At 59.6% G+C, this 42,407-nt stretch carries 42 protein-coding genes and 1 tRNA gene; 16 read left to right on the forward strand and 27 right to left on the reverse strand.

Translation table 11 applies throughout. The features are described 5' to 3' along the window. Nucleotides 1-274 precede the first annotated feature (274 nt). Together AB7I51_RS09780 and AB7I51_RS09785 are read right to left on the reverse strand one after the other, a co-directional pair. On the reverse strand, nucleotides 275-1,393 hold the full coding sequence (locus tag AB7I51_RS09780) for a hypothetical protein (protein WP_428406188.1): 1,119 nt from the start codon (nucleotides 1,391-1,393) through the stop codon (nucleotides 275-277). Nucleotides 1,394-1,484: 91 nt separating this feature from the next. Next, nucleotides 1,485-1,691 carry a hypothetical protein gene (locus tag AB7I51_RS09785; RefSeq protein ID WP_428404147.1) on the reverse strand — a complete coding sequence of 69 codons (207 nt, stop codon included), beginning with the start codon at nucleotides 1,689-1,691 and terminating at the stop codon, nucleotides 1,485-1,487. Between the two features lie 107 nt (nucleotides 1,692-1,798). On the opposite strand from AB7I51_RS09785, the gene AB7I51_RS09790 reads away from it, so the two are divergent. Both AB7I51_RS09790 and AB7I51_RS09795 read left to right on the forward strand, forming a co-directional pair. Then, nucleotides 1,799-2,629: an OmpA family protein gene (locus AB7I51_RS09790; RefSeq protein ID WP_428404146.1), complete on the forward strand. Its 831-nt coding sequence runs from the start codon at nucleotides 1,799-1,801 to the stop codon at nucleotides 2,627-2,629. 179 nt (nucleotides 2,630-2,808) lie between these two features. Beyond that, nucleotides 2,809-3,627, forward strand: a complete 819-nt coding sequence (locus tag AB7I51_RS09795) for an alpha/beta hydrolase (RefSeq protein ID WP_428404145.1) — start codon at nucleotides 2,809-2,811, stop codon at nucleotides 3,625-3,627. Between the two features lie 29 nt (nucleotides 3,628-3,656). Here AB7I51_RS09795 and AB7I51_RS09800 read toward each other — a convergent pair whose 3' ends face one another. The 4 genes from AB7I51_RS09800 to AB7I51_RS09815 all read right to left on the reverse strand — a co-directional run bounded on the left by AB7I51_RS09800 (nucleotide 3,657) and on the right by AB7I51_RS09815 (nucleotide 9,056). Further along, nucleotides 3,657-5,081, reverse strand: coding sequence for an aldehyde dehydrogenase family protein (locus tag AB7I51_RS09800; protein ID WP_428404144.1), 1,425 nt, complete (start codon nucleotides 5,079-5,081; stop codon nucleotides 3,657-3,659). A 332-nt stretch (nucleotides 5,082-5,413) separates the two neighbouring features. Beyond that, entirely contained in the window at nucleotides 5,414-6,712 is a 1,299-nt protein-coding gene (locus AB7I51_RS09805; RefSeq protein WP_428404143.1) for a PP2C family protein-serine/threonine phosphatase, read from the reverse strand. After that, a complete protein-coding gene (locus AB7I51_RS09810; RefSeq protein WP_428404142.1) occupies nucleotides 6,709-7,137 on the reverse strand; it encodes an ATP-binding protein in 429 nt (142 codons plus the stop codon). Before AB7I51_RS09810 ends, AB7I51_RS09805 begins: the two co-directional genes overlap by 4 nt. Continuing rightward, nucleotides 7,134-9,056, reverse strand: a complete 1,923-nt coding sequence (locus AB7I51_RS09815; RefSeq protein WP_428404141.1) for an MFS transporter — start codon at nucleotides 9,054-9,056, stop codon at nucleotides 7,134-7,136. Before AB7I51_RS09815 ends, AB7I51_RS09810 begins: the two co-directional genes overlap by 4 nt. 112 nt (nucleotides 9,057-9,168) lie before the next feature. On the opposite strand from AB7I51_RS09815, the gene AB7I51_RS09820 reads away from it, so the two are divergent. After that, nucleotides 9,169-9,507 (forward strand): STAS domain-containing protein, encoded by a 339-nt coding sequence (locus tag AB7I51_RS09820; RefSeq protein WP_428404140.1) that lies wholly within the window; start codon nucleotides 9,169-9,171, stop codon nucleotides 9,505-9,507. A gap of 159 nt (nucleotides 9,508-9,666) precedes the next feature. Here AB7I51_RS09820 and AB7I51_RS09825 read toward each other — a convergent pair whose 3' ends face one another. Both AB7I51_RS09825 and AB7I51_RS09830 read right to left on the reverse strand, forming a co-directional pair. Then, a complete protein-coding gene (locus AB7I51_RS09825; RefSeq protein WP_428404139.1) occupies nucleotides 9,667-10,641 on the reverse strand; it encodes an amidohydrolase family protein in 975 nt (324 codons plus the stop codon). A 133-nt stretch (nucleotides 10,642-10,774) separates the two neighbouring features. Next, entirely contained in the window at nucleotides 10,775-10,975 is a 201-nt protein-coding gene (locus AB7I51_RS09830) for a hypothetical protein (RefSeq protein ID WP_428404138.1), read from the reverse strand. Nucleotides 10,976-11,035: 60 nt separating this feature from the next. Here AB7I51_RS09830 and AB7I51_RS09835 point away from each other — a divergent pair, with 60 nt between their 5' ends. Further along, nucleotides 11,036-12,148, forward strand: coding sequence for a glycerol dehydrogenase (locus tag AB7I51_RS09835; RefSeq protein WP_428404137.1), 1,113 nt, complete (start codon nucleotides 11,036-11,038; stop codon nucleotides 12,146-12,148). A gap of 26 nt (nucleotides 12,149-12,174) precedes the next feature. Here the strand turns inward: AB7I51_RS09835 and AB7I51_RS09840 are convergent, their stop codons facing one another. From AB7I51_RS09840 to ppc, 6 genes are all read right to left on the reverse strand, one after another. Then, nucleotides 12,175-13,788: a GMC family oxidoreductase gene (locus AB7I51_RS09840; protein WP_428404136.1), complete on the reverse strand. Its 1,614-nt coding sequence runs from the start codon at nucleotides 13,786-13,788 to the stop codon at nucleotides 12,175-12,177. Nucleotides 13,789-13,798: 10 nt separating this feature from the next. Continuing rightward, nucleotides 13,799-14,182 carry a hypothetical protein gene (locus AB7I51_RS09845; RefSeq protein WP_428404135.1) on the reverse strand — a complete coding sequence of 128 codons (384 nt, stop codon included), beginning with the start codon at nucleotides 14,180-14,182 and terminating at the stop codon, nucleotides 13,799-13,801. Nucleotides 14,183-14,244: 62 nt separating this feature from the next. Beyond that, entirely contained in the window at nucleotides 14,245-14,922 is a 678-nt protein-coding gene (locus AB7I51_RS09850) for a transaldolase family protein (RefSeq protein ID WP_428404134.1), read from the reverse strand. A 32-nt stretch (nucleotides 14,923-14,954) separates the two neighbouring features. Beyond that, nucleotides 14,955-15,692: a class I SAM-dependent methyltransferase gene (locus tag AB7I51_RS09855; protein ID WP_428404133.1), complete on the reverse strand. Its 738-nt coding sequence runs from the start codon at nucleotides 15,690-15,692 to the stop codon at nucleotides 14,955-14,957. 231 nt (nucleotides 15,693-15,923) lie between these two features. Continuing rightward, complete coding sequence (locus AB7I51_RS09860) at nucleotides 15,924-16,256, reverse strand: rhodanese-like domain-containing protein (RefSeq protein ID WP_428404132.1); 333 nt, start codon at nucleotides 16,254-16,256, stop codon at nucleotides 15,924-15,926. 67 nt (nucleotides 16,257-16,323) lie between these two features. After that, nucleotides 16,324-19,140, reverse strand: a complete 2,817-nt coding sequence (ppc, locus tag AB7I51_RS09865) for a phosphoenolpyruvate carboxylase (RefSeq protein ID WP_428404131.1) — start codon at nucleotides 19,138-19,140, stop codon at nucleotides 16,324-16,326. Nucleotides 19,141-19,226: 86 nt separating this feature from the next. Between ppc and AB7I51_RS09870 the strand changes: the two genes are divergently transcribed. Both AB7I51_RS09870 and bioB read left to right on the forward strand, forming a co-directional pair. Then, nucleotides 19,227-19,817, forward strand: coding sequence for a PTS sugar transporter subunit IIA (locus tag AB7I51_RS09870; RefSeq protein WP_428404130.1), 591 nt, complete (start codon nucleotides 19,227-19,229; stop codon nucleotides 19,815-19,817). Next, complete coding sequence (bioB, locus tag AB7I51_RS09875) at nucleotides 19,814-20,797, forward strand: biotin synthase BioB (protein WP_428404129.1); 984 nt, start codon at nucleotides 19,814-19,816, stop codon at nucleotides 20,795-20,797. The genes AB7I51_RS09870 and bioB overlap by 4 nt, the downstream gene beginning before the upstream one ends. Before the next feature lie 154 nt (nucleotides 20,798-20,951). Here bioB and lipB read toward each other — a convergent pair whose 3' ends face one another. Continuing rightward, nucleotides 20,952-21,647, reverse strand: coding sequence for a lipoyl(octanoyl) transferase LipB (gene lipB / locus AB7I51_RS09880; protein ID WP_428404149.1), 696 nt, complete (start codon nucleotides 21,645-21,647; stop codon nucleotides 20,952-20,954). A gap of 108 nt (nucleotides 21,648-21,755) precedes the next feature. Between lipB and AB7I51_RS09885 the strand changes: the two genes are divergently transcribed. The 3 genes from AB7I51_RS09885 to AB7I51_RS09895 all read left to right on the forward strand — a co-directional run bounded on the left by AB7I51_RS09885 (nucleotide 21,756) and on the right by AB7I51_RS09895 (nucleotide 22,589). Further along, entirely contained in the window at nucleotides 21,756-22,010 is a 255-nt protein-coding gene (locus AB7I51_RS09885; protein ID WP_428404128.1) for a type II toxin-antitoxin system VapB family antitoxin, read from the forward strand. After that, the gene (locus AB7I51_RS09890) at nucleotides 21,994-22,413 is read left to right on the forward strand and encodes a type II toxin-antitoxin system VapC family toxin (protein WP_428404127.1); all 420 of its coding nucleotides are present in this window, start codon (nucleotides 21,994-21,996) and stop codon (nucleotides 22,411-22,413) included. Before AB7I51_RS09885 ends, AB7I51_RS09890 begins: the two co-directional genes overlap by 17 nt. 91 nt (nucleotides 22,414-22,504) lie before the next feature. Then, nucleotides 22,505-22,589, forward strand: a tRNA-Leu gene (locus tag AB7I51_RS09895). 327 nt (nucleotides 22,590-22,916) lie between these two features. Here AB7I51_RS09895 and AB7I51_RS09900 read toward each other — a convergent pair. The 5 genes from AB7I51_RS09900 to AB7I51_RS09920 form a co-directional block, all read right to left on the reverse strand. Then, on the reverse strand, nucleotides 22,917-23,378 hold the full coding sequence (locus AB7I51_RS09900; protein WP_428404126.1) for a hypothetical protein: 462 nt from the start codon (nucleotides 23,376-23,378) through the stop codon (nucleotides 22,917-22,919). Nucleotides 23,379-23,452: 74 nt separating this feature from the next. Then, nucleotides 23,453-24,247 carry a hypothetical protein gene (locus tag AB7I51_RS09905; protein ID WP_428404125.1) on the reverse strand — a complete coding sequence of 265 codons (795 nt, stop codon included), beginning with the start codon at nucleotides 24,245-24,247 and terminating at the stop codon, nucleotides 23,453-23,455. A gap of 353 nt (nucleotides 24,248-24,600) precedes the next feature. Next, nucleotides 24,601-26,028 carry an AAA family ATPase gene (locus AB7I51_RS09910; protein ID WP_428404124.1) on the reverse strand — a complete coding sequence of 476 codons (1,428 nt, stop codon included), beginning with the start codon at nucleotides 26,026-26,028 and terminating at the stop codon, nucleotides 24,601-24,603. Nucleotides 26,029-26,177: 149 nt separating this feature from the next. Continuing rightward, complete coding sequence (locus tag AB7I51_RS09915) at nucleotides 26,178-26,474, reverse strand: hypothetical protein (RefSeq protein WP_428404123.1); 297 nt, start codon at nucleotides 26,472-26,474, stop codon at nucleotides 26,178-26,180. A 456-nt stretch (nucleotides 26,475-26,930) separates the two neighbouring features. Then, nucleotides 26,931-27,485 carry a recombinase family protein gene (locus AB7I51_RS09920; protein WP_428404122.1) on the reverse strand — a complete coding sequence of 185 codons (555 nt, stop codon included), beginning with the start codon at nucleotides 27,483-27,485 and terminating at the stop codon, nucleotides 26,931-26,933. 204 nt (nucleotides 27,486-27,689) lie between these two features. Between AB7I51_RS09920 and AB7I51_RS09925 the strand changes: the two genes are divergently transcribed. Both AB7I51_RS09925 and AB7I51_RS09930 read left to right on the forward strand, forming a co-directional pair. After that, nucleotides 27,690-28,724, forward strand: coding sequence for a PIN domain-containing protein (locus tag AB7I51_RS09925; protein WP_428404121.1), 1,035 nt, complete (start codon nucleotides 27,690-27,692; stop codon nucleotides 28,722-28,724). 233 nt (nucleotides 28,725-28,957) lie between these two features. Next, on the forward strand, nucleotides 28,958-29,965 hold the full coding sequence (locus tag AB7I51_RS09930; RefSeq protein WP_428404120.1) for a DUF2806 domain-containing protein: 1,008 nt from the start codon (nucleotides 28,958-28,960) through the stop codon (nucleotides 29,963-29,965). A gap of 203 nt (nucleotides 29,966-30,168) precedes the next feature. On the opposite strand, the gene AB7I51_RS09935 is transcribed toward AB7I51_RS09930, so the two are convergent. From AB7I51_RS09935 to AB7I51_RS09945, 3 genes are all read right to left on the reverse strand, one after another. Continuing rightward, nucleotides 30,169-30,591: a hypothetical protein gene (locus tag AB7I51_RS09935; RefSeq protein WP_428404119.1), complete on the reverse strand. Its 423-nt coding sequence runs from the start codon at nucleotides 30,589-30,591 to the stop codon at nucleotides 30,169-30,171. A 565-nt stretch (nucleotides 30,592-31,156) separates the two neighbouring features. Further along, nucleotides 31,157-31,384 (reverse strand): hypothetical protein, encoded by a 228-nt coding sequence (locus tag AB7I51_RS09940; protein WP_428404118.1) that lies wholly within the window; start codon nucleotides 31,382-31,384, stop codon nucleotides 31,157-31,159. Between the two features lie 154 nt (nucleotides 31,385-31,538). After that, entirely contained in the window at nucleotides 31,539-32,969 is a 1,431-nt protein-coding gene (locus AB7I51_RS09945; RefSeq protein WP_428404117.1) for a DUF6538 domain-containing protein, read from the reverse strand. Between the two features lie 338 nt (nucleotides 32,970-33,307). Between AB7I51_RS09945 and AB7I51_RS09950 the strand changes: the two genes are divergently transcribed. Further along, nucleotides 33,308-34,174: a hypothetical protein gene (locus tag AB7I51_RS09950; RefSeq protein ID WP_428404116.1), complete on the forward strand. Its 867-nt coding sequence runs from the start codon at nucleotides 33,308-33,310 to the stop codon at nucleotides 34,172-34,174. A gap of 18 nt (nucleotides 34,175-34,192) precedes the next feature. Here AB7I51_RS09950 and AB7I51_RS09955 read toward each other — a convergent pair whose 3' ends face one another. Further along, on the reverse strand, nucleotides 34,193-35,128 hold the full coding sequence (locus tag AB7I51_RS09955) for a polysaccharide deacetylase family protein (RefSeq protein ID WP_428404115.1): 936 nt from the start codon (nucleotides 35,126-35,128) through the stop codon (nucleotides 34,193-34,195). 92 nt (nucleotides 35,129-35,220) lie between these two features. Between AB7I51_RS09955 and mgtE the strand changes: the two genes are divergently transcribed. The 3 genes from mgtE to rpmF all read left to right on the forward strand — a co-directional run bounded on the left by mgtE (nucleotide 35,221) and on the right by rpmF (nucleotide 38,113). Further along, the gene (mgtE, locus tag AB7I51_RS09960) at nucleotides 35,221-36,633 is read left to right on the forward strand and encodes a magnesium transporter (protein WP_428404114.1); all 1,413 of its coding nucleotides are present in this window, start codon (nucleotides 35,221-35,223) and stop codon (nucleotides 36,631-36,633) included. Between the two features lie 53 nt (nucleotides 36,634-36,686). Beyond that, a complete protein-coding gene (locus AB7I51_RS09965) occupies nucleotides 36,687-37,700 on the forward strand; it encodes a glycoside hydrolase family 25 protein (protein ID WP_428404113.1) in 1,014 nt (337 codons plus the stop codon). 224 nt (nucleotides 37,701-37,924) lie between these two features. Continuing rightward, on the forward strand, nucleotides 37,925-38,113 hold the full coding sequence (rpmF, locus tag AB7I51_RS09970) for a 50S ribosomal protein L32 (RefSeq protein WP_428404112.1): 189 nt from the start codon (nucleotides 37,925-37,927) through the stop codon (nucleotides 38,111-38,113). Nucleotides 38,114-38,303: 190 nt separating this feature from the next. On the opposite strand, the gene AB7I51_RS09975 is transcribed toward rpmF, so the two are convergent. Further along, entirely contained in the window at nucleotides 38,304-39,089 is a 786-nt protein-coding gene (locus tag AB7I51_RS09975) for an SDR family NAD(P)-dependent oxidoreductase (RefSeq protein WP_428404111.1), read from the reverse strand. Continuing rightward, nucleotides 39,086-39,607, reverse strand: a complete 522-nt coding sequence (locus AB7I51_RS09980; protein ID WP_428404110.1) for a TerB family tellurite resistance protein — start codon at nucleotides 39,605-39,607, stop codon at nucleotides 39,086-39,088. Before AB7I51_RS09980 ends, AB7I51_RS09975 begins: the two co-directional genes overlap by 4 nt. A gap of 156 nt (nucleotides 39,608-39,763) precedes the next feature. Here AB7I51_RS09980 and AB7I51_RS09985 point away from each other — a divergent pair, with 156 nt between their 5' ends. Beyond that, nucleotides 39,764-40,975 (forward strand): cytochrome P450, encoded by a 1,212-nt coding sequence (locus AB7I51_RS09985; protein WP_428404109.1) that lies wholly within the window; start codon nucleotides 39,764-39,766, stop codon nucleotides 40,973-40,975. Nucleotides 40,976-41,404: 429 nt separating this feature from the next. On the opposite strand, the gene AB7I51_RS09990 is transcribed toward AB7I51_RS09985, so the two are convergent. Then, nucleotides 41,405-42,217 (reverse strand): glycosyltransferase, encoded by an 813-nt coding sequence (locus tag AB7I51_RS09990; RefSeq protein WP_428404108.1) that lies wholly within the window; start codon nucleotides 42,215-42,217, stop codon nucleotides 41,405-41,407. Nucleotides 42,218-42,407 lie beyond the last annotated feature (190 nt).

Raw genomic sequence — 42,407 nt, forward strand, 5'->3', positions numbered from 1 at the left:
CGACAGCGGCGCCGGATCAATTTGCAAGCAAACAGCATCCCGCGCAGTGAAAACCTGCGGAAACGATTACTTCCGCAGGTCTCAAAACTTCGTCACGTCAACGCCTTGCGAGTTCTTCACGGATGACGATTTAGGCAAATATGTCAGGCTTTGATCCCGCCACTCACGTCGATCGTTCGACGACGCGACAAATCCCTCGCGACGCCTTCGAAGCTGCTGGAGCGCCGAGCATCGGATCTTTCGCGGAGCAAGGGGGAAGTCGCACGCTTTCGACTTAAAGACGGCGCTCCTCGGTTTCGACGAGCATCTGTCGTAACCACTGCATATAGGGAGTGCCGCCTGTTCCTCGTGGATCATCAGTCCAACGATTGATATATTCCTCAGCCCAGCCGTAATGGACCCGCCGGAAAGCCGCCATCGCCTCCAAAATTGCGTTGTAGGCGCTTTTGTTCGCGGGGCTGCGGATGTCGGGCATCGCCTCAACTTCTTCGATCAACGCCCGATGCTCGGCCGGCATGTATTTGCGCATATCAGCGAGATGATCCGTGAGTACGGAGCGCTTATGAGGGATCTTCATAAAAGCGACGAGCGTCGGCATGATGCTGCTTTGCGCGCCTGTCTCGCCACGAAACTGCATAGCGGTTTGGTCGACGCCTTCGTACGTCACATTTTCGAAAAATCGGATGTAGGGTCGGAAGGTCTTGTAATAAAGACTGGAATCCATGTGCTCAGGAATGCGTTTTAGCGCTTCCACCTGTCGTCGTACGGCCTTTTCGATGCGCCAAAGCTCCGCGCTAAGATCAGCAGCTCGATCTTCAATCAGCCTGCGCTTGATCGTCGCAATCGCTCCCAGAATTTCCGCTCCGATGGCTTCGATCTCGACATGCACCAGGATGAACCAATGCTCGTCGTACATATGGACGAAGTTCTGGATCGTATCGATGTTTCCCAGCGCGATCGGCCCGTCCTTGCGCAAGCGTTTCCAATTGTACAGAGCATAGCCATCGTAACTGAGGATCGGCGGGCGTTTGAGCCGTTTCGCCGCATCAGTGAGCGGTTCGGCCAAGTTGTGGGGGAGAGTCGTAGCCGGTTCCTCTCCGACTTGATTAACATAGGCGGACGCCAGAAACCCGACTCGCACATAATAGAGACGAAGCTGCGGAAGAGTCGTCTCGGAAGCAGCGCCTTCCCACTTTGGAATGCGCAAAGCGCGCGCATAGGCCCGGAACCCTTTGTCATGGAGGAGGCTGGGTAGATCGCGCCCGATTTCGTCGAGCGCGGCATAAGGCGAACTCGACGGAAAGGCGGCGAGCGGATCAGTTTCCGGAAGAAAGCCGCGTCGCGCATATACGGGCTTCAGCAGCTCACTCTCTTGGGTCGTGATGGTCGGCAACCGCTAGATCGCTCCTTTTTGGCCTTGACGAGCTCCGCCATATCGGTCCGGCATCAGAGTGTGCGGATGCTCACGCTGTTCAATGCGGGGATCAAATTAGCTTGCCGGCGCGGTAGAGAAGCGAACCCACCCACAAGACGAGCGCCAAATAGTAGAGCGCCCAGCCTTCGGCCGCTGGAAACCAGCGAGACAATGTTCGGAAATGTCGGACGTGCCACTCGCTCCCGAATAGGACTAAGAGATTGGCGCTGATCGCGTCGATGAAGATAACATAGAAGATGATCGCTTCGATGTTCATAATATCAACTCCCGCGCTTGTAGCCCTAAATAGAGCATAGGCGCGACGCCAGCCGATGAAGGCGACTCTGGCGTGGCGTTTTCCTTACCGTCAGGACTGTGAGATCGATGATGGCCGCAGGCAAAATAGGGCGGCGCGAAGCCGATGGCGCAGGAGTTCCGCAGGCTTGGGTGTGGAGCCAATACCGAGGCCGGCTGCTGACGCAGATCGAGCGCAAGCGCGACATTGACCAAGCGGATCTGATGCTCTCCGAGCAAAAGGGCCTGCGTCCTTTTGGGACGGCGCTAGGTCTCGCTATTGCTGTCGCCATTATCTTGGGATTGGTGTGGCTGTTCACCCCTCAAGTCCCCTCGAGCCCGATCATGGGCTCTGCTTCGAAGGTAAATGACCTTGAGTCTCAATCCGTCGATGGAGAGAAGTCCGTCGAAACAGTTCCAGCGCCGCCGCCGCAAAGCGAAGCTGCCGCCAGCGATGGAGAGAAGTCCGTCGAAACAGCTCCGGCGCCGCTGCCGCAAAGCGAAGCTGCCGCCAATGCAAATCCAAAGAGTGTCGAGGCGCCAGACTTCGAGACCAGACTCCGCTCGTTCCTAGCAAACGGGCCTGGAAAGGAAGCTTCGTTCGAACTCGGTCGGGTCGCCTTCAATCCTGGCGCGGCGACGCTCACGGCGGCCGCGCGCGAAGAGCTTCAAAAACTTGCAGAAACATTGAGAGAATATCCAGGCACGCACGCTGTGGTCGGCGTGCATAGCGATGCTGGCGGCAGCGCCAAACAAACCGCGCGTCTGTCCGCGCGACGGGCCAAAACTGTCCGGAGAGAGTTGATGCGCCTCGGCATCGGACACTCTTTCGTTACGGCGGCGCACGAGGCGAGAGCCTCCCTGCGCGCATCGGCGCCTGCACGGCCGGGCTATGTCTGGATCGATGTCAGGAAGAAATGATCGCCCAGCGACGCTGAGCGTCTGCAATCTGCCGGCATTGTCATATTGAGCCGGGATCGCCGATTTCGATGGCGTTCTTGATCCGCGGGCCTCAGACGCGCCTTTGTTTTCGTGGGCGAGGGTTCGCAGCGAGGCGGGCGCTATTGACAAGAAAAGCTCGCCAACGTGACAACGTCGATATGAGCCTTCTCTTAGGGACAGTGACGGCGCTCGCCGGGACTTATATTTTGGCCGCCGTCGTCTTGGCCGCCGTTCAGCGTAAGCTCCAATATTTTCCCGACCCTCATCTCACGCAACTGGCGCAAAGCGGCCTGAACGGCGGAGAAGATCTGCGCGTTCGAACCGATGACGGAGAAACGCTCGTCGCTTGGCATTTTGCGCCGAGAAACGGTCGGCCGCTCATTCTCTATTTTCATGGCAACGGCGGCGCGCTTATTGATCGGGTCCCTCGTTTCCGCCTGTTTCTCGACAGGGGTTACGGTCTTCTCGCCGTTTCCTACCGCGGCTATGGCGGCTCGACCGGTTCTCCAACGCAGGCCGGCTTGATCCGAGACAGTGAAGCTGCGTATCGTGAAGCTCGAGCGCTTGGCTACAACAATCACCGCATTATTCTGATGGGGGCGTCGCTTGGCACGGGCGTCGCCATTGCGCTCGCCGCCACCCACGCCGCCTCAGCAATCGTCCTCGAAGCGCCTTATCTATCGGCGCTCGACGTTGCCCGTACGCTCTACCCGATATTTCCGGTCAATTGGTTGATGCTCGATCGTTTCCGTTCCGATCTCGCGATCCGTGACGTCCATATTCCTGTGCTTATGGTGCACGGAGAGAAGGACGACGTCATTCCGATGAATTCAGCCAGAAGCCTATTCGCGCTCGCTAATGAGCCGAAGACATTTGTGAGCGTGTCGGGTGGCGACCATCTCGTTTTAGACCTCCCGGATGTCTTTCCCCGCGTGTGCGAATGGATCGATGCGCAAGCCTCGACAACTCATCCTTGACGCCAATGATCCTAGCGCTGTGTTGCGCTTTATTGTGTCAAGCCCAGGATCGCCTTTGTTTCCAAAAATTCGGCAAATGCATAGTCGCCCCATTCCCGGCCATTGCCGGAGGCCTTATAGCCGCCGAAAGGCGCCATCAAATCCATGGGCGCATTGTTTAGGTTCACTTGGCCCGCCCGTAGACGAGAAGCGATTTCTCGCATTTTATCCAAGTTCTTCCCAGAAACATAAGCTGCGAGACCATATTGGGTGTCGTTGGCGATCTCGACCGCCTCGTCGATCGTATCGTAGCCCAGGATCGACACAACAGGCCCGAAAATCTCCTCGCGAGCGATTGTCATATTGTTTGAAACATTCGCAAAGACGGTCGGCTTGACGTAATAGCCCCTTTCCAGGCCTTCAGGCTTGCCTGTGCCGCCGGCGACGAGGCTCGCGCCTTCTTCAATCCCTGTCTGGATCAGGCGCTGGATCTTCATCCATTGCGCCTCGGAAACGACTGGCCCGATTTGAGCATTGCCATTCGGATCGCCGACCGTCGTCGCTTCCGCCGCCGCTTTGGCGATGCCGATGACCTCGTCCATCCTTGTTTGTGGCGCGAGCATGCGCGTCGGCGCATTACAGGATTGACCCGAGTTCATCATGACTGCGCGCACGCCATCAACGACGGCGCTCTTCATGTCAGCATCTTCGAGGATGATGTTCGGGCTCTTGCCGCCCAGCTCTTGGCTCACCCTCTTGACGGTTGGCGCGGCGTTCTTTGCCACCTCGACGCCCGCACGGGTTGAACCCGTGAAGGACACCATGTCGACGCCAGGATGCGAGCTGATTGCGGCGCCCGCCGTCGGGCCGTCGCCATTGATAAGATTGAATACGCCAGGCGGGACGCCCGCCGCGTCGAGGACTTCGGCGAAGATCTGGCCCGAGAAAGGCGCGATTTCGGAAGGCTTCAAGACAATTGTGCAGCCCGTCGCCAGCGCAGGCGCGACCTTGCAGGCGATCTGGTTGAGCGGCCAGTTCCACGGCGTAATGAAGCCGCAAACGCCAATCGGCTCCTTGACAATCAACGTCGTGCCGCGAAGCTCCTCGAACTTGTAATTCTCAAGCACCTGAATCGCAGTGATGAAATGCGCTCGGCCCATGGCGGCTTGGGCGCGCTGCGCTAGCCAAACCGGCGCGCCCATTTCCTCTGTGATCGCCTTCGCTAAGTCCTCGTGGCGCTTGTCGAGTTCAGCAACGATCCGTTGAAGCAGCTCGACCCTCTCCTTCCGGCCAGTCTGCGAGAAGGTCGTGAAGGCCTCGCGCGCAGCATTGACGGCGCGATCAACATCACTGATCGAACCCAGCGAGATCTGGCCGCATACCATTTCTGTGGCGGGATTGATCACCTCAAGCGTCTTCGGCGTTGCGGGTTCGACCCACTTCCCTTCAATGTAAAACTTCAGGTAGTTGCGCATTTGCCCGCTTTCCGACTGAAGCATCAAGCCAAGAACGCGAACGTCACGGCCGTTCGGTCAGGCCGACTCTGGGAACGATTGTAGACCGGGATGAGACTACCAAACTTCCTGCGCAGCTCGCATGTCGTCAACCTATTTTTCGCGAATGCAAACGCGTTGCATATCTCTGCGGGCGAAAAGGCGACCTCTCGACAGCAACTTGACCCGATCTGCTTTCTCTGATCCGGGGGACGAAGCCCGACAGGTAAATAAGTGACAATCGGGTAACGGGCGGCGTTCCCTTTTCCCTGGAGCGCGGCGTATGTCTAATGCCTTTCTCAGTTCCGCGGCGCCTAGCGACGTATTCGCTCGATCGTCAGACAGCCGATGTCATCCGACTGCTCCTCACCCTTCGCGAAGGCGTCGACGGCGGCAAAGAGTCGCGACACCAAATCCTGAGGCGGCTCCTGCGGCCCTGTCTCGATCACCGCCACGAACCGCTGCTCTCCGAATTCCTCCTTTGCGGCGTTCATTGCCTCCGTAACGCCGTCTGTGACCAGGATGAGTTTGTCGCCCGGTTCAAACCGCCTCGTCATCGCCTGAGCGTCGCGGGCGGGATCGATCCCGAGCGCTGCGCCTGTCGCTCTGAGGCGCGTGATCTGTCCACTCCCGGAGAGATGCGCCGGGGCGACATGGCCGCAGTTGGCGTAGCTTATCTCGCCATCGCGTAGATCGAGAACGCCGAAAAATACGGTCGCGAACATAGCCGCGTCATTATCCTCGCAAAGCAGAACGTTTGCGCGATTGACAACCGTCATGACATCCTGTCGGTCGCGGCCAAGCGTTCTTAGAAGCGTCACCACGATCGATGCGAAGAGGCTTGCAGGCGTTCCCTTGCCACAGACGTCGCCGATCGCGAAGGCGATCCTGTCGTCGTCCAGGACGAAGAAATCATAGAAGTCGCCGCCGATGTCGCGGGCCGGCCGCATCCGCGCGGCGATTTCCACGTCTTGCCGGCGGTCATTGATCGTTGCCTCCTTGGGAAGGAGCGACTGCTGGATGAGCGCCGCGCTCGCCATTTCATCCTCGCGGCGTCGCTTTCCGATAATCTCGGTGGCAAACCGATGGAACGCCGCCGCGAAAGTCGCAAGCGCCGGCGGCGGATTGTCGAGATCCGCAAGAATGCGGCTGTCGAACTCGCGTTCTTCGAGCGCAGCGAGGGCGTTGGCGTAAAGCGCCAAGGCTTCATTTACGGTCGCGATATGATGGCCGAGCTGCTCCAGCGCCGCCAAAAGAAGATCGGGCGACTGTCGGCCGAGCTCGACAAGTTCGCTGCGGCTGATCTCATACAGGCGCGCAGCTGTCATAGCCTTGACGCTGGCCGTTCGGGGCAGTCCGGCGAAGGCGCCGATTTCGCCGATGAGACGCGGCGCCTCCAGCGTCGCGAGCGGCGCGGCGCCATAGGCTGTTTCCGCATAGACTTGGACAGCGCCTTCCGCGAGGAAGAAGCCGGAGTCGCTCGCCTCGCCCTGCCGAACGAGCGTGTCGCCGGTTTGCAAGTCAATCCTGCGCGCAGTCGCCAGAAGCTTTTCAATCGCAATGCGCGTCGCGGGATTCATGATCTCCAACGGGTCCTTGTCGGGCGCAGTCATGCGTCAGGCGCGCCGACGAAATCAAGAACGACGACGTTTGTGTCGCCATCACGACGGCAATGGACATGATCCGCGAAGCGGCGAACCAGGGCGACGCCCCATCCGCCCGGCTGCGCTTGTTCAAGCGTGGCGTCAATGTTTCTCGCAGGCGCCTCGGTAAGATCGAACGCGGCGCCATCGTCCTGGAGAGTCAGGCGGAGTCGATCGTCGAGAAATTCGAGCGTGATGATGAAGGTCAGATGCGGACGCCCGCCGTAACTCACGGCGTTGATGAGGATCTCCTCGGCGCAAAGTTGCGCGCCAAAACGCTGCCGCTCAGTCACGCCGAGCGCCTCGGACTCGGACGCGATCCAGCCGACGGCGTTCGAAATATCGCCGTCGGTGACGCTAAGGCTGACGCGCCGCGTCGGTTGGGGGCCAATCAAGGCGTCGCTGCTTCTTCCGAGTCGGGGCCGATGAGCAGCGCCATCGACAAGGAGATGATCGCCGCAAGCGAAAGATAGAACGCCGGAGACAGTGGGTTTCCGGTGAGCTTGATGAGGGACGCCGCAACCATTGGAACCGTTCCGCCGAAAACCGAGAGCGAGAGGTTATAGCCGACGGAGAGGCCAGAACATCTGACATGTTTGGGGAAGGCTTCAACGAGAAAGGCCGGGCTTGCGCCATAACAGGACATGAACAGCGCGAACGCGCATTGTCCGGCCAGGATGGCGCCGAGATGCGGGCTGCTCATCAGCCAGAATAGCGGCCACGAGAATAGGGCGAGCCCACACGCGCCCATGATCAGCACCGGTTTGCGCCCGATCCTGTCAGAGAGCGCGCCGGCGAGCGGCGTCATGATCAGCATGAAGAACAGAGCGATGCTGTTGAGCGTTAGCGCTGTCGAGGCGGAAAGATGCTGCTGTTCCTTCAGCCAGGTCGAGACATAGACAAAGCAGAGATAGAAGCCGACGCCATTGCCGAGCGTGAAGCCGACGACCTTGAAGATCGTGCGCCACTGCGTGCGGAAGGCGTCGAGAAGCGGCGATTTGCGCGCTTCCTCCGTCTGGACGATCGCGGGATCGGGCGGCAGGCGGCGGCGAATGACAAAGACGACGAGACCGATGAGCAACCCGGTGAAGAACGCGAGCCGCCATCCCCACGAAGCGGTGGCCGTCTCGGGCAGGAAGGCCGTGAGCGCCGCGCCGACCGCCGAGCCGAGAAGCAAGCCGCCCAGCGCGCCGAAGGGGGCGAAACTGCCGACAAAGCCGCGCCGGCGGGTCTGGGCATCTTCGACGAGAAGAACCATGGATGTCGTATATTCGCCGCCCACGGCGAGGCCCTGCGCCAGGCGCAACAGAATCAGGAGCGAAGGGGCTGCGAGGCCGATTTGCCGATAGGTCGGCAGAAGCGCCATCAGCAGGGTCGGAACGATCATCAAGATGACGGAGCTGACGACCGCCGCGCGCCGGCCCAGCTGGTCGCCGATATGGCCAAAGAGCAGCCCGCCGAGCGGACGCGCGATGAAGCCCACGGCGAACACGCCGAACGAGGCGATCAGCGAAACGGAAGGATCTTCAGAAGGAAAGAATTGCGCGCCGATCGTCGCCGCGAAGAAACCATAGACCCCGAAATCGTACCATTCGACCACATTGCCAGCTAGGCCTGCGAGCACCGTCCGCCGCTCGGCGGCGCGCGTCTCGAGATTCACCTGATGAGCCGTGCGCGCGATCTCGCCTCCGATGAGATCGATGCGCGCGATTTGGCGAATGCGCGGCCTGACCCTCTCGAGTTCCTTCGGCGTTAGGATGCGCTCAAAGACGAAGGAGGCGTCGGCGAGCGACGTCAGCGCGGCGTCGGCAGGCGTGGGAATATCGTCATTATAAAGTAGGGCGAGGATACGCTTTTTCGCCTCCTGCCGCTTTTGCCCATCGACGACTGGATAGCGACGTTCCTTGAGCACCCAGAGAAAGGCGTGATCGCTCTGGCGCAGAATCCCGCGCGCGCAGAGATTGGAGAGCGCGGCCTGGCGCATGGCGGGGGCGCTGCGCGACAGATGCGTGATCCAATGTTGCGCGCCGAGACGACGCGGCTCGATAACGATATCGGCGAGCGCCTGATCAAGAATCTCGTTGCCCGTTGGCGTCGTGTCCACCGCGAAGACGCCATCGAGGTCCGAGTCGATGCGGTCACGCAGCGCGAGATCCATCAGCGCCGCGCCGGCGATTCCGCAGTTGAGATAAATTTCGGGCACGCTGTCGAATTCGCCGCCGCTGTCCTCCAGCGTGAGCAGCAGAAATTCCTCGACGAGGCCGATCTGCGATGCGGGCGCATCTCTTAGTGGGCGATCTAAAGCTACGGTCATCTTCGTTCCCCGAGGAGGCGGCGCCTGGACGACGGACAGGAAAGGGGTTTATGGCTTTCAGGACTTCGCAATAAATAAACGGCGATTGCGCAACCGTCACCGGGGAAAGCAAATGGAGCTCACGCACGAGATTTCCGATGGGCTGCTTGTGGTCAGGCCGAAAAGCCGCATCGACAGCAGTTCGGCGGCGTCTTTCGAAGAACAATGCGCAGCGCTGATCGCAGAAGGACCCAACAGGGTCGTCGTTGATTTTGCCGAAGTCAATTACGTCAGCTCCGCAGGCTTGCGAGCGGTTCTCATCGTCGCGAAGAAAGCCAAATCGCTGGGTGGCGCGCTCACGCTTTGCGGGCTGTGCGGCAATGTGAAGGAGGTGATGTCGGTAAGCGGCTTCGACGCGTTGCTGGGCGCTCACGCGGGCGTGGCGGCCGCCTCCGCCGCGCTTCGGAGTTGAAGTAAGGGCTGCGCGTAAGTACCCGTCATCAAACGATTTGAAACAGGCGGCGGCGTTGCTTAAGGGAGGATGCGGCTCATGGTCGGCGCGCCTCGCGTGATCCAGTTCAAACGTTAGTTTAAGAGCGGCATTTGGAACAGTGAGATCAATGCCGATCGTTTAGGCGGCTAATTTGAAAAGCCTGATCGCGTTTAGGCGACCAATCTTCTCCCGATCGTTTTCAGCAATACTCGCCGCGTCGAACCATTTCGCCGCGTCGCTGATTTCCTCGAAGGGATAGTCGGTCGAGAATAGGACCCGGTCCGAGCCGATTTCCGAGATGGAGTTGATCAACGCTTGTGTCCGAAACGAACCAGAGGTTGTGACGTAGAAATTCTGATGGAAATACTCCTGAAAAGTCTTTTTGATCTTTATGCCTCTCGGCGCGGTCGCAACGCGATGATCGACGCGCCAGATCAGAAAGGGGAGACCTTCGCCATGGTGACCCATGATGATCTGGAGGTCTGGATGCCGGTCGAATAGACCGCTGCCCATCAGTCTGAGAGCATGCGTCGCTGTCTCCACGCCGAAGGCCCATGCAGAACCGAGCAGCCAAGGGTGACCGTCGTAGATGCGAGACCGCGATGAGATAGGATCGCGCGGATGCAAGTAAAAAGGTCTGTTTAGCTTCACAAATTCAGTCCAAAAACCTTGGTAGTGGCCGTCATCCAGATAGACGGCCGACTCTTCGTCTCCGACCTGCGAAAATCCGTTGACAAGCGCGCCGACGAAACCGAGGTCAGAGATGCACCTGTGCGCCTCGAGGGCGGCGGCCTCCGGATCTTGCAACGGCAATGCCGCGAAGGCGCGGAACCGATCGGATCTTTTCGAGACGTGTTCGGCAAGCAAATCATTCGCCTGCTTCGCCATCTCAATCGCCCTGGGAACGTCGCTGATTGCTTGGATCGCCGGCGAATTTAGCGAGATGATCATCATTTCCATCTCGTGCTGATCCATGAGCTTCAGACGAACGTCGCCGACGTCCATGAGACGCCTTCTCAACTCGCCCCATTTTGCCTCCACGCAATATTCGTGCGAGCGGCCAAGCGTGTCGGGATGCGAGAAATGCTCTTCGAGGCCGATTTTTCCTTTCATGCCGCCACCTGTCCCTACCGTAAAATTGATCCGCTTGGCGCGCTGCGTTTATCCACGACAGTCCGGGTCCGCGCTTTAGCACATAGATTTTACGGGTGTGGAGGCAAATGAAAACGCCGCAACGAGGCTCTTTTTACGAAATTCCCTGTTGGCGGGATTTTGGCGCCGAGACGCGCTCGGGCAGGACTGTGCGCACAGCCAGCGCTTTTTTAGACGATGTCTCGTAGTTTGTAATGTGGCCCGTTTGGGTGCGCGCAATGCTGCGACGCCGTTCGCGCTCGATCCGCCGTTTGAGCGCGCTCGATGAATCGCTTAAGGAGGTCAGCAGGCGCATTGCGTCGTGGCCATATTTACTCTCAAATCGCAACTCTTCACTTCGCGTCGGATTGCCCACATGCTGACGGTTTTCTGCTCTCCCGCGAGATATGTTCAGGGCCGCGAAGCGACGCGGTCGCTCGCGTCCGAACTCTCGCGGCTCGGCATCGCGAAAAAGCCGTTGATCATCGCAAGCGCCAGCGCCCGCAGGGAGCTGGAGCTGACGTGGCGCGAGACGTTTCAAGCCGCCGAACTCGATTATGCATTGATGGATTTCGGCGGGGAATGTTCATTTGCGGAGATTTCGCGCGGCAAGGAAGAGGCGCGGCGCGTCTGCGCCTCGACGATCGTCGGCGCCGGCGGCGGCAAGACGCTGGATGCGGCCCGCGCTGTCGCCGCTGAACTCGATCTGCCGGTCGTCTGCTGTCCGACGACCGCGTCGAGCGATGCGCCCTGCAGCGCGGTGTCGGTCGTCTATACCGAGGACGGCTTATTCGAGAAATACCTCTATTACCGGCGCAACCCCGATCTCGTTCTCGTCGATAGCACGATCATTGCGCGCGCCCCTGTGCGCTTGTTGATTTCCGGCATGGGAGACGCGCTCGCCACCCATTTCGAAGCGGACGCCGCGATCCGCGCACATCGAAAGAATGTCGTCGGCGGCCTGAGCACGATCGCCGCCGCGGCGATTTCGGAGCTCTGCTACAAAACTCTGCTCGAGGAGGGAGCGTCGGCCGTCGCTGCCGCACGGACCGGCTCGATCACGCCGGCGCTTGAACGCATCATCGAGGCGAACACGCTGCTCTCCGGCCTTGGATTCGAGTCGGGTGGGCTTGCGGTGGCGCATTCGGTCCATAATGGGCTGACCGCTGCGCCGGAAACGCATGATCGGCTGCACGGCGAAAAGGTCGCCTTCGGCGCCTTGGTGCAGCTTATTCTTGAAGGCAGGCCGAGCGCCACGGTCGAAGAGGCCATGGGTTTTTGCGTCTCGGTCGGCCTGCCTGTGACGCTTGCCGAACTCGGTCTCCAAAGTTTACCGCGTGAGAAGGCGCGGGCTATCGCCGAACGCGCCGTCGCTCCCGGCGAAAGCGCGCATAACGAACCTTTCGAGGTGAACACCGCAAATCTTGTGGACGCAATTTATGCGGCGGACGCGATCGGCGCGGCCTTCAAGGCGCGAGCTTCGCGGTAAGCAGGATCGCATATCGGCTGCGCCGCCTACTCCTTCAAAGCGGAAAGAACCGCGTCCGCGGCGCGAAGGGCGAGCGCGGCGATGGTGAGCGTCGGATTTGCGGTTCCGCCGGTCGGGAAAACGGAAGCGCCGACGATGAAAAGATTCGAATGTCCGTGAGCGCACAAATTCCTGTCGACGACCGAGGCCGCCGGATCATCGCCCATGCGCGCCGTGCCCATGATATGGCCGGCGGCCTGCGCGCCATCCTTGTGCCAAAAGGCTTCGACGCCAACTCTTGCAAACATATCTTCATGCATATGTCTGGCGTTGGCGAGCGCACGTTGGATATAGCTGTCGAGTTGATAGAAGATCGCCGGGCGCGGCAGGCCGGTCCTTTCGATCTGCGTCGAATCAAGCGTGACCCTGTTGCTCGCGAGAGGCAATTGCTCCGTCAATGCGGCAATGCGGATATGCCGTGACGTCTGATCCCTGAGCGCCGCATCGAGCGCCCTTCCGCGCAGTCCGCTCATCGCCAGTTCGCGCGCGGTCGACTCTGGCGCGCCCTTCGGCCAGCTCCAGCCTTCATTGCCGATTTCGAAACGCAGCGCAGAATTCTCGGCGCGATCCTTCAGGTCCCGGAAATTCTCGATTCCGGATGTCGCGCCGGGTCCGCGATAAGGCCAGACCGGCCGGCGCGCGAGCGCCCAGCTGAGCTGGATCGGATGATCCATCAGATTTCGCCCCAGCTGGTCGGAGCGGTTGGCGACGCCGGCGGGAGCGGCTTCCGAGGCCGACGCCAGGAGAAGCCGTGGCGTTTCGACGCCATTGGCGGCGATGACGATGACGCGCGCGACGACGCGTCCCGTCGAACCATCCGAACGCATGAATCTGACCGCTTCGACGCGTCCGTCTCCGGCGCATTCAACGAAATTGGCGCAGGTTTCGGTCAGCAGTCGCGCGCCGAGAGATTGCGCGCGCGCGACGTGAATAGTCGCGTCATATTTGGCCTGGATCGGACAGATCGGAATGCAACTGGCGCTGCCGCGACACGGCGGCCGATCGCCTGACGGTTTTGACAGTCGGGCCTGCGGCGTTGGGCGCACCTTATAGTTCGACGCCTGCAAGGCGTCGCGCCATGCGAGATCGAGAAAGCTTTGCGCAATCGGCGGAAAAGGGTAGAGGGCGGAGCGTGGCGAACCAAGTTCGTCGGCATTGTCTCCGGCGACTTCGAGCTCCTGCTCCGCCCGACAATACCATGGTTCGAGATCGGCGTAGGAAATTGGCCAATCAACGGCGAGGCCAAAGAGCGATCTCATTTTGAAGTCGTCTGGCACCAGCCGAATGGCCGAGCCGAGCCAATGCCATGTCGTGCCGCCGACCTGGCGCAAATAAGTCGAACCGAACGGATGCGGTCCTTTTTGCGCATAGAAGCCGTAGGGCTTCTCCGTTTCGGGATGCGGCGCGAATGCGGATTGCGCATAGGCCGATTCGGGCGTCTTGGGAAATGCGCTTTGAAAGCGACTCACGGCGGCGGCGCGATCCACTTCGCGGCCAGCTTCCATGATGACGACCTTCGCGCCCTTTCGCGCCGCGCTGCAGGCGACCAGCGCGCCGGCGACGCCAGAGCCGATGACCAATATGTCGGTATGAAGGTCCATATCGGGCGCGTCACTCCGATGTCGGAGCAAAGGCCCAACTCCCGGCTTCGCCGGGAACGCCGCCTGGCCGCGCAAATCCCATTGCGTCCCACATCAGCGCGCCGGTGTAATCGACGCAGATCATGCGTCCGGACTCGATGGTCTGGCCGGAATACCAGTCCGCGACGATTCTGCGTGAAAGACGATGCGCGTTTTTTCCTCTGTGATCGAGGCCGAGACTACGCATATAAATCCGGGCTGCCTCAGGCGAAAGATGCGCGCGACCAGTCAGTTCGGCGCTGAGGCGAAGAAAATCGGCGAGGCCCGAGGCCTTCGCAACAGCAGCGCGAGCGGTCATCCAGAGCGTGAGCGTGCAGCCGATCAAAAGCGTCCGACGCGAGATTTCGCGATTCATTGCGCGCCCTTCATTGCTGCCGACCTGCCGACGTTCCGCCATTGCGACGAGTTTCGGTTCTTTTAGCGTTTCCACGCAATTGTTTCGTCGAAGCCCTTGATCGCCTCCTGCGACAGGGAGGATGCGAGCAGCTCGTCGAGCACAGCCGGCGGCATGGTAATGTCATGACTATATCGAAGTCCGACATCGACCGTGCGTCGATCGGGAAAGCTCGCGAGCAGCAAGGTTCGATCGGCGCTCTTGACGATCGCGGCGATGTTTTGGAGATTCCTCTCCCAATCCGTTTCGAGCCGCATGAGCCTGCCAAGATATACGGCGACGCCGTCGGCGCCGGCCTCCATCGCAACATAGGCCTGCGTTGCGGTGAAGACGGCGGTGACCAGAGTGGCGCAGCCCATTTGCTTCAGCGCAGGATAGCAGGCGACGCTTGTCGGCGTCGGCGTCAGCTTCATCCACAGCTTCTTGCCGCGCGCTGCTTTCAGCTCTTCGAGATATATGGCCGCCTGCCGCAACCCGCCGTCGGCGTCGCCGACCGCCTGGATCATCAGATGGCGAATGGCGCCAATGTCGGCGGCGATCTTGCAGAGTTTGCGCGCCGCGTCGACATATTCGTCGAGCGACAGGCTTTCGGCGCCGGCGGCGCGGGCGATCAGGGTTGGATTGGTGGTGAACCCTTGCACGCCAAGAAAATCGAGCGCCTTCTGGATAGCGTCTCGATCCGCCGTATCGACAAGAAGCATCGCGTCCCCGCAGCTTTTTACTGAAGCCGTTCTCAGCCCGGCTTTCGTCGCGCGCTCAGCACGACGCTTTTCGGATTGGCGAGGATCGCGTCCCAGAATTTCCGCCCGTAGCGCTCAATTCCTTCCTTGGAGACCGCAAATGGCGTCCATTCGGCGTCGACGAACCCCGCCTGCTCCAGCGCACTCTCGCAAGCGCGACGACTCCATTGGGTGAATTCGATCGAAAAATCATCGCCGATAAAACTCATCCGCACGCGCAGATTCTCGGGTCCTTGGCCGATCTCTTCGAGAACGTAATCATAGGCGACCAGATCGTTTCGACCATTGATGAAATCGGGATTCGGCACAACGGCGACGAGTCTGCCGCCGGGAATCACATTTGCCGACACGGAGTCGAACATTAGCGCCAACGTCTGCTCGTCCTTGGCGTAATTGAACAGAAAGACGGCGGTCGCGATATCGAAAGATCCGAAGACCGCCGCCGTCGCGGCGTCGCTGACCTTGTAAACGATTCCGAGCGGATTTTCGCTTTCCGCCTGTTGTGCGGCCGCCACCATCGCCGGTGACACATCGACGCCGAGCACAGAATTTGCGCCGAGTTTTTTCAAGAGCCGCGAGTAATGGCCTGTGCCGCAGGCATAGTCGATGGCGCTCGCGCCAACAATGTCGCCGAGCGCGGATTCAACCGATGGCGTTTCGAGGAAAACAGTGACGTCATCCTTGCGCGCATGCGAATATTGTCCGCTGATGGCTTGATACTGATCCTTCATGAGCCGCCTCAAAGAGTCGTGACGCCGCTTCGATTCGGATACGAGATCCCTTTGAACGCTTGACTGTCATTCCCGACGCGCGCATCGCGCGCGATCGGGAATCCAGAGCAGGACCAGCAATCCTCTGGCGGCTCTGGATTCCCGGTCGGGCCTTCGGCCTGCCGGGAATGACACGGACCAAGCGAACGGTTCTGCTGAGACGACCAACGCACAGCGCGGCGCCTGCGCGTCTCACATGCCGCCGACCACGGGTTCGCCGGCGTTGACCCAGGCGAGAATGCCGCCGCCGAAATGCGTGTTCGCGTCGCGTCGGCCCATGAGCCGCGCCTGCTCCATCGCCGACACCGAGCGGCGCCCCGATCGGCAGTAGATCACGAGTTTTTGTCCGTCGCCCGCGACAGGCAGCTGGCTCGGATCAAATTTCGACAGCGGATTAAAGATCGCGCCGGCGATATGGCCGGCCGCATATTCGTCCGCTTCGCGCACGTCGACGAGCAAGACCGCGCCCGTCGCGAGGCCTGCTTTCAGCTCTTCGAGGCTGATGTCGTTGAATGGACCGCTCATGATACTCAACCCTTTCGATGATCCTGCATAGTGTCCCTGGCGCATGCCGCCGACGTTTGACGCGCGCCTAACCCGTATTGCGCAAGCCCGCCGCGACGCCATTGATCGACATAAGGATGCCTTCGCGAATGTCTTCGCCGCGCTCGCCCGCGCGATGGCGGCGGATGAGCTCGACCTGCAGATAGTTGAGCGGCGCGATGTACGGGAAACGGTGCCTGATCGAGCGCGCGAGAGTCGGATTGTCGGCGAGCCGCTCTTTCGACCCGAGAATCTTTTCGAGCGCCTCATTGGCGCGCGTATGTTCCGCCTCGATCCTGCCGAAAATGCGCGCCGCGAGCGCTTTGTCCTCGACCAGTCCGGCATAGTGATACGCGATCGACATGTCGGTCTTGGACAGGATCATGTCGATGTTCGACAGCAGCGCGCGGAAGAACGGCCATTCCTGGCTCATCCGGCGCAGCAGCGCGAGCCGCGGCTTCTCGTCGGTCTCGATGAAATGCGCGATCGCTGAACCGAAGCCGTACCATCCGGGCAGCGCGACGCGCGCCTGCGCCCAGGAAAAGCTCCACGGGATGGCGCGCAGGTCCTCGATCCGGCGCGAGGGTTTGCGCGAGGCGGGACGCGAGCCGATGTTGAGCGAGGCGATTTCCGAAATCGGCGTCGACGAAAAGAAGAAATCGACGAAGCCTTCGGTCCCGTAGACAAGGCCACGATAGGCGGCCATGCCGGCCTGCGACAATTCTTCTGCCGCCTCGAGAAATTCCGGCGGCGGCGTTTTGTGCTCGGAGAGCAGCGTCGCTTCGAGCGTCGCCGCGACAAGAAGTTCGAGATTGACATGGCCGATCTGCGGATTGCCGTATTTCGCCGCGATCACCTCGCCCTGCTCGGTCAGACGGATCTGCCCGTTCACCGTGCCGGGCGGCTGGGCGAGAATAGCGTCATAGCTCGGTCCGCCGCCGCGCCCGACGGTGCCGCCGCGGCCATGGAAAAGGCGCAGGGTCACATTGGTCAGCGACGCGAAAAACTCCGCGAGCGCAGTCGAGGCGCGATAGAGCTCCCAGATGCTGGTTAAAATGCCGCCGTCCTTGTTGGAGTCGGAATAGCCGAGCATCACATCCTGCTGCCCGCCGGAATTGACCACGAGCTTCAGGATGCCGGGAAGCGCATAGAATTCCCGCATGATCGGCGCGGCGTTACGTAAGTCGTCGATCGTCTCAAACAGCGGCACGATGATGAGATCGGCGATGACGGCCTGCGCGTCGCGCGGATCGAGCGTGCCGCGCATCAAACCGCATTCTTTCTGCAGCAGCAGCACTTCGAGCAGGTCGCTGACCGTCTCGGTGTGGCTGATGATGTAATGGCGGATCGCCTCGTCGCCATAGAGCTGGCGCATCTCGCGCGCGCGCTCGATGATCGTCAATTCGCTCATGGCGCGTTCGCTATAGGTCGCGCCGGGCAGACGCGCCGGCCGCGGATCGCTGAGCAGCCGCATCAGCAATTGCTGTTTTTCAATCTCGGGCAGCGCGGCGTAATCGTCGACGATGCGGGCGATCTTGAGAAGTTCGGCGATGGTCTCCTCATGCCGATCCGAGCTTTGCCGCAGATCGAGCGTCGCCAGGTGAAAGCCGAAGACTTCGACGGCGCGGATCAGCGGCTCAAGCCGCTGGGTGGCGATGACCTCGCTCTGATGAACCCGCAACGATTCATCGATGGTGACGAGATCGGCGAGCAGCGCCCAGGAATTGGCGTAAGGTTCGCCCGGCGCGACGGCATGGCGCGCCGCCTGGCCGCCGGTAAGCTTCTCCAGCGTGCCGGCGAGGCGGGAATACACGCCGATCAGCGCGCGGCGATAGGGCTCGTCGTCGCGATGCGGATTGTCGTCGCCGGAACGCGCCGCCAGCTCTTCGAGCGCCTTGGTGCAGCCGGCGTAGCGCCGCGAAATCGAAAGCTCCGCGCCAAGCTCATGCACTTCGACGAGATAAAAGCGCAGCACGGTTTCGCATTGCATGCGCATCGCGGTCGACAACGACTCCGCCGTCACATTTGGATTGCCGTCGCGATCGCCGCCGACCCAGGCGCCCATGCGCAGGAAGGGCGGCACCCGCAATCCTTCGAGACGCTGTTCGATGTCGGCGTAAAGTCGTGGAATCTCGCGCAGGAAGGTGCTGCGATAATAGCTCAGCGTGTTTTCGATCTCATCGCGCACCGTCAATCGCGAATGACGCAGCAGCTCGGTCTGCCAGAGCTGTGATACCCGGGCGCGCAGCTGCATCTCGTTTTGCGCGCGCTCGGCCTTGCCGCGCATATGTTCGCGCGCGGCGAGCAGCTTGAAGATCGCATGTTCGGCGTCGAGCAGGCTCTTGCGGCGCACTTCGGTGGGATGGGCGGTCAGCACCGGCGAAATCCAGCCGTGCGCCAGCGCCTGAGCGATTTTTCCGGCGCCGACCGCGGCCTTGCGCAGATGCGCGAAGGTCGCGGCGAGGCTTGGCGCGCCGGCAAAGGCTCCCGAGCCGCTCGCTTGCGCGCGGGCGCGCTGCTGCAGCGGATGCAAATCTTCCGCGATATTGGCGAGATGCGAGAAATAGCTGAAGGCGCGGATGACGGTGCGCGCTTCTTCGGCGGTCAGCGAGCGCAACAGCGCGTCGAGATTTCTGTCCGCCTCGGCGTCGCCGTTGCGGCTCGCGGCGACGGAGAGCCGCCTGATCGTCTCGATGCGCTCGAAGGCGGCGGCGCCCTCATGTTCGCGAACCGCGTCGCCAAGCAGCCGACCGAGAAGGCGAATGTCGTCGATTAGGGATTCGTCGCCCTTCGCCGCGTCGGGCTCGGCGCCCGCGGCGGGAGTGAGCGTGGCGGATTTTTCCTGCGCCTGCGCTTCAAGCTGCATGCTGTCGCGACCTTTGAAACAATTCGCGCCTTTGCGCGCCTCTAGGGCAGCTATAGCAGGGTTCGTGCCCCTTTTCGATGCGGCGCTTGTTCGAGGCGGGCCGCCCGCGTATAGACTTCGGCGTAACGCTCATCTCGGCGCTTCTCGGCGCGAATGGTCAAGTCATGCTCGACACTACGGAAATAGCTATCTTCGCCGCGGTCGGCCTGGTCTTCGCCTTAGGCCTGATCGCGCTCTGCCGCTGGTCGGGCGCGCCCGCCCAGCGCATCGCGGCCTATGCGCTGATCGCGCTGTCCTTCCTCTATGTCGGCTTCGCCTTTCGCGCCGAAGAGCCCGGCCCCTGGGTCGGAGTCGAGATGACCGGCGTCGCCGTTTTCGGCACGTTCGCCGGCATGTCGATCATCGGTTCGCCGTGGTGGGTCGTCGCCGGCTTCGCGCTGCATCCGCTTTACGCCATCTACTTCCACTATATCGGCGCGGGATCGCTGTTCGCGCCCGCGCCCTTCGTGATCGCCAATGCGGCCTTCGACGTCGCCACCGCGCTCTTTGTCGCCTATGCCGCATTGCGCGGCGCGGGCAAGAAAACGATGGGCGCCGCCACGTCGGCGCCGCAGCGTAAGCTCGCCGCGCGCTCTCAGCATCGTTCGCAAAGCCGCGACGCCGGAGGCCCGGCGTGAACGCCCCGGTCGACTTCGCGCTGCGCTATGACTGGCGCGTCGAAGAAATCGTCGCCCTCCACGATCAGCCGCTGCTCGATCTCATCGCGCAGGCGAACGCCGTCCATCGCCGCTTTCACGACGTGAATGACGTGCAGAAGGCGGCGCTTCTGTCGATCAAGACCGGCGGCTGTCCGGAAGACTGTTCCTATTGCCCACAATCGGCGCATCACCGCGAGGTGAAGCTCGACCGCGTCGATCTCATGGAGACGGCGGATGTGCTCGCCGCCGCGAAGACCGCGCGCCAGGCCGGCGCCGATCGGTTCTGCATGGGCGCGGCGTGGCGTTCGGCGCCAGAGGGCAAGCGTTTCGACGCGGTGCTCGACATGGTGCGCGGCGTGCGCGCGCTCGGCATGGAGGCCTGCGTCACGCTTGGAATGATCAATGAGTCGCAAGCCAAGCGCCTGGTCGACGCGGGGCTCACCGCCTATAACCACAATCTCGACACCGGCCCGGAATTCTACGGCGAGATCATCACCACCCGCACCTATCAGGACCGTCTCGACACGCTAAAAGCGGTGCGCGGCGCGGGTCTGGAAATGTGCTGCGGCGGCATCATCGGCATGGGCGAAAGCGTCGCCGATCGCGCCGGCATGTTGCAGACGCTCGCCTCTTTCGATCCGCATCCCGAGAGCGTGCCGATCAATGCGCTGGTCGCCGTCGAGGGCACGCCGCTCGCCGGACGCGCGCGGATCGATCCGCTCGATCTCGTGCGGATGATCGCGACGACGCGCATCGTCATGCCGAAGTCGCGGGTGCGGCTCTCCGCCGGCCGCTCGTCGCTGTCGCGCGAGGCGCAAATTCTCTGCCTCGTCGCCGGCGCCAATTCGATCTTCTATGGCGAGAAGCTGCTGACGACCGACAATGCCGGCGTTAATGAGGACGATGCGCTGTTCGCCGCGCTCGCGCCGCGCGAGGCGCCCGCGCCGGCCACCTCATAAGCGCTCTCTTACGAATCGCCTGATCTGTTTGCTCGGCCTTGTCGTTCCCGGCAGGCCGAAGGCCTGACCGGGAATCCAGAGCCGAACCAGGAGCGCTGAGTTTGCTCTGGATTCCCGATCGCGCTTCGCGCGTCGGGAATGACAGCCGCGCCGTTCAAACGGAAGTCGTATCAATCGGGCCGAAAATCAGTTCGAAATTTCTGCGCAGCGCGGCGTCGACGGCGCGCATGTCCGCAGCCGCGCCGAGATCGGCGAGGCTGGTGACGCCGAGATGCGCCTCGCGCACGCCGCAGGGCGCGATGCCGGAAAAATGCGTCAGATCCGGCGCGACATTGAGCGCGACGCCGTGAAAGCTCACCCATTGCCGCAGGCGAACGCCGATTGCGGCGATCTTGTCTTCCGCCGTCTCGCCGTGCGGCCCTCTGGGCTTCTCCGGCCGCTCGACCCAGACGCCGACGCGGCCTGCGCGCCGCTCGCCCATCACGCCGAAGTCGGCGAGCGTCGCGATAATCCAGGCTTCCAGCGCGCAGACCAGAGCGCGCACGTCGCGGCGGCGGCGCGTGAGATCGAGCATGACATAGGCGACCCGCTGTTTCGGTCCGTGATAGGTGAACTGTCCCCCACGCCCGGTGCGAAAGACCGGAAAGCGGGCGTCGAGCAAATCCTGCTCTTTCGCCGAAGAGCCGCCGGTGTAGATCGGCGGATGTTCGAGGAGCCACACGCATTCGCGCGCTTCGCCAGCGGCGATCGCCGCCGCGCGCGCCTCCATGAAGGCGACCGCCTCTTCGTAAGGGACGAGCCCTTCGCTGACGCGCCACTCGACCGGCGGCGCGCCGATGGACGCGCGCATCGCCGAGGCGTCGACGGCGGGCGCAGGCGGGCAGGCGGTTTCGCTCATTCAGCCCTCGTCCAGATCGAATGGTAGATGTATATATTAGTTAGGTAGAAAGGTTTACGCATGTCCCTCAACATCAAGAACGCCGAAACCGAGCGATTGATCAATGAATTGGCGCGCCTCTCAGGGGAAAGCAAGACGGCGGCGGTGACGGCCGCGGTGCGCGAACGCCTGGCCCAGCTGCGCGCGAAAAAAGGCGCGCCGCTTGCCGAGCGGCTGGTCGCCATCGGCGAAGACTGCGCGTCGCGCCTCGATCGAAAGACGCTCGAACTCGATCATGATGCGCTGCTTTATGATCGCTATGGCTTGCCGAAGTGACCTTGCCGAAATGATCATCGACGCCTCCGCCCTGATTGCGATTTTGCGCGCCGAGCCGGAGGCGCTCGCTTTCGCTAAAGAAATCGCGACCGCCAAGACGCCTCGCATCTCGGCGGCGAGCTATGTCGAAGCCGCCGCCGTCATCGACTCGGCCGGCGACGCCGTGGCCAGTGCTCGGCTGGACGAGCTTCTCAACGAGGCCGGCGTCGTCATCGAGCCGGTCACGGCTGAGCAGGCGCGGCTCGCCCGCGCCGCCTATCGCGATTTCGGCAAGGGCCGCGGTCACAGGGCGAAGTTGAATTTCGGCGATTGTTTTTCATACGCGCTGGCGAAGGCCTATCGCGAGCCGCTGCTCTATAAGGGCGACGACTTCACCCACACCGATGTGCGAAGCGCCCTGTGAAGCGACGCCAGGAGTGCGCGGCCGCTTGTCATCCCCGAGGCGATTTGTTAGACGCAGCGCGCCGGCGCTTCGCGTTAAGCGAAGCGTCCTTGCGGCCGTGGCGGAATTGGTAGACGCGCTAGCTTGAGGTGCTAGTTGGGCAACCAGTGGAGGTTCGAGTCCTCTCGGCCGCACCAGATAGCCGGGAGCATTTGATTAACTTATTGAGAAACAAGAGATTATTCTAACGCCAGATTTTAGCTCTGTCCCAAATCTGTGACTTCCTTGTCCCAAATCCTGCCCCGAAAAAATTTGAGGGCCACCACGATGGCAGCCCCCAACGTCTTCCTAGCGCGTAGCGCCTTATAGGGGCAGAGCCCCCTTGATACCGGCCTGCGGGTAAGAGCCTACCCCACGCCTTGATACTCAATTTCGTTCCGCCTTTTGAGGTATCGGTTAGTCACCTCCCCGACAGCCTTGGCAATGTTCAACCCAAGCGAAGACCCCGAAGGCGCTGACCGCATTCACGTAAGAGTTGGTCTAAAACGATCAAACAAGGACCACCTGTCCTTCCAATCAGCGGGAAGCTCATTTGGATAAAACCGACGCTCCCAATTACTGGTGCCGTGTGCGCTGTGTGCGGCGCACAACCGTCCAACTTCCTGCTTCTCAGCAATCCAATATTGTGGAGGATCATTACTTTTGGTGCTGCCAAGCCACACGAATACACAAAGTTCACCAATAGGTCTAGTCTGCCATTTCTCATCAGTTTCTCTAAGAATGAAGCTGGCAGATCGATCCGGATGACAGGACTTCACCTGAACGTAGCAGATTTGTGACCCATCTTTACTACCAACCAAAATGTCATCATCTGAGAAGTTTTCCGGTAAGAGCGCGTTGGGAATGCCACGCTTTGACAGTTCAGCACAAACGAAGAGTTCGCCAGCGTGACCACCAAGCTTCTTGATCCACTGCGGAGTTCTCATTTACTAACCTTCAAGATGTGGATGGACCTGAGGTGAAATGGATAACCCGTTTAGCCTTAGACCTAGCCATAAATTTATGCTTCTCCTTTGACAAACAGATGATCGTAATATTCTCTAACACTAGACAACAATAGCTCTTTACGCAGTATCTCCCTAACCATTTTGCCTAGCATCTTATAGACTGAGGTTTGAGGCTTATAGGTATCCTTCACCTTCACAAGGTCCTCATGTCGTCTAAACTCCTGGTTAGCCCACGACGGCATCGTCTCCACGCTTACCCGATAGACTTCCCTTTCTTCCTCAACCTTAGCCCACCGAGCTACCATCTGACCAACGACTCTATTGGTGAAGCCATTGCGAACTGTAGGACCAAACACCTTGTCCATTCGACGGGTGTATAACTCGGCCGCCAGATAAAGCTGGATGATCGTCAGCGGATCACCCCGGCGCTTATGGAGGAAGTAGGCCAGGATGATTTCAGCCCTCGTTCGTTGGGTCATGCGCCGGTCGATTTTTCGAGGCGGAATAGCCATGCTAGGGGAAGCCGTGATCCGTCTCGCCGCCGCCCTAAGCCAGCTTTCAACGTTCACCGCCCCATGCTTCTCTCGCAGCCATTCGAGCATTCGCTCGCCTTCCGCCAGCATCCAGCGCCTTTCTTCGCCCCTTGGCATACGCAAGACCGGATGGCCTTTATCTTGGTGGGCGTTTTGATGGGCCTTACAGAAGCTCGAAATCCCCCGGCGCTTGGCCTCGCAGTTCGGAACGTCACATTTGATCTGTTCGTTGACGGATTGTTGAACCCTGATGCTGGCCCGCGCTCTCATCCGTGACGAGTCGGGTTCAACCGTCCATGATATATTGGTTGTCATTCTGCCTTTGTGTAATCTGTGGTTGTAAATAAGGTCATGGAGACGCCTTCGGGCGGCTAAGAAAGGTGGGCACTCAGGTGGGCACCCCCTCAAAAACCGCCTTGCGACGCCTTCATAACATGCTGATTTTCAATGATAAGTAAGAGTGGGCACTGGGCACTCCCCTAGAGAAGAACCTGTGGTGCCCACCTCTCGTTTTGATGTTCCAGATAGCCCTCGGCAGGCTTCGCCTTGCCTGCGTTGAGATAGCCCCTGCCCAGCATCTATGCCCGCCAAGCTCAACACGAGTGAGAACGCTCAGCGAGCCTCGGTGAATGGTCGAACTCCTTACCGGAGACGCTGGTAGAGCCTAATCAAAAATCGGCATCCTCATCGTCAACAAGGCTGGGCAAGGCGCTATCAGCCTTTGCTCGCCCAGCTTCATTCGCCCGCTGGTAAGCACTTGCCAACGCCGCCTTAACATCCGCTGGCGGACAGCTAAACATCGCCCGCACCTCGTCAGCCTCGATAAGCTCCTTGTCCAACCCGATGACAACCTTCTTCCAGATCGTCAAAGCGTTCAGATCAAACACCGCCTCAGCATTCCGCTTAGACAGCCGCTCATGCTCTCCCGCCTTCACAATCCTAACGACGCTCGCAAGCTTTTCATCCCGCTCAACTCCGTCAGCAATGGCATACCCAAAGCTCTCCATACTGACGACTCTGCTCGCCGTCTCAGGTGTCCTCTTAGCCCTACTCTTCTCAAAGCTGAGCCTGAACCGAGTAGCCTCGCCATCATCCTCATCAGCATTGAGCTTACCCAGTTGCATGATGCTGTCATAAATCACAGCGATTGCCGACGACCCCCGATAGGCGAACCCCTCCTTGTTGGCATGGTGAACCACGATCACGGAAACCCCTTGCCTCTTGAGCATGGAGATGAACCCATTGATCGCCCTGAACTGGACCGAGTTGTTCTCATCTTCCATCGACTCAGTCAGCGTCGAGAGATTATCGAAGATAACAAGCTCAACGCCCGCCTTCGCCGCATGATTGCCAATGATCTTGTGGTGTTCAGGGTTCGCTAAGTCGATAAACCCGTCATCATCCGGCTGACCCAGCCGAGCAAAGAGCGAGAAGTTCCTCCGCAGCGCCTCAACGTCGAGCCCTTCAATCCACCCGCCTTCAAGGATCGTCTTCATACGCTCCCGCAGGTCAGGCGTCGGCATCTCGCCATCAACGAAGAGAACGGTAGCCGGCTTTTCAACTCGCCAGTTCAGCCCCTTTATGGCCCCTCCGCCAGCAACCGCCATCGCAATCGTCAACGTGAGAAAGCTCTTCCCCAGCCCCGCAGGCGCATAGATCATCGCCGCATCGCCCACCTTGAACCAAGGCCAGAGCATCGTCTCACGGGGCGGAACATCGGCGTCCAACAACTCGCCGGCACTTGTAAGCCTAAGTTGACGCTTCCTAAACGGCTCAGGGACGTAGCGAGCATCGTCTAGCTGATTGACCCTCTGCCATTCCTGATGCTTCTCATATGCCTCCACAAGCTCAGCATCAGTCCCCAAGAAAGGCACAACATTCTTTCTGTTCAGTCCTTTAGTCTCTTGTCTTACTTCCCGCAGGACGGAGTCCAAGGACCCCTTGGCTAGCATGTTGCTGAACTTGTTAGTGGCATCGTCGCCTCTGTTTGAGCCTTCACCGAGTTTAGTCAACGGCTCGCAAAGCCCTTCTTCCCTCGCAGGAAGCTCAGGTGCTGCGCACTCAGTTACCTTTTTAACCTCTTTATATTCAGTCACTTATCTTCTCTCTTTTTCTTCTTGTTCTTATGCTCAAGCAGACTTCCGTCTGCGACCTCTACCGTCCTATCCTGCTTATTAACTTTCTGTAACCTAGCAGACAAAAGCAAATATAAACCGTAGCTTATGGATAGACTCAACTCACTCACTTACCTACTCGCTTGCGTTTCGCTAACGCTCACCAACTTAGCGAAGTCCTCAGGTGTTTGTTCAATCAAAAGCTCCAAGACAGACGACCTTGAGAATTTAGCTGCTTTACCGCCAGTAAACGCCTTAGCCTGCTTAGTATATTCCTTAGCTAACAGGTCAAGCTTCTCAACAACGCTTGGCTTGATCCTAGTCGTCAGAAAACCAGACTTAGTTTCCTTAGTCAGTTCTTGTAGTGTCATAGGTAGCGTCACAGCCTCCTTAGAAAGAGCATTCTTGTCCTGTAAAAGATTAGTCATTAGTTCACTTTTCCTTTTCTTGTCTTCGAACGAGTATGAGGATTAACGATGGATATGTGTCATTTGATGTTCCATCTAAGAGTGCAACCTTTTTATATCTCATTGATTTCTTTGTAGCTTATGTCGTCGCTTTGACGTCTCTGTAAATCTCGTCATAACCTATTGAAACGCAAGATAAATCTAACCTCTCAGAGCTTCTTTCAGTCAACCGTGAGGTCGTCGAAGGGAGCGCATCTACCGCTGCTTAGACCGACCCTCCTGAGAGCGTCAGCGAGCTTCCTGAGCGTAGGCTCTCAAGGCCCTGTAAAAGCCTCATCATGCGTCTTTCATTGGAGAGCGGGTAAGTAGCGTCGTCCCTCTTTTTGCCTCTCCTGAGGCTTAGCTTGCCGTCGCCTGACGGCTCCTGAGGCTCTAAAGGGCTATTGTCTGGAAGACCTCGGTCTAACGACCTCTGGTTCAGCCGCACCTAGCGGCGCTGAGCACCTTGTAGACCATCGCCCTCTTGCATCCGACCTTGGCGGCTATCTCAGTCGCCCCAACGCCTTGCGCCCTCAGTTCCCTAATCTTGTTGTGGTCAAGCTTCGCCGGTCGCCCCTTGTAAACGCCCTCGGCCTTGGCCTTCTCAATTCCAGCCCGCTGGCGTTCCTTGATAAATCCAAGCTCCATCTCAGCGACCATCCCCAACACCGTGAGGACCATCTTGCCCATCGGCCCAGCGGTGTTCACCTCCGGCTCAAGCACTCTCAGGCTTGCGCCCTTCTGCTCAAGCTCATGAACAAGGTTGAGAACGTCTCTGGTAGACCTCCCAAGCCTGTCCAGCTTGACGACTGCGAGTTGGTCTCCTGGCCTAATGAAGTCCATTATGGTCTCAAGCTCACTCCGGCCCTCTCTGGACCGCCCTGAGACCTTCTCTTGCCGAATGACCTCACACCCCGCAGCCTTAAGCCGCTCAACCTGAGTATCAGTCTTCTGGTCACTAGTGCTAACCCTCGCATAGCCAATGATCGTCATAACCTGTCTCTCTATGTCTACTTTGAGCACACCCTTGGTAGGTGTCTACTGAGCCTCTGAAAGGCGTCTACCTTGGGTCAATAATTGTTTAGTAGACGACACGACTCCTGTAGTCAAGAGTCAAAGTAGACAGATCGCTCGGCACACGGTGCAAAAGAGTCGCTAGATTGGCGCTGGAAGAACCACGATCGATTGGAGGCTGGAATGGCTCTCAAGCTTCTTGTGGACACTTGCGTATGGCTCGATCTGGCAAGGGACCATCGAGAAGCACCAACCTTGGACGCTCTCCATGATTTGATCGAAGCGAATGAGCTTGAGCTAATCGTCCCCCAGCTTGTTCTCGATGAGTTTGATCGCTGTAAGGGCCGTGTGATCACCGACTCTAGGCGGAGCCTCCAATCCCACATTCGGATGGTGAGAGATGCGGTCAACCGCTTCGGAGATGAGGCGAGCAAGGCAGAGACACTGAGGGCGCTGGGCGAGATTGATCACAAGATCGTTACCAATGGTGATGCAGTGAACGACGGCGTGGGCCGTGTTGAAGCACTGCTGAAATCAGTGCCTCCAATCGCCACAAGCTGCGTCGTGAAGCAGCGAGTGACAGAGCGAGCAATCGCGCGAATGGCACCCTATCACCGAGACAAGAATAGCGTCGGCGATGCAATCTTGATCGAAATTTACGCCGATCTTTTGATTTCCAGAAAAACCGAACCTGGCCGCTTCGCCTTCGTCACTCATAATACCAATGACTTTAGCGAAGTGGCGGGAGACAGACGCAAACCCCACGCCGATATTGCTAATCTATTTACGTCGCCAGACTCCACCTATTGGGTGTCGATGGTCAATCTCTTACACTGGCTCGACCCTGACCTGCTCGCTGACCATCAAGCGGAGTTTAACTACTCTCAGCAACCAAGGGGTCTCTCCGAAATTTTAGAAGCAGAGCATCTGCTCTTTCGACAGGTCTGGTATAATCGCCACTGGAACCTGCGATGTGAGATTGAACAAGGCACTCACCATGTAGTGAGCGAGAAAGATTATTCGAGAAACCCTTATCGCAATGACCAAACGCTGGACACTGTATGGGCGCAGGCGTTGGAAGCCGCCAAGCGAACCGAGGAAGATATTGGTCCTGAGAACCTCGGCCCTTGGGATGACTTCGAGTGGGGCATGATTAACGGGAAACTATCGGCGCTAAGGTGGGTGTTGGGAGATGAGTGGGATATGCTTGATAGCTGAGAGGCGAAGCCACTCGCGCCTGACGAGATTGCCAGAGCCTTCCCGGTCCACATTGAATAGACCGGGCCACCCAGGCGGGGGAAAGAGTAGCGGAGCTAATAGCGTATGGGCTCGGAGAAATTCTTTGCAATTTTGAAGGCCGCTTGAACGGTCTTCCGGTCCGTAATAGCAGCAAGGTGACCACTCACTCTTAAAACTTTCATTCGCTATAGGCACTGGACCGGGAGCGAACTTTGGCCAGCAATAACTTGCCCGCTCCAATCGAAGAATTGAACGTTGAAGCGGAAGTCACCGAGCGTGGCCTCAAAGGCGTCGTGCGAAGCCGAGCCATTGTAGCCATCGATCGACTAGTGGGTAATCTCATCGACGTTCCGAGCGTCTATCTTGAAGCCCTCAAGCGACGCATTGAAATTCGTGCTGCTGTGAAGGACGCTCTTATTGAAAGCGAAGGGCGCGCAGCCCTAGAGAAACTGGAAAGGAAGCCTGAGATTGGGGACAGAGTGGTTGACAGCTTCCTTCGAAAAGAAGCCCGCCGCCAAGAAAATCAGGAAGCCGTCGCACGTAAGACTCTCGACGAACTTGCGGCGCTCCCTCCCCCCTACGATGTCTGCGAGGATGATGACAAACCGCTGGACGACGACTGGCTAAACTTATTCAGCGCCTACGCTGAAAACGCTTCAAGCGAGCGCCTTCGAATTATGTGGGGCCGGGTCTTGGCCGGGGAGATTAGAAAGCCCGGCAGCTTCTCCCTTGCGACACTCAGGTTCATTTCCGAATTGGACAAGGATATTGCATCAGCCTTTCAAGAAGTTGCACGAACTCGCTTCAACGAAATGTTCATCCCGACGCCCGCTGGATTAAAAGACGAAAGCCTCTTCCAACTCTCATTCCTAGAGGAGGTTGGGCTACTTCAAGGAACTCATGGTTATTTAGCCACTTCTTTTAATAAAGCAGCAGATGGCTATGTCTATATCACTACAGTCGAACCTAAATTCCAATCAAAATCGCTTAAAATTAAAGTGGCTCACGAACAAATTGACATACATGTAGTCAAGTTGACTAGGATTGGGCGAGAAATAGCATCCATTCTTCCCGAAGAAGACCAGTCTACTGCTTTGGAGGCGATTGCAGAGCAGCGTCTCCCAGGCGTTATTTCGATTGAACTTTGCCAGCTAACAGGGAGGCAAGGCGACACAGCATCCTGGATCACCGTCAGAACCATCAAGAGTAGCGACAACTGAGTCTCAAGGGGTGGTTACGCCTAGCCCTCAGAGCGGGTTGCGTGGCTCAACGCGCCAACCTGAAATTGCTCCGAGCCTCTAACCAGCTTGGGCAAGCCCTCGCCTCTATTGAAAAGCCGGCCACCCTGACGGGGAAACGATTAGCGAAGCTAATATCAGTTAAGGTCGCAAACTTTCCTGTAATTATTGAAGGGCCTTTGCTCCTACGGGAGATGAATGTTGAAGTGACTAAGCAAAGGCTTCAACACTTGGTAAGCCGGCCCTAACGAGGCAATAAACTTCGTGGTTTCTGCGAGAGAGCGTAAACCTGACGCAATCTTTAGGCTGTTGCTATGAGGTTTTTCTGCCTCGGTCTTCGTATCAACCACCAATCCCTTCAAGTCATCTAGATTGCCGATGGACCGATTTTCCGGCTTCTCTAGCTCTTGTAGGCAGAAGTCGAGTGCCGAGACCACTTGCTGCTTTAGGCTAGCGTCAATGTGCTGGTGAACAGTAGCTTGGCTTCCGTCACCCGTCTGGACAAGCCCCACAGCGCCATGAATTGTTATATTCGGCCCGGTCTTCGAGGTTGAGCGATTGGCAGCAGCCGCTGCGAGTTCAAGTTCCGTCTTCATCTTGTCAATCAATCTCTGCGCCTCCTCGTTTAACTTGCGGCTTGCCCCCCAGGACCTGACGCATATCCGGGTCTTGCTGATAGCTTTTGGGCCAACGATGTTGCCTGCACCGTTATCGACTCCCGTATGAGGTCTGACGCCGCCAATACAGTTGCGGAGTCGAGAACGATATTGTGAGCGGCAAGGCATCGTAGCAGCTGGCCAAGTATGTAATGCGCTCTGGTCCTTAGTGAGTGCCGTGCTTCTTCCAGCGATAGCACCGTCAGCGCGCTATGTCCCGCCCCGCCTACTGCCGCTGCCCGTCGAGTCGTAGCAGCCATGGCCTCATCCAAGGCTCGATCCATGTCGAACATTTCATGCTCAACTACCTTAAAGAAATGTCCTTTTGCTTCTTCTGTTATCAAACCAGCCTCCAATGCGGGTTGCTGACCACCCTGAAATCCAGCTTGAACTTCATCGTCATACAAGCGCCAAGGCAAGGCGCAGGGAGAACCCCACGCCCCGCCTTCCTGCATATCCATCACCTAAGGCGCAAGGCACTCCTTCCCTCGCTGGAAGCTCGTGTGCTGCGCACTCGCTACGCGCTCGCAAAGCAGGTAGGACCTGCCGGAGAAAAAGCCCAAGCCACCAAGCCCTTCTGGTAGACCCTCTGCTTAGCCTCGTTAAACACCGGGCTTAACTCCAACAGCCTTTCCTTCTCATCCATCCAAGGTCCAAGCTCAGCCGCCTGTTCCTCAACCTCATCTCCATAATGGGGCTCATAGTTCTTGATGTAGTCTTCAATGGTTATATATGCACCGCTCATGTGCAGTTTCCTATAGTGTTTAGCAAAAGCACTTATAGATGTAATCCATGAGTGCTAGGATTGTCAACTGAAATATTACTGCTATAATTGTAGTTGTTACTAATAGTCAACTGTTACACTGTTGTAGTAGTTGTTTTGTTGGTATGATTAGTCATTAAAGCCGCATGCCTAAAGCTTTATCTAACGCCTCGCTCAGCTTTGGCAGCCAATATCCATCCCCGTAACCTTCTGACACCTGTCCCCGGCTATGCCCCAAGATTGCATCCTGCAAACCGGGATCAATCAATGCGTTCCTCAGCTTGTCCTTCATGCGATGGCGAGTCGAGTAAGCCGTAAGTTTCGGATCGGCGATCTTGAGCGTTTTGCGAATGAGCTTATTCTGTAAGGCTGACAGGGCATCCTCACCCCTTGATCGTGCATAGCGAGAGAATAGGGCCTTCCCTACGTTCCTAACATCACTGCCCTTGGCTTCCTTGACAGCTTCCTTACGAGCTTCGGCGAGTGCCTCAGACGCCGCCATAAGCGCAGGGCCGAGCAACGGGACAACTCTCTGACTTATCGCCCCCGTCTTGAGTATCGGCCTTGTCGAGTTGGGCCTGATGACAATGTGAGGTATCGGCTCTTCAAGCTTCACGTCCTGAACCTCAAGGCCAGTTATCTCGCCTGTCCTCGCCCCTGTGTAAGCCATCAAGACCGTGCAATGCTTCGCTTCTGCATTCATCGTTTGAGTTGCTGCGCTGAGGTATGCATCTAGCTCAGCATCCGTGAACGACCGGCGCTTGTCTCGTTTGCTCTCAGCGTCCTTGATGGCTAACCCTGCGAACGGGTTCTTGACATCTAGCTCCCATTCCGTGATGGCAAAGTTGAACACCGCTCTGACAGCTTGAAGGCTCCTGTTGACGGTCTGAGGACTCAACGCAGTCCCATCCCTCAAGTCCTTCCTTGTCGTCAGCAGATAGTCACGAAACTTGCGCGCATCGTCACGCCTAACCTCAGTGAGCGGCCTGTCTCCCTTGAGCGAAGCGATTAAATACCGTCCATTCCGTTGAACAAGTTGCTCAAACTGTTTGGCCTTTGCATCACTCCGCTGACCGGGTTTGTTTTTCTCTTGGAGATAAAGGTTCACGGCATCCCTGACGGACGGAACGGGGCGCTTGAGGCTTCCCTGTAGCGCAGCGATCTTCATGCTGGTGAGCGGATCGGGCTTGCGCTGATACCCGTCAACCAGAGCGTCTGCATAATCCATGCGATCATGAAATTCTTGCTCAGGAACTTGCCCACGCCTGAGAGGTTTGTTCTCCCAATCCAACGAGTGCAGCCATGCAAGCGTATCGTCGTAAAGCGTGAGCGCCGATGCTGATCCCCCGGCCTGACCAGCGAGCGATTGTTCAGCAACGAGGAAGCGTCCCTTCCATTCCTCATGCAGCCGCATCGCCATAACGAGCGCCTTCCGATGATCTTTCGTCTTGAGCGATTGCTTGACCTCTCGTTTGCCGATGGCCGTTCGCAACTTCTCAGGAACGGCAAGCCTGAACGAAAAGACGCCGGTCTTGGGACTTTGCTTGAGATAGTTGGGAAGTCGCATTTGAAGGGAAACCGGGGCCGCTGGGCCGAGTTATGGACCGAAAGCTTGTCCCAAATCTAGGAGTGAAGTCAACAATATCAATCATTTCAAAGCATAATGAAAGCCATTTGAAACCTCTCGGCCGCACCAAGGTTAGCGCCCCAAACGCGCCCGAAATTTCGGCGCCGCAGCGGGCAAACATCAGCCACATTCCCGGACGCAATATGCTTGCGCTGGCGCTTGGTCAGCACGAGCCGCCCGCCAGATCTCGCTAAGGCGCGAAGGCGCCAGTTTCGCGAGGCTTTCAGGCGGGGTTTGACCCCGGCTCTTGTCGTTCAACCGCGCCCGGAGCGGGAAGCATGGCTGTATCGTTGAGAGAACGCGGGGCGCCGCCCAAGACCGACAATATCGAAACGCGCGCCCGCTATGCTTGGCATGATATCGAGGCCGACTGGCGCGTGGCGTCGCCTAGGCCGATCGGGCCGCGCCGCCCATCCTATTCGATGGACGCCGATCGCAATTTCGAAAAGGTCGAGCGCTTCTTCTATTTCGGCGCGGCGGCGCTGGTGATCGTCGGAACTGCGATCGTCGTCATCTCGGCGTTCTCGGGCGAGCTGCCGCAAAATCTTGATCCAGATGATTCGCTGACGCCTCAAACGGTCGTCTCTTCCGGGGCAGCGAGCGTGGCGACGCCGCATGCGCAGCCGATGAATTTGCGGTCGCATGAACAGCCGGTCTCGATCGTCGCCGGGCCGGTGGAGCCCGCGCCGGCGCAAGACCCTGCCGCCGCGCTGCTTTTGGAGCCGGAAGCCGCGTCGCAGGCGCCGAACGCCGTCGCGCCATCGGTCGCGAACCCCGCTCCCGAACCGGAATCGCTCAATGGCGGCGTCGCGGGCCTTCCCGCATCGGCGCAGGGCGGCGCGGCGGATGGCGCGTCCGAGACGGCGATGAGCGCGCCGGACAAAGAGGCTGCTGCGCCGCAAGCGCGAACAGGCAAATGCTACATCAGGATCTCCGGACGCGTGCTCGAAGGCTCCGCCTGTCAAATCTCGCGAAACGGCGGCGCGGTGACCTTCCAATATTCCGGTCAGACCCTCACGCTTACGCCGGTCAAGGGCAAAACCTGGTCCGCCGCTCTAGCTGGCAGGAAGCTCGGCAACGTATACAAGAGTGGCTCCTGCTGGGCGTCGAGAAGCGCCTATATCTGCGACCGCGGCGCGCGCTGAACGGCGTTCGGCCCGGCTTTAAGGACCGCCGGTTTTCGGCGCCGGCTCCGGCGCGCTGTGCTCATTCGTCTGCGGCGCCAGCTTTGCCTTTGGACCAAGGGTCTTGGCGATGATCGGCTCCGTCGTCGACGTCCAGTCCGGACCGGCGTTGACGATCGGGGTCGGCGTATCGCCCGGTCTGATGTGGACAAGCGAATAGCCGCGCTTCTTCAGCTCGCGCAGAAACTCGGGCAGCATCTGCGCGGTGATCGCCTGAGAGTCATGGAAGAGCACGATGCCTTTGCGGTTCTTTTCGAGCCGCGACAGCACGAGATCGAGTTCGGCCTTGGGCGTCATTTTTGACCAGTCCGAGGCCCAGAGATCCGAGCCGAACACCGTGTAGCTGCGACTTTCGAGATCGGCGACGAGTTCGGGCGTGTCGGCGAATCCCGGAAATCGGAAGAAGGGCGCGGCCTTCGCGCCGAGCGCCTTGTCCACGGCGGCGATCCCCTTCTCAATGTCCGCCTTGGCGGCGGGTTCGCTCATCAGCCTGAGGGTCTTCTCCGGATGGCTGTAGGAATGATGGGCGATGGTGTGGCCTTCCGCGGCGGCGCGTTTCACTAGAGCCGGCAGGCTTTCCGCATTTCGGCCAATCAGGAAGAAGGTTGCGCGCGCGCATTCCTTGGCGAGCGCATCGAGGACTTGCGGCGTCGGACCGGCCGGCCCGTCGTCGAAGGTGAGAACGACCTCGTGGTCGTGCAGATCGAGCGTGCGTGGATAGGTTTGCAGGCCGACTGCCGTTCCCTTTGAGCGATCGATGTCGATCACGCGCGAAACGCCAAGCGCGTCGGGCCCGCAAGCGGGCTCCGCCGCCGCGCCGCTCGGGGTCGCAAAAAGGCCGGCGAAAAGGCACGCCAGAAGGAAGGAAGACGTGAGTTGGGGCGCGGCGGCGGCCGGCGCTTTGCCTTTATTCATGATGGGAAAAGTCGCGGTCATCGTGGCTTACCGGTTTGATTTCTCGCGCCCGCGGGTTAAGAGCGCGACCATAATATAGCGCGGGACCGCCTATGCCGCTCGATCATGAAGATACGGCGACCGCCGCCGAGGACTTCCGCGACAACCGGTCCGCGTCTCATAGTCGCGAATTCGTCCTGGACGTCGAAGGCGCCATTGCGCTCGGCGACGCTGAGCGCGTTCGCGAACTCGTCGGCGACCTCCATGAGGCGGACCTCGGCGCGCTGCTGGAGCTCCTGAGCCACGAGGCGCGGCCGCGGCTCGTCGAATTGATGGGCGCCGACTTCGACTTCACCGCCCTGATGGAGGTCGGCGAAGCGACCCGCGAGGAAATCTTAGAAGAACTCCCGGTCGAGACCCTTGTCGAAGGCGTGCGCGAGCTAGAAAGCGACGACGCCGTCGCTATTCTCGAGACTCTCGAACCCAAAGAACAGGCCGAGGTTCTCGAAGCGCTGCCGGCGCAGGAACGCATCGTCCTGCGCCGCTCGCTGGATTATCCAGAAGATTCGGCCGGCCGCTTGATGCAGACGACCTTCGTCGCCGCGCCGCCCTTCTGGACGGCGGGACGTGTTCTGGATTTTTTTCGGGAGAGCGGCGAGGAAAATCTTCCCGAGAGCTTCTTCGAAGTCTTCGTCGTCGATCCGAGCTACCATCTGCTCGGCACGGTTTTCCTTGACGCGCTGGTGCGCGCCAAGCCCGACGCGCGGCTAGAAGAAATCATGCAGGAGGATCGGCGGCGAGTGAAAGCGAAGGAGGACGGCGCCGAGGCGGCGCGCCTTTTCGAACGCTACAATCTCGTCTCCGTCCCCGTCGTCGACGAATCTGAACGGCTCGTCGGCGTTCTCACCATCGACGATATCGTCGACGTGATCCAGGAGCAGGCGTCCGAGGAAATCCTGGCGCTTGGCGGCGTCAACCCCGAGGAAGAGCTGACCGACGATTTCTGGTGGATCGCCCGGAGCCGCTTCACCTGGCTTTCGGTCAATATGCTGACCGCCTTCATCACCTCCTCGGTGCTCAAGACCTTTCAGTCGCAATTGGAGCAGATGGTCGCGCTGGCGGTGCTCGGGCCGATCGTCGCCGGGCAGGGCGGCAATTCCGCCACGCAGACCATGACCGTGGCTGTAAGGGCGCTGGCGACCCGCGAACTGACCCGCGCCAACGCCTTCCGGATCATTGCGAGGGAACTCGCCATCGGCGCGGTCAATGGCGCGGCCTTTGGCCTGGTCACCGGAATCGTCGCCGCCAACTGGTTCCATAATGTCGGGCTCGGCCCGGTCATGGCGCTGGCGATGTTCACCAATCTCGTCGCCGGCGCATTTGGCGGCATCGTCGTGCCGCTCGCCTTCGACAAGCTGAAGTTCGACCCGGCGGTCGCGTCCGGGCCTTTCGTGACGACGATCACCGACGTGATCGGCTACGGGGCTTTCCTTACAATCGCCAGTTTGTGGTTCCATTTGAACTGAGGCGTGTTGGCGCGTTTACGTTCCGTTACCGCCTGTGGAGATAGTTTGGCGACATGCGCTCGTTGAAATGTTTTCCCTCGGTCTGGTCCGCCCTTGCCTGCGCCGGGCTGGCGGCGGCGACGCTCGCCAGCTGCGGCAGCTCCTTCGATCCGAGCATGTCGCGCCGGCCGCGGCTGCAGACCAGCGCGCCGCTGATCAACCCCAAGCGCGACCCGAGCTTCCTCGCCTATGCCGTGCCGGAGACGGAGCTCCATAAATTCCCCGCCACGCGCAGCGCCGAATTCGCCGTCCATGGCATCGATGTGTCGAAATATCAGGGGAATATCGACTGGGAGCAGGTGAGGGACGCGGGCGTCTCCTTCGCCTTCATCAAGGCCACGGAAGGCGGCGACCGGGTCGACTCGAAATTCGCTTATAATTGGGCGGCGGCGAAGGCGGCCGGCGTGCCGCGCGGCGCCTATCACTTCGTCTATTGGTGCCGCCAGCCGCAAGAAGAGATCGGCAATTTCGCCAGCGTCGTGCCCAACGAGCCCGACGCGCTGCCGCCGGTTCTCGACGTTGAGGCGACGCCGACGTCGCGCAGCTGCAAACGCACGCTCTACCGCGAGGAAGCGCTGCGCGACATGAAGGCGATGCTCGAACAGATGGAGCGCCACTACGGCAAGAAGCCGATCATCTATTCATCGGTCGACTTCTACCAGGCTATTCTGCATTCGAACGCTCTCGCCGAATATCCGATCTGGGTGCGCTCAACGAAATATCATCCTAAGGTGCGCTACGGCGACCGCCAATGGACCTTCTGGCAGTATCGCTCGGACGGGCGCATTCCGGGCATCACCGGCGCGGTCGATCAGAACACGTTCAACGGCTCCGCCGATCAGTGGCGCAGCTGGCTCGCCTCGGCCGCCGGCCTGCGGGCGGGGCCGATCGCGACGGCGCATAAGCAGGTCGACGACCGCGCCGCCAATAAGCTCATCGAGGACGATCCGGCGATGTTGTCGGGCGCCGAAAAGAACGCCTATGACCGGGAGCCCAGCGCGCCGGTGCCGCCGGGCTCGATCCGATAGATCGCGCTGCGTTTAGGCGGAATCGCCTAAACGCAGATGAGGTGATCGATTCCAAAAGTTTAGAGCGCGCTCTGCGCGAAAAACCGGTTCCCACTTTTTCGCAGCGCGCTCTTGGCGAGAGGGCTAAAGGGGTAGCCAGACGCTCGGATTTCGCGTATAGGCCCCGGGTCAGTTTCCGCGGCGCGGCGTTCTCGCCTGCGCGGCTACCTTATAAGAGAGAATAAATGGCTGTTCCGAAAAGAAAAACCTCGCCGATGAAGCGAGGCTTCCGTCGCTCCGCCGACGCGCTGAAGGCGCCGACCTATGTCGAGGACAAGGACTCCGGCGAGCTGCGTCGCCCGCATCACGTCGACCTCAAGACCGGCATGTATCGCGGCCGTCAGGTGTTGAAGCCGAAGTCCGTCGAAGAATAATCGCGCCGACGGTTAACGAAAATAAAAGCGGGCCGCAGGGTTCGCTTTTTTACTTTGGCGACGCCCTGAAATAATTGAATCGGTTGCTGGAGTTTTGGCGAGCCTGGAGGCTCGCATTCCAAGGCCGGATTATCCCGGACCGGGAGCCTCGAGGCACGCATGTTTGGCGCATTTAATTCGCCGCGCCGACTTAACGTCGCTGCTGGGCGGCCGCGAGCAGCGGCAGCAGCAGCGCGCGCGGCGTCGCCGCAGAACCAAAGATCAGCGCCCGGTTCACCCATCCCGGCACGATCACCCGCCTGCCGGCCATGAGGCCCTCATAGCCCTGGCGCGCGACCTCCGCCGCCGGCAGCATCGCGGGCTTCATCGCCGCCATCAGCCCTTCATAATGCATCCCCGCCCGCGCCTGAAAGCCGGTGCGCACCGGACCGGGGCAGAGGCAGGCGACCTTTACGCCTTGCGGCTTCAGTTCCTGCGACAGCGCCTCGCTGAACGAGCGCACATAGGCCTTGCTGGCGTAATAGACGGCGAAGCCAGGCCCCGGCATGAAGGCGGCGACCGAAGCGACATTGAGCACCCCGCCTTTCGCCGTGACGATTGAGGAGAGAAAGCGCAGGGTCAGCGCGGTCAGCGCCCGCATATTGAGATCGACGATCGCGAGCTGCTCGGCGGCGTCGAGTTCCATCGCTCGGCCCATCAGGCCGAAGCCCGCGTTGTTGACGAGATATTGCGGCGCGACGCCTTCCTCGGCGAGACGCTCATCCAAACGTTGAGCGGCGCCCTCGGCGGTCAGATCGAGTTCGATCGGCAGCGGACGGACGGCCCCAGCGGCGGCGATATCATCGGCCAGCGCCTCCAGCCGCTCGCCGCGGCGGGCGACGAGGGCCAGCTCATGGCCCTTGGCGGCGAAGATTCGGGCAAGCTCGGCGCCGATCCCGTCCGACGCGCCGGTGATGACCACGACCGGACGGGTCACCGGCCGCTATCCTTGCCACGCGACCAAGGGCCACTTGGGCCGCTCGCGCCGCTTGCGCCAGGGTCGGCGGCGTCGCGGGCCTCGCGGCGCAGTTCGACGCGGTCGCGGGTCGAGACGCCGAGCAATTCGGCGACGCGCCAGACGACATTCTCCTCGAATTCATGCACCGCGCCGTCGGCATGGGCCATGTCCCAGAGCATGCCGACGATCTGCCGGCGCCCTTCCTCGTCGAGCCGGCGTTTGAGGACGCTGGTGAAGCGATAAAGATCGACCGCGTCGGCCTCGCTCTCGCGCGCCGCCTGGATCAGTTCGGCCGCCTCGTCGCCTTCAAGGCCGAAACGCGCTTCGACAAGCTGCCTGATGCGGGCCTTCTCGCTGTCATCGAAGTCGCCGTCGACCGAGGCGATATGGACGAGCAGCGCCGCGGCGGCGAGCTGATAGTCGGCGGCTTCAAAGGGCTTCGGCCCCTCGGCCTCGCCGGTGAGTTCGCTGATGAAGTTTTTGAGGGCTGAGAGCATGGGCGGCGAGGCTAGCGGGGCGGGAGCTGCGTTGCAAATCCGTATAGATCAGGAGGCGGGGGAAGGGCAGCTAGCGGGACTGGTCAAGTTGTTCCCTCTATCACCCGGACGCGCTTACTCCCGTTGGATGAGCTGAAGCAACGACAAGGATCGGCCATGACGCTGCAAGCTGATTTCACCAGCCAGGAATATTTCCGTAACCCCGCCGCAGGCATCGAGAGGTTGAGGACTTCCGGGCTCGTCGTCGAAGTGAGGTTCCCGATCGTCGGCAAGGTGTGGATCACAACGACGCAGGAGTTGGCAGCCAGAGTTCTGAAAGAGAGCGAGACGTTCACCTTACGCGAGGAGAGCGGGACGATCGCCGGGCTCCGATGGTGGATGCCCGGACTGATCCGCACTTTTGCCGACAATATGCTGACGATGGACGAACCGGATCACACGCGGTTGCGCGGTATCGTGGACGAAGCCTTTCGCCGGCAGGCGGTTCTCGAAATGGAACCGCGCATTCTCGCCATCGCTGACGAGCTCGCCGATCAGCTATTCGCCGCTGGAAGCCCCGCCGATATTGTCGAGAGATATGCGCGGAAGCTGCCGCTTTCTGTCATCTGTGAGCTCTTAGGTCTGCCGCAGTCCGACAGGTCGAAGTTCATGGCCTGGACCAACAGCTTTACGCGCATAACGGGGGTCGTTGGCTTTCTAGGCTTGATCCCGGCTTTGGCCGCGATGAAACGCTATCTCGAGCAACGCCTGAAGATCGCGCGCGAGCAGGGTGGCGAGGGCCTGATCGCGGAGCTTGTTCGCGTCGAGAAAGAAGGCCGGCGTATCAGCCCCCGCGAGATGGTGGTCATGGTGTTTCTGCTGCTTGGGGCAGGCACTGAGACAACCACGCACCTGATCAGCGGGTCTGTTTACGAGCTGATACGGAAACCGAGCCTGCGCGATTGGCTCGCAGACGACTGGAGCCGCGCCAATCTCGCGATCGAGGAGTTTCTTCGGTTCATCTCGCCTGTGCAGTTTTCCAAGCCGCGCTTTGTGCGAAAAGACGTAGATCTTGGGGGAGTTCGGGTGAAGAAGGGCGAGAAAATAATGGCGATGCTGGCGGCTGCCGACATGGACCCGGACGCGAACGAGCATCCCGAGCGGCTCGATCTCGAAAGACGCCCCAATCGGCATCTCGCCTTTGGCGCGGGCATCCACTTTTGCCTTGGCCACCAGCTCGCACGCATCGAAGGCAAGTGCGCATTGCAAGCGTTGTTCAGGCGCTGGCCGAAACTCGAGATGGCTGTGGCGGACTCGGAAATTCGATGGCGGGGACGGCCAGGTCTCAGGGCCATTGCAAGCCTGCCCGTGGTGGCGCCCCCGCAATGATGGCGCACGGCGTCGCAAAACAAAGAGAGAAGCCTGCCCACGCCGGATATTAACATAAAGAAATCTTTATATCTTTATTGCCCTTCTCGGTTGCCCCTGCTACAGGCGTGCGCCGAGCCGCTGGGCTGGACCAGCGACGGGAATTCGGTTGAGCCGTTCCGGCGTGTCATTCCCGGCGGGCCGCAGGCCCGACCGGGAATCCAGAGAAGCTCCAGCCATGCTGGCTTTGCTCTGGATTCCCGATCGCTTCGCTTGCGCGAAGCGTCGGGAATGACATCCGGGTCGTTCAACTGTGATGGGACTTCTGCTGCTGATGACCGAAGCGGTCATTCGTTGGGCCGTCGCCTGAGACACTCTCGGTTTCTTGCAGCAAACTTTTGCCCGCCAGAAAACCCTATCGCCGCCATTACCAGCGCCGCCGGCATGGGCTCACGTCATTTGCATTCGCGCGATCAACTTGCATGCGACGTCGCCGAGCCGACGCGCAAAGTGTTCCAACGAGTATCTCTCTTCGTATAGCGCGCGCGTATCGCTCGCCACCAAGTCGCTTCGTTCGTGCATTGCGCGACACCTGACCATGGTCGCGGCGAATTCGTTGGCGTCATCCGCAATGTAGACGTTGCGCAGCTGTGACGGATCGATCTCCATGCCTCTGAACGCCTTCGACGTCGCGATGATCGGCAGTCCGCTGGACAGGGCTTCCACAGTCTTAATTGAAAGGCCGTGCCCTTCTCTTGTCGGGAGGAGAATGATCGCCGCGTCGGCGTAGGCGGTCTCTATATCGGCTATCCTGCCACGGAAAAGATTGCGATGTTTTTCAAACAACGGCCGGTCGCGCCTTTTCACGCCATCGGCGATGTCGCCAAAAATCGAAATCGACATTTCAGGCACATGCGGCACAATATATTTCAGGAACCATCGGACGCTGAGGTAGTTGGCGGCGTTGTCGGCTGCGACAAAAATCGCCTGATCCCCATTGGGGTGGGGAGCCACGGGCGTTATCGACGGATAGATCAGCTCGTGACGAGATTGAGGGAGAAGCTGGTCGAACGTCGCATGCTCTTCCCAATTCAAATGAATGCAAACGTCGGCGCGCCTGAGCCAGTCGAGTTCAGTCGTGAGCATGCTGTTATAGCGAACATGCGGCGGGATGCTAAATCCAGCGCGATTCCGTAACTCGTACTGCCGAGCCTGTATGTCGTGAGTGTCCAGCACGACGGGAATGCAGCGCCTTTCGCGCATTCTTTCGACGAATGGCATCACGAAGAAATGGTTGGCGTGGATCAGGTCAATGACGGTTGTATCGAGTCATCCGTGAAGAACTCGCAAGGCGTTGACGTGACGAAGTTTTGAGACCTGCGGAAGTAATCGTTTCCGCAGGTTTTCGCTGCGCGGGATGCTGTTTGCTTGCAAATTGATCCGGCGCCGCTGT

It is taken from the genome of Methylocystis sp., assembly GCF_050246715.1.
Classification (GTDB): Bacteria; Pseudomonadota; Alphaproteobacteria; order Rhizobiales; family Beijerinckiaceae; genus Methylocystis.

Coding starts and splice junctions, on each gene's coding strand:
- AB7I51_RS09785 (WP_428404147.1), bottom strand. CDS start 1,691: ATGAACATCGAAGCGATCATCTTCTATGTTATCTTCATCGACGCGATC.
- AB7I51_RS09790 (WP_428404146.1), top strand. CDS start 1,799: ATGATGGCCGCAGGCAAAATAGGGCGGCGCGAAGCCGATGGCGCAGGA.
- AB7I51_RS09795 (WP_428404145.1), top strand. CDS start 2,809: ATGAGCCTTCTCTTAGGGACAGTGACGGCGCTCGCCGGGACTTATATT.
- AB7I51_RS09800 (WP_428404144.1), bottom strand. CDS start 5,081: ATGCGCAACTACCTGAAGTTTTACATTGAAGGGAAGTGGGTCGAACCC.
- AB7I51_RS09805 (WP_428404143.1), bottom strand. CDS start 6,712: ATGACTGCGCCCGACAAGGACCCGTTGGAGATCATGAATCCCGCGACG.
- AB7I51_RS09815 (WP_428404141.1), bottom strand. CDS start 9,056: ATGACCGTAGCTTTAGATCGCCCACTAAGAGATGCGCCCGCATCGCAG.
- AB7I51_RS09820 (WP_428404140.1), top strand. CDS start 9,169: ATGGAGCTCACGCACGAGATTTCCGATGGGCTGCTTGTGGTCAGGCCG.
- AB7I51_RS09825 (WP_428404139.1), bottom strand. CDS start 10,641: ATGAAAGGAAAAATCGGCCTCGAAGAGCATTTCTCGCATCCCGACACG.
- AB7I51_RS09830 (WP_428404138.1), bottom strand. CDS start 10,975: ATGCGCCTGCTGACCTCCTTAAGCGATTCATCGAGCGCGCTCAAACGG.
- AB7I51_RS09835 (WP_428404137.1), top strand. CDS start 11,036: ATGCTGACGGTTTTCTGCTCTCCCGCGAGATATGTTCAGGGCCGCGAA.
- AB7I51_RS09840 (WP_428404136.1), bottom strand. CDS start 13,788: ATGGACCTTCATACCGACATATTGGTCATCGGCTCTGGCGTCGCCGGC.
- AB7I51_RS09845 (WP_428404135.1), bottom strand. CDS start 14,182: ATGAATCGCGAAATCTCGCGTCGGACGCTTTTGATCGGCTGCACGCTC.
- AB7I51_RS09850 (WP_428404134.1), bottom strand. CDS start 14,922: ATGCTTCTTGTCGATACGGCGGATCGAGACGCTATCCAGAAGGCGCTC.
- AB7I51_RS09855 (WP_428404133.1), bottom strand. CDS start 15,692: ATGAAGGATCAGTATCAAGCCATCAGCGGACAATATTCGCATGCGCGC.
- AB7I51_RS09860 (WP_428404132.1), bottom strand. CDS start 16,256: ATGAGCGGTCCATTCAACGACATCAGCCTCGAAGAGCTGAAAGCAGGC.
- ppc (WP_428404131.1), bottom strand. CDS start 19,140: ATGCAGCTTGAAGCGCAGGCGCAGGAAAAATCCGCCACGCTCACTCCC.
- lipB (WP_428404149.1), bottom strand. CDS start 21,647: ATGCGCGCGTCCATCGGCGCGCCGCCGGTCGAGTGGCGCGTCAGCGAA.
- AB7I51_RS09885 (WP_428404128.1), top strand. CDS start 21,756: ATGTCCCTCAACATCAAGAACGCCGAAACCGAGCGATTGATCAATGAA.
- AB7I51_RS09890 (WP_428404127.1), top strand. CDS start 21,994: ATGGCTTGCCGAAGTGACCTTGCCGAAATGATCATCGACGCCTCCGCC.
- AB7I51_RS09900 (WP_428404126.1), bottom strand. CDS start 23,378: ATGAGAACTCCGCAGTGGATCAAGAAGCTTGGTGGTCACGCTGGCGAA.
- AB7I51_RS09905 (WP_428404125.1), bottom strand. CDS start 24,247: ATGACAACCAATATATCATGGACGGTTGAACCCGACTCGTCACGGATG.
- AB7I51_RS09915 (WP_428404123.1), bottom strand. CDS start 26,474: ATGACTAATCTTTTACAGGACAAGAATGCTCTTTCTAAGGAGGCTGTG.
- AB7I51_RS09920 (WP_428404122.1), bottom strand. CDS start 27,485: ATGACGATCATTGGCTATGCGAGGGTTAGCACTAGTGACCAGAAGACT.
- AB7I51_RS09925 (WP_428404121.1), top strand. CDS start 27,690: ATGGCTCTCAAGCTTCTTGTGGACACTTGCGTATGGCTCGATCTGGCA.
- AB7I51_RS09940 (WP_428404118.1), bottom strand. CDS start 31,384: ATGAGCGGTGCATATATAACCATTGAAGACTACATCAAGAACTATGAG.
- AB7I51_RS09945 (WP_428404117.1), bottom strand. CDS start 32,969: ATGCGACTTCCCAACTATCTCAAGCAAAGTCCCAAGACCGGCGTCTTT.
- AB7I51_RS09950 (WP_428404116.1), top strand. CDS start 33,308: ATGGCTGTATCGTTGAGAGAACGCGGGGCGCCGCCCAAGACCGACAAT.
- AB7I51_RS09955 (WP_428404115.1), bottom strand. CDS start 35,128: ATGAATAAAGGCAAAGCGCCGGCCGCCGCCGCGCCCCAACTCACGTCT.
- mgtE (WP_428404114.1), top strand. CDS start 35,221: ATGCCGCTCGATCATGAAGATACGGCGACCGCCGCCGAGGACTTCCGC.
- AB7I51_RS09965 (WP_428404113.1), top strand. CDS start 36,687: ATGCGCTCGTTGAAATGTTTTCCCTCGGTCTGGTCCGCCCTTGCCTGC.
- rpmF (WP_428404112.1), top strand. CDS start 37,925: ATGGCTGTTCCGAAAAGAAAAACCTCGCCGATGAAGCGAGGCTTCCGT.
- AB7I51_RS09980 (WP_428404110.1), bottom strand. CDS start 39,607: ATGCTCTCAGCCCTCAAAAACTTCATCAGCGAACTCACCGGCGAGGCC.
- AB7I51_RS09985 (WP_428404109.1), top strand. CDS start 39,764: ATGACGCTGCAAGCTGATTTCACCAGCCAGGAATATTTCCGTAACCCC.
- AB7I51_RS09990 (WP_428404108.1), bottom strand. CDS start 42,217: ATGCGCGAAAGGCGCTGCATTCCCGTCGTGCTGGACACTCACGACATA.